Consider the following 57671-nt stretch of genomic DNA (forward strand, 5'->3'; position numbering starts at 1 on the left):
CGGTCTCCAAGACCAGCCGCTTCTCCCTGGACCCGGAGTCCGGGTCCCTTGCCGTGCACACGCTGCTGGGGCTCTCCGACACACTGCGCGAACACCAGGTCCTGTTCGGCAAGACCGGTGGCGTCCATGCGGCCGGGCTGTTCGACACGGATGGCAACCTGCTGTGCCTGCGCGAGGACGTCGGCCGGCACAACGCGGTCGACAAGGTCGTCGGCTGGGCCCTGCGCGAGGGGAAGCTGCCACTCGGCGAGACGATCCTGCAGGTTTCCGGCCGGGCCTCCTTCGAGCTGGTGCAGAAGGCCTACCTGGCCGGGATCCCCGTCCTCAGCGCCGTCTCGGCGCCCTCCTCACTGGCCGTGGACCTGGCCGACCAGGCAGGACTGACCCTTGCGGCCTTCGCCCGCGGCTCCAGCGTCAACATCTACACCCACCCGGACCGGATCGATACCGCTCCGGCACCCACCCAACAGCAGGACGCGCATGAAGCGTCGTCCGGCCCCCGGCAACAGGAAGCAGGACGGACGCAGTGAAGCGCTCGGCACCCGAACAGGACATCAACGAAGACGCACTGGTAGTCGGTGCCCCGAAGACCACGGCAGCCGGCGTCAAGGCGGTCATGGTCGCCCTCGAACGTGGTTATGAGCAGGCAGGTGTCAGCCGGACCGTGCGCTCCATGTTGCGCGTGAACCAGCGCGGCGGCATCGATTGCCCCGGTTGCGCCTGGCCCGAATCGATCACCGGCGCCCGCAAACCTGCCGAATTCTGCGAGAACGGTGCCAAGGCCCTGGCCGAGGAAAACACCACGCGCACCGCCGACGCCGCCTGGTGGGCAGCGCACCCCATCTCCGAACTGGCGGAAAAGACCGAATACTGGCTGGGCAACCAGGGCCGCATCACCGAACCGATGATGATCCACGAGGGGGAGACCCACTACCGGCCGGTCTCCTGGTCGCGGGCGTTCGCCACCATCGGCGAGCACATCAACGCCACCACCCCTGACCGTTGCGTGTTCTACACCTCGGGGCGCACGGCCAACGAGACGGCCTTCATGTACCAGTTGTTCGCCCGCAGTGTCGGGACCAACAACCTGCCGGACTGCTCCAACATGTGCCACGAATCCTCCGGCACGGCGCTCAGCCCGACCATCGGCATCGGCAAGGGAACGGTGTCCCTGGAGGACTTCGAGCACGCCGAACTGATCTTCGTCGTCGGGCAGAACCCGGGGACAAACCACCCGCGGATGCTCTCGGCGCTGGCCGACGCCCGCAAGCGGGGTGCCACCGTTGTGGCAGTGAACCCGCTGCCCGAGGCGGGGCTGCTGAACTTCCGCGACCCGCAGACCGTCGCCGGTGTGGTCGGGGACGGCACCCGGATTGCCGACGAGTTCCTGCAGATCAAGGTGGGCGGTGACCTGGCCCTGTTCCAGGCGTTCGGGCACCTGCTGCTGGAGCAGGAGGCCCGGGAGCCGGGGACCGTCGTGGACCACGACTTCATCGCCGCGCAGACCAATGGGATCGACGCCTACGCCGCGGCCCGGGCCGGGATCGACTGGGACGCCACCGAGGAGGCCACCGGGCTGACCCGCGACGAGATCACCTCGATCGCCGGGATGCTGGCCAAGTCCAAGGGCACGATCATCTGCTGGGCGCTGGGACTGACCCAACAGCCCCACTCGGTGGACACGCTCAAGGAACTCATCAACGTCCTGCTGCTGCAAGGCAACTTCGGCAAGCCCGGCGCCGGGGCCTGCCCGGTCCGCGGCCACTCCAACGTCCAAGGTGACCGGACCATGGGCGTCTGGGAGAAGCCGAAGGAGGACTGGCTGGCAGCCCTGGACGCCGAGTTCTCCATCAGCAGCCCGCGCGAGCACGGCTACGACTCGACCGACACCGTCGAGGCCTTTGAGAAGGACGACGTTGATGTCTTCGTCTCGATGGGCGGGAATTTCTCGCTGGCCTGCTCCGATACCGAGGCATTGGAAGCCGGGATGCGCCGTGCCGGGCTCACCGTGCACATCTCGACCAAACCCAACCGCTCCCATGTGGTGCACGGGCGGACCTCGCTGATCCTTCCCACCCTGGGGCGCACCGACCGGGACGACAAGCACCCCGGCGGCCCGCAGTTCCTCACGGTCGAGGACTCGATGTCGGTCGTGCACACCACGCAGGGCCGGCTGGCCCCGATGTCCCCCCATATGCTCGCCGAACCGGTGATCGTCGCCCGCATGGCCGCGGCGACCTTTGGCGAGGGCCACGCAGTTGGCTGGCGGGCCATGGCCGAGGACTACGACGTCATCCGCGACCACATTGCCGCCGTCTGCCCCGGCTTCGAGGACTTCAACCGCAGGGTGCGCACCCGCAACGGCTTCGTGCTGCCCAACCCGCCGCGGGACACCCGGACCTTCGCCACCGACATCGGCAAGGCCCGGTTCACGGTCAGTCCGCTCGAGTACCTGAAGGCGCCCGCCGGACACCTGATCCTGCAGACCATGCGCAGCCACGACCAGTACAACACCACGTTCTACGGGCTGGACGACCGGTACCGGGGGATCTCCAACGGCCGCCGGGTCATCCTGGTCCACCCCGAGGACCTGACCGAGCTGGGCTATGCAGACCGCGACCTGGTGGATGTCATCTCCACCTTCGGGGGATCCGAACGCCGGGCCAACCGCTTCCGGCTGGTGTCCTACCCGACGGCGCGCGGCTGCGCCGCCGCCTACTTCCCGGAGGCCAACGCCCTGGTGCACCGCGGGCTGGTCGCCCGTGAATCGAACACCCCGGGCTACAAGGCGATGACGGTCAGCTTCGTGCCGCACACCGGGGAACCCAACAGGGTCTTCGACGAGCGCGAACGCCCCGCCAGCGCGGTACCTGCCCGGTAGCCGGGCGGCGCGTCCGCGCGGGTAGCATGGTCCCCGGCCCCTTCCCGGGTCGGATCGGACCAAACGAAGGAACGCCGCCGTGAGCATGGACCAAGCCGCCTGGAGCTCCCTGTGGAGGATGTCGTCTGGCCATTCCGGCCGGCAGTTCGCCCCCGGCACCGTCCGCCGCGTCATCGGGTTCGCCCGTGGCTACGGTGGGCGCCTGGCCGTCTTCGTGATCCTCTCGGTCATCGCCGCCGTGCTGGCCGTGGCGACCCCGGTGCTGGCCGGTCGGGTCGTGGACGCGATCGTCGCCGACGGCCCGCTGTCCTTGATTGCGGATCTGGCCCTGCTCATTGCCGCGGTCGCCGTGGTGGAGGCCGGGGTTTCGCTGTGGAACCGTTGGCTGTCCTCGAGCCTGGGCGAACAGGTGATCTACGACCTGCGCACCGCGGTGTTCGAGCACGTCCAGAAGATGCCGATCGCCTTTTTCACCCGCACCCGCACGGGTGCGCTGGTCAGCCGGCTGAACAACGACGTCATTGGTGCACAGCAGGCGTTTGCCGGCACGCTCTCCGGGGTCGTGAGCAACATCGTGGCCCTGGTGCTCACCGCTGCAGTCATGTTCAGCACCTCCTGGCAGTTGACCCTGCTCGCGGTGGTGATGCTCCCCATCTTCCTGATCCCCGCACGGCGCATGGGCTCCACGCTGGCCCGGCTGCGCCGCGAAGCCGCGGAATACAACGCCGAGATGGGTTCGCAGATGACCGAGCGGTTCTCCGCCCCCGGCGCCACCCTGGTCAAGCTCTTTGGCCGCCCCGAGGCCGAGGTCGATGCCTTCGCCGCCCGCGCTGCACGGGTGCGTGATGTGGGGGTCAAGACCGCGGTCCGCCAATTCACCTTCGTCACCGCCCTGACCCTGGTTGCCGCGCTGGCTCTCGCCCTGGTCTATGGACTGGGCGGCTCCTTCGCGCTCACCGGCCGGCTCGAGGCCGGCGATGTCGTCACCCTCGCGCTGCTGCTGACCCGCCTCTATGCTCCGTTGACCGCCCTGGCCAATGCCCGCGTCGAGGTGATGAGCGCCCTGGTGTCCTTCGACCGCGTGTTCGAGATCCTCGATCTCGAACCGCTGCTCGCCGAGAAGCCGGGCGCCCGCGAGGTGCCCGCCGGCCCGGTCTCCGTCCGCTTCCGCGACGTACGATTCGGGTACCCCAGCGCCGACAAGGTCTCGCTCGCCTCCCTGGAGGAGGTCACCGTGTTGGACACCCGCGGCGGCGAGGAAGTGCTGCACGGCATCGACTTCGAGGTCCCCGCCGGGCAGACCTACGCCCTGGTGGGCTCCTCCGGAGCGGGCAAGTCGACCATCGCCCAGCTACTGGCCCGACTCTACGACGTGGACGCCGGAGCCGTGGAACTAGCTGGCCTTGACGTCCGCGATGCCACGTTCGCCTCACTGCGCGAGACGGTGGGCATGGTCACCCAGGACGGGCACCTCTTCCACGAGACCATTGCCGCCAACTTGCGGCTGGCGGCGCCGGAAGCACCGGACGACGCGCTATGGAATGCCCTGCGCCGGGCCCGGCTCGAGGACTTGATCCGGTCATTGCCGGACGGGCTGGAAACGATGGTGGGGGAGCGCGGCTATCGGCTCTCCGGTGGGGAGCGCCAACGGCTGACCATTGCCCGGCTGCTGCTGGCCGCCCCGCGCGTTGTCCTGTTGGACGAGGCCACCGCCGCGCTGGATTCCACGAGCGAGGCGGCCGTGCAGGCAGCCCTCGTGGAGGCCCTGTCAGGACGCACCGCGGTGGTGATTGCCCACCGGCTCTCCACCATCCGCACCGCCGACGCGATCCTGGTCATCGAGGCCGGGCAGGTCATCGAACGCGGCACGCACACCGAACTGCTGGCTCGCGACGGTCGCTATGCGGAGCTCTACCGCACACAGTTCGCTGCAGCGGGGACGCAGGACGACGGTACTGCACCGTAACTTCAGCCACCCGTCCCCGGAGGGCGGGGAAACGCGCGCGGTGCGCTCATTGAACACTGTGACCCAAACGATATGTAGAATCAAAGACCATGCGCTCACTTGAGACGCAGTGGGGTGCGGCGCGTCGTTGGGGGTGCGCTGACGGACCTCGACTTTCGTGGCCACAAACGATCTGGAGCATACATGCAGCGCGGCACCAACCTTGGGCGGCTAGGCGACTTCAACCAGGCAGTGATCTTCGCATCGATCAGGCGCGCCCTCGACGGCGTCAGCCGTGTCGAATTGGCAGAATCCACCGGCCTGTCACCCCAAACAATTTCCAACGTCGTCCGCCGGCTGCTGGACGAGGGACTGGTCCGTGAGGACCGCACCATTGTCTCCGGCCCCGGAAAGCCGCGCACCGTGCTGGAACTCGAAGCCAACCGCCAGCTCGCCATCGGCATCCACTTGGACCCGGCCCTCATCACCCTGGTGATGCTCGATCTGCGCGGGGAAGTCATCGCCTCGAAGCGGTTCTCCGCCCCCTCCGTCGAGGACCCGGAAGGGACCGTGGAGCGGATGGCCGAGGCCGTCGAGGAACTCATCGGCACCTCCGGGCAGCTGCGCTCGAATATCGTGGGTGTGGGAGTGGTCGTCCCCGGACCCATGGATGCCGACAGCGGCCATGTCACCGGTCCGCCGTTGCTCGATGGCTGGTCCAAGGTGGAGATCGTCAAGCCCCTGGCCAGCAAGCTGAACCTGAAGGTCATCCTCGAAAAGGACACCATTGCGGCCACCATCGCGGAGGTCTGGCACGGGACGGACCAGGAGGACGAGCAGAACTTCGTGTTCGTCTACGTCGGTGCCGGCATCGGCGTGGGGATGGTCGTCAACGGCGAGATCGTCCGCGGCGTGAGCAACAACGCCGGGGAAATCGGCCACTTCTCGGTGGGGGAGGAGACCACGCTGTGCGCCTGCGGGCGCCGTGACTGCCTCGCCGGCGCCACCTCGTTCGAGAACATCGCCCGCAAGGCCACCGAAGCCGGACTGGACCTGGGTATCGCCGAGAACGCGGGCGTAGCCGATCGGGCCGCGGGGATGGGGCGTTTGGTGCAGTTGGCCGACGGCGGAAACGACGTCGCCATCGAACTCTTGCGTGACTTTGGCGCGCGCGTCGCCGACATGGTTGGGCAGCTGGTCAATGTGCTGGACATCGACAGGGTCATCTATGGCGGACCGTACTGGGAAATGATCCGGGAGCATGTGCTGGATAAGGCTACCGAGGTGGTCAACGAACGTTTCAGCGCCAAGGACGTGCATGGGGTGCTGGTGGCCAACTCCAACCTCGGCCCGGAAGTTGCTGCCATCGGCGGCGGCTGCGCCGTGCTGGACGCAAGCCTGTCGCCCAAGCCGAGCGTCCTGCTGCTGGGCTGAGCCGCATGGTGACATGACTCGACATGTCATGGTGGATTGACAATCTATTTCCAATGGAATTAGATATGAAAGTTAGTGCTTCGGTCACCAAACTGCCCATCGACACGGCAATGCGAGTCTCAACGGCTTCCGTGCGTGGTGGGGGAACGGCAGGTTGGCGACCACGGGGAAAAGCGCTGGCACCGGTGCCGACAGGCGTCGTGGTGATGCATCAAGGGAGCCATCATCAGGACGCCGGTCGGCACCACTCCTTTAAAGCAGAAACCAGCCCCCTTGATCCGCGATGTCCTGGCGGTGCGGATCAAGGAGACTGGTCTCGAAAAGTGCCCCTGACCGGAATCGAACCGATGGCCTACCCTTTAGGAGAGGGTCGCTCTATCCGACTGAGCTACAGGGGCCGAGCTCCCGGATGCTGGACCCGGGCGAACAGCAACCATCCTAGCGTCAGATGCAGGCCGCGCCGAAAACAGCGGGCGCGTCAAGACAGGCCCGCGTCGCTCCATTTCTGCCGGAACGTGCGCACGAAAGCCGTGATGACCACCGCCAGGACCGTGGCGACCGTCGCGAAGAGCAGAACCCAGCTGGTCACCGTCAACGCCGAGGCCCGGGCCACCGCAGCAGCATCCACCGGTCCGGAGAGCAACCCGTCGATCAGCGGGTTCTCCCAGAGATCCACGATCGCGAATGCCAGCGGGATCACCCACAGGGCCCACCGGAGCCCGCGCCGGGGCACATGCAGGGCGATCGTCAGCATCGTCATCAGGGACAAGAACAGCGGGAACAAGGTCCCGGCCGTCTTATGGACGTACGACAACTGGCCGCGGGCATCGGCATCCAGATGGGCCCGCAACTGCTCGATGTAGGGCACATCGTATCCCCCGATCAACTGGTCCGGCATGGCCAGGCCGCCGGAGAGGTCCTGCATCTGCTGCAGCACCACCAGGTGGTAGTACCAGAACAACAGCACGACCGCGCCAAAACCGGCCCACAAGATCAGGTTCCCATTGCCCTGGGCCTGCTCGGGCGTACGCCCCGTGGTGGTGTTGGCCAGGGCGCTGCCCGGCCGAGGTGCCGGTCCGGACGGCTGCCGGCGGGCCGTGCCACCCGCCGGGGGTGCCGGCGTCGTAGCGGTCCCTGCGCTGGTGGTGCTCGGGCGGTTGCGGGGCTTCTTGCGGCGCTGTGCAGGCTTCTTGGACATGCTGCCCATTATGCCGTCGGGCGAGCCGGCTACCGAAAACGCCGGTGGCACGACGACCGTAGACTGGTGGCACCATGGATTTTCTCTTCGATGACTTTTCCGAGGCGCGTTCGCGCCTGACCGAGGACGACGCCGGTGCCACCGCAGTGCCCGGGGCCGCCGACTTGCTCGAGGGCCTGAACCCCGAGCAGGAGCGCGCCGTTAAGCATGCCGGCAGCCCGCTGCTGATCGTTGCCGGCGCCGGATCGGGCAAGACCCGCGTGCTCTCGCACCGCATCGCCTACCTGCTGGCCACCGGGCGCGCACGCCCCCACGAGATCCTGGCCATCACCTTCACCAACAAGGCGGCCGCAGAGATGCGTGAGCGCATCGAGGAACTGGTGGGGGATCCGGCGCGCAAGATGTGGATCTCCACTTTCCACTCCTCCTGCGTGAAGATCCTGCGCCGAGAAGCGACCCATGTGGGCCTGAAGTCCAACTTCTCGATCTACGATTCCGCCGACTCGCTCCGGCTGATCACGCTGGTGGCCAAGGGACTGGACCTGGATCCGAAGAAGTTCGCCCCCAAGGCGATGCAGCATCGGATCTCTTCCTTGAAGAACGAACTCGTCGATGACGAGGACTACTCGTCGACAGCGAACATGAACGACCCGTTCGCGGCTGCGGTGGCCGAGGTCTACCGCGGCTACACCCAGCGCCTGCGCCAGGCCAACGCCATGGATTTCGATGACCTCATCGGCCAGGTCGTGAACATCTTCCGGGCCTTCCCCGCGATCGCCGACAACTACCGGCGCAGGTTCCGCCATGTACTGGTCGACGAGTACCAGGACACCAACCACGCCCAATACTCCCTGGTGCGCGAGCTCACCGGACCCGATGGGCAGACCCCCGGCGGGGAACTGACGGTGGTGGGCGACTCTGACCAGTCGATCTACGCCTTCCGCGGCGCCGACATCCGCAACATCGTCGAGTTCGGCAAGGACTACCCCGACGCGAACACCATCAAACTCGAGCAGAACTACCGCTCCACCCAGACCATCCTCAACGCCGCCAACGCGGTGATCGCCCGCAATGAGGACCGCCCCGAAAAGCGGCTGTGGACCGCCGAAGGCGACGGCGAGCAGATCATCGGCTACGTCGGGGAGTCCGAGCAGGACGAGGCACGGTGGATCGCCGATGAGATCCTGCGTCTGAACGACGAAGAGGGCATCCGCCCCGGCGACGTGGCCGTCTTCTACCGCACCAACGCCCAGTCGCGTTCCCTCGAGGAGCAGCTGATGCGGGTTGACCTGAAGTACAAGGTCGTCGGCGGTACCCGGTTCTACGACCGCAAGGAGATCAAGGATGCGCTGGCCTACCTGCGTGTGCTGGTCAACGAGGAGGACGACGTCAACGTCCGCAGGATCCTGAACGAACCCAAGCGCGGGATCGGGGACCGGGCCGAGTACGCCATCGCCGCCCTGGGCCAGAAGGAGCGCATCGCCTTCACGGCTGCCTTGCGCCGGGCGGACGAGGCGCCGGGGCTGGCCACGCGCAGCGCCAAGGCCATCGCCGGGTTCGTGAAGATCATCGACGACCTGGCCGTCGTCGCCCAGGGCTCCGGGGCCGCTGCTGCGTTGGAGGCCGTGCTGGAGCAGACCGGTTACCTGGAGATGCTGCGCAAGTCCGAGGACCCGCAGGACGAGTCGCGGGTGGAGAACCTGGCCGAACTGGTGGCCGTGGTGCGCGACTACGAGCGGGACAATCCCGAGGGGACCCTGGGTGATTTCCTCGAACAGGTCTCGCTGGTGGCCGACGCCGATTCGATCCCGGCAGCACCCACCGACGAAGAGGGCGCCCAGATGGCCGAGCAGGAGGGCGTCGTCACGCTGATGACGCTCCACACCGCCAAGGGGCTGGAATTCCCGGTCGTCTTCCTCACCGGCATGGAACACGGCATCTTCCCGCACCAGCGCTCCCTGGCCGACCCCAAGGAGCTCGCGGAGGAACGCCGCCTGGCCTACGTGGGCTTGACCCGTGCACGACGCCGGCTCTACGTCAGCCGCGCGGAGTACCGGAGCCTCTGGGGCCAATCACAGTACAACCCCGCCAGCCAGTTCCTGGAGGAGATCCCGGCGCATCTGCTGGAGTGGAAACGAGAGGGCGCGACCCGCTCGGCGCCCGGGGCCTTTGGGTCGCGGGACTTCGCCACCAGCCGGTACGACAGCGGCTCGTATTGGGGCTCCGGGTCCGGTGGTGGCCGCCGTTCCGGCGACGCCGAATCCAGCTCATTGCGCACCGCACCGACGGCCCGCGCTGTCGGACGCGTCCAGCCGCAGAAGGAAGTCATTGCACTGTCGGTCGGCGACAAGGTCTCGCACACCAGCTTCGGCGAAGGCGTGGTCCTGGCCCTCGAGGGCTCTGCGGACAAGACCGTGGCCAAGGTCAAGTTCGCCGCCGAGGAAAAACGCCTGCTGCTGCGTTACGCGCCGCTGAGCAAAATCGACTAAGTCGCTCCGGCGCTCACCGGCGTTGGGCCAGGACGAACCCCTGGGGGTGTTGCTCGCGTCCCGACGGTGGGCGTTGCCGTGCTTCCCGGACCGAGAACCCCTGCCCCGCCAGCAGCCGGCTGATGTCCTCGACGTCGTGCAGGTGGGCCACCAGTTCCACGTCGTGCCCGTAGGCCGACTGGATGGTCCGTGCTCCGCGTCCGGCATGGAACCCGAGCAGTACCCGGCCTCCGGGGCTCACGACGCGGTGGAATTCCGCGATCACCCCCGGCAGGTCTTCCGCCGCGGTATGGATGATTGAGTACCAGGCCAGCGCCGCGTCGAAGGATCCGTCGGGGAACGGCAGCGCCGCCAGGTCCGCCACCGTGAATCGAGTCGTTGGAAGGTTGGTGCGGGCCACGGCGATCATCCCGGGGGAGAGGTCCACGCCCTCCACCGCCCGCTGTCCGGGCGATTCAAGGTGCCCGATCATCCGGCCGGTACCGCAACCGGCGTCGAGGATCCGTGCGCCCACCGGCGTCGCGCGGGCCAGGTCCCGGATCAACTCCCGGTCCGCGGGTGCCTCCGCCGAGGCATCGGGCAGCAGCCGGGCATAGTCGGCAGCCACGACGTCATAGGTCCTACGGGTACTCTCCACGGCGGCGGACTCCAGCATGGAAGCCAAGCTACCCCAGCGGCACCGCGACGGCCGCGAACGGCCGCGACGGGCCGCCTGCGGGCACGAAAACCCCGGGATGACGGTCCAGGATGTCTACTTGTCGTAGAACTGTGCTCTTTGTCACGAAAGCGATACCCTAGGCAGGGCATCCGCCACCCAGGGACTAAAGTTCCATTTGGAGCCACCGGGCCTTCACGTGCCGTGCTCCGAGTCAGAAACGACTTCGACGTAGAAGGACACACCCGTGGACCTGTATGAATACCAGGCGCGCGATTTGTTCGAGCAGCACGGTGTCCCCGTGCTTGCCGGCATCGTTGCGTACACCCCTGAAGAAGCCAAGGCTGCCGCCGAGAAGATCGGCGGAGTTGTCGTGGTCAAAGCCCAGGTCAAGGTCGGAGGCCGCGGTAAGGCCGGCGGCGTCAAGGTCGCCAAGACCGCCGACGAGGCGTTCGAATACGCTTCCAACATCCTCGGGATGGACATCAAGGGCCACACCGTCAACAAGGTGATGATTGCCCAGGGCGCCGACATCGCCGAGGAGTTCTACTTCTCCGTGTTGCTGGACCGCTCCAACCGCAACTACCTGGCCATGTGCTCCGTTGAGGGCGGCATGGAAATCGAGGAACTCGCTGTCGAGCGCCCCGAGGCCCTGGCCAAGGTCGCCGTCGATCCCGCAGTGGGCATCGACCAGGCCAAGGCCGACGAGATCGTCGCCGAGGCAGGCTTCGCCGCCGAGCTGCGCGCCGACGTGGCAGCAGCGATCATCAAGCTCTGGGACGTCTTCGTGAAGGAAGACGCCACCCTGGTCGAGGTCAACCCGCTGGTGCGCACCGGCGCCGGTGAGATCGTGGCCCTGGACGGCAAGGTCTCGCTCGACGAGAACGCCTCCGAGGTCCGCCACCCCGAGCACGAGGCGCTCGAGGACAAGGGCGCAGCCGATCCGCTCGAGGCCAAGGCCAAGGAAGCCGGACTGAACTACGTCAAGCTCGACGGCGAGGTCGGCATCATCGGCAACGGCGCAGGACTGGTCATGTCCACGCTGGACGTCGTCGCCTACGCCGGCGAGAACCACGGCAACGTCAAGCCCGCCAACTTCCTGGACATCGGAGGTGGCGCCTCGGCCGAGGTCATGGCCGCTGGCCTGGATGTCATCCTCAACGATGAGCAGGTCAAGTCGGTGTTCGTGAACGTCTTCGGCGGCATCACCGCGTGCGACGCCGTCGCCAACGGCATCGTGAAGGCCCTGGAAATGCTCGGCGAGAAGGCCACCAAGCCGCTCGTCGTCCGCCTCGACGGCAACAACGTCGAAGAAGGACGCAAGATCCTGGCCGACGCCAACCACCCGCTTGTGACGCTGTCCACCACCATGGATGAAGGCGCCGACAAGGCCGCCGAACTGGCGAACGCCTAAGGACCAGGGGAAAGAAAACATGTCTATCTTCATCAACAAGGACTCCAAGGTCATCGTCCAGGGCATCACCGGCGGCGAGGGCTCCAAGCACACCGCCCGCATGCTCGCAGCCGGCACCCAGGTTGTCGGTGGCGTCAACGCCCGCAAGGCCGGCACCACCGTCACCCACGGTGACGTGACCCTGCCCGTCTTCGGAGCGGTCTCCGAGGCCATCTCCGAAACCGGTGCTGACGTCTCCATCGTCTTCGTGCCGCCGAAGTTCACCAAGGACGCCGTCGTGGAGGCCATCGAGGCCGGCATCGGCCTCGTCGTGGTCATCACGGAAGGCGTGCCCGTGCAGGACGCCGCCGAGTTCTGGGCACTCGCCCAGTCCAAGGTCGACGCCAACGGCAACCAGGTCACCCGCATCATCGGCCCGAACTGCCCCGGCATCATCACCCCCGGTGAGTCGCTGGTCGGCATCACCCCGGCCAACATCACCGGCAAGGGCGGTGTCGGCCTGGTCTCCAAGTCCGGCACGCTGACCTACCAGATGATGTTCGAGCTGCGCGACCTGGGCTTCTCCACGGCCATCGGCATCGGCGGCGACCCGGTCATCGGCACCACCCACATCGACGCCCTGGCTGCGTTCGAGGCGGACCCGGACACCAAGGCGATCGTCATGATCGGCGAAATCGGCGGCGACGCCGAGGAACGTGCTGCCGAGTACATCAAGGCCCACGTCACCAAGCCGGTCGTCGGCTACGTCGCGGGCTTCACCGCACCCGAGGGCAAGACGATGGGCCACGCAGGCGCCATTGTCTCCGGCTCCTCCGGCACGGCACAGGCCAAGAAGGAAGCCCTCGAGGCCGCCGGCGTCAAGGTCGGCAAGACCCCGTCGGAGACCGCGCACCTGCTGCGCGAGGTCTACCCGGACCACGCAGAGGCCTCCAGCCTCTAAACCGCTTCGCCGGCCACCTGCCGGCATGGCGAACGACGACGGCGCCCCTCTTCTCCGAGAAGAGGGGCGCCGTCGTCGTGGGTGGGGTGCACGAACTGCCGGATATCGTTCTACGCTGGAGGTGTAGTCCGGTATCCCGGACCCGCCCAGCCCAGTTCCCAGGAGCAGCCCCATGCGCGCCACGATGATCCACGCACCCTATGACATCCGCGTCGAGGACCGCCCCGCGCCGGCAATCCAGCACCCCGGCGACGCCGTCGTCACGGTGGCCGCGGCCTGCGTGTGCGGTTCGGATCTCTGGCCCTACCGGGGAGTGCGTGAGACCAGCGAACCCCACCCCATTGGCCACGAGTTCGTCGGCACGGTGAGCGCAGTCGGCAGAGAGGTCACCACGCTGTCCGTGGGGGACTTCGTCATCGCCCCCTGGGCCAACAGCTGTGGCACGTGCCCGGACTGCCGCAACGGTGTCCAGGTAGCCTGCCGGCACCGGGCCGTCTGGGGCGGACAGGACGAAAACGGACTCGACGTCGAAGGCGGCCAGGGTGAAGCGGTCCGCGTTCCCAACGCCGACGGCACCCTCGTCGTCGTACCCGGACTGGCCGACCCGGACGAAAAGCTGCTGAAGAGCCTGCTCTCCCTCTCCGATGTCATGGGGACCGGGCACCACGCTGCCTTGGGCGCCCAGGTCGGGCCCGGACGCAGCGTCGTGGTGGTGGGGGACGGGGCCGTGGGCCTGAGCGGGGTGCTGGCCGCCCAGCGGTTGGGCGCCTCCCGGATCATCGCCATGTCCCGGCATGAGGACCGGGCAGCGATCGCCCGGGCCTTCGGCGCCACGGACATCGTGGCCGAACGCGGCCAGAAGGCGGCCGCGCGGGTCTCCGAACTGCTCGGCGGCGTGCTGGCCGACTCAGTTCTCGAATGCGTGGGAACCGCCGAATCGATGGACCAGGCCCTGCAGTGCACCCGTGCCGGCGGCGCACTCGGGTTCGTTGGCGTCCCGGCCGGGGGAGCCGAACTGCCGATCGGGATGTTGTTCTCGAAGAACATCACGGTCGCTGGTGGGGCTGCCTCGACTCGCGAATACATCCCGGAACTGCTCGCCGATGTGCTGGCCGGAACCATCGACCCCGGGCTGGTGTTCGACGCGGTCATGCCGCTGGAAGACGCAGCGGAAGCCTACCGGGCCATGGATGAGCGCCGGGCCACCAAGGTGATGCTGCTGCCGCGGGGCGAATAAGGCTGGTGTCCTTCCCCGCGGCCGGTTACAGGGTGGACGCGCCAGCGGGCCGGACGGGAAAGAACGACCGCCCCACACGGTCATACCCGCCGGGGACCAGGAGCATGCCCAGCGCTGCGTTGAACTGCACGGCGGAACGACCGGCTCCGGGCCAGGACCGGGCCGGGTGGCCGGCCACCGACACATCCAATGCCCCGCTGAGGGTCTCGAAGTCCTCGGGAATGAGGATATGCCCCTGGTCCGCCGTATCCACGCGGATGGTCCCGTGGCCCAGGACGACGGAGGCGTCCACCCAGTCCCCGCTGAAGCGGGGGAACCCGTGAGGTGGGTGTGGTGTAGCGGAGGGGTGCTGTAGCAGTGCCTGCATGGCCGTGCCTTTCGGATCGTCCTTGCCCCTGGCGACTACCGGGGGCCGCTTCGTCATCCGAACCACCCGCCGAACAATCCATGGGCGACGCGTGTATCGCCCGCAGTGGGGTTGGTGCATGGCCAGTCGGAGCTTGGCGCCATGTCTCGTGAAGCTGGTTTCAGCCTAGCCGGGTCCGCCGACAGTTTGAAGGCGGGATCCGGCGTCGTTCATGTGACGCCATGCGGCGCAACATGTGGGACGGCTCAGTCGACGTCCGTGAGCATGGTGGGGTGCGAAGAACACTCGCTGCCGAATCTGATGTTGGTGCGCAGGTCGTTGGTGCGGTAGGAAACGAAGGCGCCGTTGGGGCTTTCGGCGTTGATGGCGGAGGCTTCCCGCTGGGTGTCTCCGGGAATGTATCCGGTGACGGTCATTCCACGGTCTTCCAGAACCGATTTCATGCGCTGGATGGCCGCCGGTCCGTCGGAGCTGGGCCCGGAGGTGACCATGAGCAGCAGCTGACGGGCGTCCTGTGGCCCGCTGGCGCAGGCCTTGGGGGCAAAGGAGCCCCGGTCCTCCGGTGAGTAGGCGCTTCCGTCGAGGTATTTCCACTTGCCGCCGGCTGCCGTGATGACGTCAGTGATCGACGCGTAGAAATCCTCGCGAATGGAATGGGCATCGCGCTGGTGCTCGGCGGCAGAGGCCGCAGGTGGGTGGGTGTCCATCGGTTCTCCCGGGGATGAGGTGCAAGCGGTCAACAACAGAAAGCTGGAGAGGCAGAGTGCCGTGCCGACACCGGACGGTTTGCGGAAAGGGATCACGGTTGTCGAGCCTATCGTGTGGGTTCGTCGCGGTGCGTGTCCGAATATTCGCGGATCTCGTCCTCGGCGCGATGTTGGCTCCAGTCGACGCCTTTGCCCACCGCCTGCTGTGAGCCATCAATCGCCCTGTTGCCGAGGCTCTGGACCCCGTCGACGGTGGCGTTACGTGACCCCGTCACGAGGTCGGACAGGAGACGCCCACCGTTTTGAACCTGATCGACACTGTCGTTGAAGGCCTGGTGCCCGTAGTCGTAGGCGCCACCGAGGATATTGCTGGCACCTTGCTGCACGGATTTCGCGGCATCCGAGTTGCCCCAGCCAAACGGCAGGTGCTCTCGCACGGTGTTTGCCGTTCCGCTGGCGACGGATTTGCCGGTATTTCCTGCGCTATCGAGGAAGGACTGGCCGTGGTCGATACCTGAGTTGGCTGTTTCCACGGCGGCGTCTTGGAGTAGGTCGACGGCGGGTTGGCCAGCATCTATGGTGGTATTCACCGCCTGCTGGGAGGTGTCCACGATGACGGTCGGGGTATTGACCAAGGCGTTGAAGTCCCGTTTGGATTCTTCGATCTTGGTATCGGTGATGGCCTGGTCCTTGATGTCCAGATGAGCCGTCTGTCCGCTGGCAACCCGACCGAAGTGATTCAGGCTGGTGGTGTCCCGGTCGAGATAGCCATGACCGGTTTCCGTCTCGACGACGCCCGTGGCCTCGCCCTTGGCATAGTCGAAGAGATACTTGGCCAGCGCCGGCTTGGAGAGCGGTGGTGCCAGGACCGGCTGGTCGTAGTTTCCGTGTCCGCCATGGCCCGTGGTCGCCTTGAGTGGGTTCCCGTTCTCATCGACGCTGGACTCCGCATCGAGTACCTGGGCCCCGAAGGCATCATCGGTGGGGGAAATACGGGTGACATCGCCGAATTGTGAGGAGACGATTCCGCCGGGAGCTACGAGGTCGCCGGCGGCTTGCGTGGCGTAGACGGCGGGCCGGCCATTGTCCGCACTCTTGACATGCAGGTCATCGGCGGTATCAGCCACGTTCGGGTCCAAGCCGGCGGAGCCGTAGAAGTAGACCGAATCGACGTCGAATTCCGTTTGTGTCAGAGCGTAGGCCGACATGGTGGTCCCGTAGGAGTGGGCACCCACATTGACCCGGGGGACGGTCCCGCCGTCCTGGGCCATGGTCAGATGGAGCCCATCGAGCTGGGTGGCGAGTTCGTTGCCGCCCACACGGGCCTTGTCCGTGTAGTTCACCTCGGTCGACTCCGGGAAACCACCAGGGGAGTCGTAGCCGATCCAGGAAACCACGACGTGGCGGCCATCGGAGTAGAGCGACTGTTCGTCCCAGAGCGCCTGGGCGTTGTCGACTTCCCCGGTCATGCCCTGTGTTTTGCTGGTGATGCCCGAGGCGTTGAACGTCACTGAGGAGGAAAAATCGATATCGCCGATGGCGACCCCCGCCAGAGGCTTGTCGGTCGAGGGGTCGAAGCTGATCAGGTGACGTCCAGCATCCGTGGTCAATGGCGATTTCAGGGACTCGAGAATCGAGTTGTAGGCCTTGGTCTGCTCCGCGGTGGCGGGGAATTTTCCCGCCACCATCATGTGCAGGACCCGCTCATTGGAGTCCGCCCGCTGGGTGTAGCTGACGCCCTCTGTGTTGCCGGCAATGATCGGCAGTGAGGTGATGATCGCCGCTTGCTGCGCCGAAGAGAGGCCGGTCCAGAAGTCGACTTGTTCGCGGGCTGGCATCGACGTGCGGGGCCCATACGCCATGGCCTCCGGGTATTCCTTGGCGAAATTGGTGATCTCGTCGGGGGACATCTTGGCCAGGTAGGCGTAGTAGGCGCGGACTTGTTCGGGGGTGGAGTCCTGGCGGCTGGCATCGTGCTGCAACCGCTCTGCATCGTTGCTGACCAGATCCAGGATTCCGGGGGCATAGTGGGAGGTGACATCGGTGGTGACCCGGTTGATCTTCTGCAACGCGGAGACACAGGTCTGCTGGGCAGTGGTGTATTCGGTGGCGAGGCCGCTGGCCCGGCGGACCAGTGGATCGCGGATCAACATGCCGAGCGACGGGTCCTCGATGAACGTGAACTGGGCTTTGGCATCAGCAATGTCGCCGACTAGCGTGGTGTGTTTCGTCTGGATGTCGCCGACCGCCGTCGCGAAGTCCTGCAACGCGTTCTTGATCGACGTGCCGCTGTCCACGATGTCCTCGGCTGCGGTTTTGGGGGTGTTCATCGCGGTGAGGACCTGCTGTTGGGCGGGGGCCTGGTAGATGCCCGCGAGCCCGTTCCAGGTGGTGAGCATATCGGTGAAGTGCTGGGAGAACGCCTTCGCCTGGGTTTCGACGGCGGCGGCGCGGGTGGTCAAGGTGTCCTCATCCGGGACGTTCGCCGTGGCGCTGACGTCAATGGGTTCCCACTTCACGACTCCACCGTCCGTTTCCCGGTACCGAAGTTGAACATCGTGGACGGGACACCGCCGGGTACCGGTGGACCGGACACCGGGACGGAGGCGCTCATGGACTGGGCCCGGTCGCGCATTTCCGTATCAGCGTTCTGGAAGGCCCTGACCGATTCGCCGGTTCCCTGGATGGCATTGTTGCCGCGGGTCATGGTGTCCGTCATGTCATTGACCAGGACGTCGGTGCGCAGCGTGGACAGTGCGGAGACGATGCCATCGCATTCCCCGGACAACGACGTCTCGACGGTTTCCACGGCACTATTGACTGCGTCCTTGGCCGGCTCGGTGAGCTCCAGGGTGCCCTCGGCCGAGGAGAGCAGGGTCTTCACCGCTGCCACGTCCACGTCCCACTTCATGTGCTGCCCTTCGCCGTCCCCTGCGCGTACTGATCCACCGTAGGGGAAAAGAGGGATACCGGCGATGGGGAGAAGTCCCCATCGACCCGGCGGGGCAGGCCGGGCCGGAGGGCTACTCGACGAGCAGGTTGCGGATGTCGTCTGCGGTCATTGCCGAGCCGAAGCCCTCACCGGCGTCCATGACCGAGGAGATCAGCTGGCGTTTGGCGTCCTGCAGGGCCACGACCTTCTCCTCGATCGTGTCCTTGGCGACCATCCGGTAGACCATGACGTTGCGGGTCTGCCCGATCCGGTGGACGCGGTCCACGGCCTGGGATTCGGCCGCGGGGTTCCACCAGGGGTCCAGCAGGAAGCAGTAGTCCGCCTCGGTGAGGTTCAGCCCGAATCCGCCGGCCTTCAGCGAGATCAGGAACACCGGGGACTTGCCGGACTTGAAGGAGTCGATGACTTCGGAGCGCCGTCGGGTGGACCCGTCCAGGTACACGTAGTCCACGCCCTCGGCCTCCAACCGGGCCGCCGCCTTCTTCAGGAACGAGGTGAACTGGCTGAACACCAGCGCCCGGTGGCCCTCGGCGACCACATCGGCGAGTTGCTCGAAGAGCACATCGAGCTTGGCCGAGGCCACGCCGTCGTACTCCGGATCCACCAGCGAGGCGTCCAGGGAGAGCATGCGCAGCAGGGTCAGCGACTGGAAGATGGTGAACCGGTTCTTGTCCATGTCGTCGACCAGGCGCAGGATCTTCTGGCGTTCGCGCTGCAGGTGCGTGTCGTAGATCTTGCGGTGCCGCGGGGTCAGTTCGATGTTCAGGACCTGTTCCTGCTTCGGCGGCAGGTCGGTGACGACAGCGTCCTTGGTGCGCCGGAGCATGAACGGGCGGATGCGTTTGCGCAGCCGGGCGAGCGGTTCGTCCAGGCCCTGCTTTTCGATGGGGCGCTGGTAGTTCTCCGCGTAGCGCAGCGCCGAGGGGAAGAGCCCGGGGGAGACGATCGCGAAGATGGACCACAGCTCCATCAGGTTGTTCTCCATCGGGGTACCGGTGATCGCGAGCTTGAACGCCGCGTTCAGGTCCCGGGCCGCATGGTGGGCCTTGGTGGCCTTGTTCTTCACGAACTGGGCCTCGTCCAGGATCAGCCCCGCCCAGGTCTGCGAGTGGTAGGCCTCGGCGTCGAGACGGAAGAGCGTGTAGGAGGTGACGACGATGTCGTTTTCGGCGGCGATGGCCGACAGCGGGCGGGCTGCACGGCCCTGGGTGTCGGAGATGGCCTCGATCTTCAGGCCCGGGGCGAAGCGGGCCGCCTCATCGGCCCAGTTGCCCACGACCGAGGTGGGGGCGACCACCAGGAAGGGGCCGGGGACCGCCGTGGAGGACGACGCCGGGGCGCCGGCTGCCCGCTCGAGCCCACGCTGGGCGCGGGCCGGGTCTTCACCGTCGGGGACCGCCGCGGCCCACTGCTCCTTGGCATGCAGGATCAGTGCCAGGGTCTGCACGGTCTTGCCCAGGCCCATGTCATCGGCGAGTACACCGCCGAGCTCGTTGCGCCAGAGCATGGTCAGCCACTCGAAGCCCTCACGCTGGTAGGGGCGGAACGTGGCCTTCAGCCCGGCCGGCAGGGGCGGCGGATCGGCGTCGGCGACGTTGAGCAGCGAGTTGACCCCGGCGTACCAGGAGTCCGGGCCCTCGGTGACCGTGGCCAGTTCCTCGAGTTCCTCCCACAGCGACGCCTGGTAGCGGGTGATCTGCAATTCGGAGTTGCGGTCGTTCAGTGCCCCGGCCTCGGCGACGAGTTCGCGCAGCTTGTCGAAGAGCTCGTGCTCGAGCGAGAAATACGTCTTGTCCGGCATCAGCATGCGGGTCTGCCCGCGGGAGAGGGCGCGCAGCACGTCGGCGAAGGGGATCCTGCGCTCGCCGATGGCGATGACCAGACCCAGATCGAACCAGTCGCGCTTCTCCGATTCGACGGTGGTGACCGTCAGCTCGGGGGACTCGGTGAGTTCCCGGTATTCCGGCGGGGTGCCGGTGGTGCGGATCTCCAGGCCCTCGACCTCGTCGAGCAACGGCAAGGAGCGGCGCACGAAGTCCACGGTATCCAGCCCATGCAGGGTGCGGGGGACCAGGGCGCGGCCGGCGAGGGCGCTGGAATCGGCCAGCGCGGTCAGTGCCGCTTCCTCGAGCGCGGATTCGGCGTCGGTGTCGCGCAGGTCGGCGTCGACGGGGCCGTGCCCGTAGTCGAAGTCCCAGGCGAGCTCCACGGCGTCTCCACCGGGATAGGTGACGGACAGGACCAGCTTCGGTGGCAGGATCGCCGGCAGCTCGACGGAGTCGTCGTGGGCGCTCACGGCCAGCCGGCGCCCCAACCGCGGGTAGACGCTGGTGAGGAAGTCCTCGATGTCGTCCGCCGGGACGACGACGGGGTCCGGGTGGTGCAGCAGGGCCACCTCGGCGGCGCTGAGCCGTTCGGCGGTGGGGGCCAGGACCACCAGATCGCCGTCGGCCCGGGCAGCATAGACGCCATGGGTGCCGATCGCCCCGACCGGGGTGTCGGGACCCAGAGCCAGGTCCCCGCCCTCCAGGGTGAGCGTGGGCACCAGGCCCAAGGCCCCGTCGTCGTGCCCCCCGCGTCCGGCGGAGAGCCCGACGGTGGCGGCGTCGGCCAGCCGGATCTCGGTGTCGGCGTGCGGGCCGATGAGGCGGATGCCCAGGGAGGCGGTCTCGCGCAGCAGCGACCACAGCAGCGGGGAGGAGAACTCGTCCAGGTAGAGCCAGTCGTTGTCCTCGCCGAAGTAGAGCTGCCCGTTGGCGCGGTAGAGCGGGACGAATTGGCAGAACCAGCGGTGCTGCTCCTCGTCCAGGTTCAACCCGTAGGTCTTGAAGCTGATGGTGTTCCAGCGCAGGTTCCCGCGGATCCAGCGGCCCTTGCCGGAGAGGACCATGGGGCGCACGCCGAGGCGCCAGCGGTGGCTGGAGGCGCGCTGGTGTCCCACCCCGGAGCCCGGCGCCCACTGCCGGTGGGCCACCTGGGTGGTGTCCTGGAGTTCGAACTGCAGGGCCATGGGCTGCACATGGTGGCGTTCGGTGCCACCGTGCCCGCGGTGGGTGGCGCCCGTGGTCGCGGTGGCGGTGCGGCTGCCGGCGTTGATGAGCGTGTTGAGCGTGTCCTGCCAGGCGGGGACCTTCGCCGGGGCGGCCGTGTTCTCGAAGAACACGCGCTGGGCGCGCAGGTGCAGGGTGTTGGAGTAGATCAAGACGGCCGCTGCATGCTTGCAGGCCGTGCCGACCGGGCAGCTGCACCACGTCTCGCCGACGGCCCAGGCCCCCTTCGCATCGCGCAGGACCACGGTGGTCTCGTAGGGCTCTGGCTCGGAGCCGGACACGCGGGCGGTCAGCGTGGAATCCTCGGCCCGGAAGCCCATATCCAGCACGTGTTCGGCGTTGGCGTAGCCCTTCCCGCGGGTGAAGGCTGCACCGCCGACCACGCGGAGGACCTCGCGGGCATCGACGAGCGGGAATGCGGATTCGGTCATCCTCTGATCATTTCATGTTCCGGGCCCCGCCGACGAACCGGGATGCCGCCGGTGGTGGCACGCCGTAGGGTGTTCGACATGAAGTCGACACCGTCCATGCAGTCCCCGCCCCACGAGCTGGATATCGACACGCTGGAACAGTTCGACGCCCACACCCCCGGCGGAGCCGCGCAGATGACCGGCTGGCACCTGCAGTCGGTGGACCTGCGCGGGCGCGGCCGCATCCTGGAGGACTCCATGGTGACCGGGGCGGTGTTCCTGGGGTGCGAACTGCCGGCCGGATCGATCGAGGGACTGCGCCGGCGCGGCGCCCTGATCTTCCCGGAACTGCTGGGCCTGCCGTTCGACCCGTACCGCGGCGGCCTCTACACGGCAGCGGAGCTGTACTCCGGGCTGGGCGAGGCCCCCTATGAGCAGACCCCCGACGCCCGCATCTACGCGTGGACCCGGCGGTCCGCGACAGGACGCGGCACCCTCGATGCGGCGCTGGCCACCACCTTGCATGACCACGCCATCGGCAGCGCCCTGGGCCAGCTGCTGGCCGCGCCGGAGGACCGGGACACCGACCGCGTCACCGGGAACGACGACGGGAACGACGGCGGGAACGACGACGGTGCCCCGGGACCGGGGCACGGCAGCCGGGGTGTGGTGGGGGTGATGGGCGGCCACGCAGCCGAACGCGGGTCAGCCGGCTATGCCGCGGCGCTGCGCTTGGGGGCGGGGCTGGCCCGGGCCGGTTTCACCGTCGCCACCGGCGGGGGACCGGGCGCCATGGAGGCCGCCAACCTGGGCGCCTACCTGTCGGGGGAGGACGGGCCCACGGTCCGCGACGCGGTGGCCACCCTGGAACAGGTGCCGTCGTTCAGGCCCTCCATCACCGAGTGGGCGCGCGCCGCGCTCGCCGTGCTGGAACGCCACCCACACGGCAGGGCCAGCGTGGGGATCCCCACTTGGTTCTACGGCCACGAACCGCCCAACGTCTTCGCCACCCACGTGGCGAAATATTTCGCCAACTCCATCCGCGAGGACAGGCTGCTCACCGCCTGCACCGGGGGACTGGTGGTGTTGCCCGGGGCGGCCGGAACGGTACAGGAGATCTTCCAGGACGCCTGCGAGAACTACTACGGCAGCGCCGCGGTGCAGACGCCGATGATCCTGGTTGGACGACGCCACTGGACCCACGACCTGCCGGCCTGGCTGTTGTTGCGCGCGCTCGCCGAGGGGCGGGATATGGCCGATTCCATCCATCTGGTCGACGACATCGACGAGGCGGTCACCCTGCTGGCGAATCGGCCGCCGCGAAGCGCATGAAATATAGGTAACGATTCGCGCGGCGACCGGCCACGTCCAGCCGATCTGCAGGTCTGCTGGGTACGCTGGCGACATGGACTCGAACCCCTTCGTCGTGACCCGGCAACGCCTGGTCCAGGCACCTCCCGGTGCCATCTTCGAACTGCTTGCCGACCCGTCGAAGCACCAGCTCATCGACGGGACCGATGCCTCGAAGCACACGCGGGGGGATGACCCTGCGCGGTTGGACGTTGGCGCGGAATTCGGTCCCGAGCGCCATGTGGGCCGGGGGCACCGGATCCGCAACATCGTCGAGGAGTTCGACGAGGCACAGTGCATTGCCTGGCGCGACCCGCAGGGGCACCGCTGGCGCTATGAACTGCTGCCCGCACCCCGCGGCACCGTCGTCCGCAAGACCTGGGATGCGTCCCGCTTGAAGCGGCAGTGGCCGTTGAAGGTGCGCGGGGTCGCCCGCAACACCCCGGTGGACCTCGAGCACACCCTGGACCGCCTGGCCGACTACTTTGATCCGGCGACACCGCGGCCGGTTGTCCCGGAACCGGTGGGCCCGTCGAAGCAGAAGGCCTCGGCTTCTGAGCTGACTCCCGCGCAGGCCGCGAAGCGGGAGGCCGAGAGGCTGGCCCGCGTGGAGCGCGCCGCGCAGATGGACCGGGCCGCCGCCGAGGCCCGGGCCGCCAAGGAGGAGCGGACCGCCCACACGCAGGAAACCCGTGCGGCGCGCCGTGCGGAGCGGGCCGAGAAGGCTGCCCTGGCGCGTCAGGCACGCGAAGCACGCAAGCAGGAGAAGGCCGAGCGGGCGGCTCAAGAGGAACGTGCGAAGGCGGAAAAGGCGGCCGAAGCCGAGCGGCTGCGCCTCGAAAAAGCCGAGGAGGCTGCGCGCGTCGAGCAGGCCAAGGCCGAGAAGATTGCCGCCGCGGAGCGGTTGCGCGCGGAGCAGGCGGCCGAGGTGGAGCGGGCCAAGGCACAGAAGATCGCCGACGCCGAGCGCGCGCGGGCGGAGAAGGCGGCACAGGTGGAGGCCGCCCGGGCGGCCAAGGCCCGCAAGCAGGCCGAGGACACCCCGGTGGAGCCGGTGCCGCCGATCGGCGGAACGGCGGGTCCGTTGAAGTCGGCACCTCGACGCCCCTCGCGTGAGGCCATTGCCGCTGCCAAGGCCGGGCGGCAGGCGCCGCCGAGGCCGGAACCGCAACCTGCGGCGGCCCCGCCGGTAGCCAAGCCGAACCCGCGGCCGGCACCGCAGGAGACCACATCCACCCCGAACCAGGGGACAACCCCCGAACCGGTGCGCACTGGTCTGCCCCCGGCAGCGGCCCGGCGGTTGCGCCGCGCGAGCTGAGCCGCCGGGGTGGGGCCTATCCCGCCACCGAACCGCCGAAGAGCAGGCCCAGCACGTAGGTGACACCGGCTGCGCCGAGCCCGATGGCCAGCTGGCGCAGACCGCGTTTGGCCGGTGACGCGCCGGACAGCAGCCCCACGACGCCACCGGTGGCCATGAGGGCGATGCCCACCAGGACCAGCGAGACGATCACCGCGGGCAGCCCGCTCAAGCCGAAGATGTACGGCAGGATCGGGATCAGGGCGCCGGAGGCGAAGAAGCAGAAGCTCGACGACGAGGCCCCGAAGGCCGAGCCCAGTGCCTCGTGTTCGTCCGCAGTCTCCTCAGCGGGCACCTCGGGGTTCAGCGACAGCGACGGATCGCAGTCGCAGCTGTACTTGCCCATGCGCTCGGCGGCACGGTGTTCGGCGGCCTCTCGGCTCATCCCGCGCGCCCGGTAGACCAGCACCAGCTCATTTGATTGCAGGTCCAGATCCGGTGCTGCCACCAGGGTGACCTGGGTGGGCTGCGAGGCGGTCAGCAGCTCGCGCTGGGAACGGACGGAGACATACTCCCCGGCAGCCATCGACAGGGCGCCGGCCAGCAGCCCGGCGATGCCGGAGAAGAGGACCAATGCGCTGGAGACGCCGGTCGCCCCGATGCCCATGACCAGTGCCAGGTTGGAGACCAGGCCGTCATTGGCGCCGAAGACCGCTGCCCGGAAGTTTCCGGAGAGCCGGTTGCGACCCCGGGTAGCCAGGCCGCGGACGACTTCCTCGTGCACGAGTTCATCGGCGGCCATCTGGGCGGTGGCATCGTCGTCGTCTTCGTAGGGCGAGGCTCCCTCGGCCCGTTGGGCCAGGGCCAGCACGAAGACCGAGCCGAAGTTCTTGGCCATGAAACGCAACATGGTCCGCCGCAGGGAGGGCTGTACCGTCTTCGAGGCGTGCTCCCCGAGCAGGTTCGCCCAGTGTTCCTCGTGGCGTTTCTCGGCGGTGGCCAGCCCGAGCAGGATCTCGCGTTCCTCGCCCTGGCGGCGGGAGGCCAGGGCCCCGTAGATGGCCCCCTCGGCGCGTTCGTCGGCCAGGTACTTGCGCCAGCGGCGGATGTCGCCGGCGGTGGGTTCGGGGCGGGCGTCGGCGCCGCCGGGGGAGTCGGGCAGGTGGGCATCCGGTGTCATCGGGCGTCCTTCAATCGGTTCGTTGGTCCCGCACAAGGGCGGGGGCGCCGGTCAAAGGTTCACGGGGATGCGTAGGACCTCGGACCGCCACCAGCGGGCCGAAGGTCTCGTTCGCCCGGATGGATACCGGGTGGATTGCCGGACCGCCGTCGTGGCGATCAGTATGTCGACAGATCCTCTATCGTTCGCCAGGACCAGGGGCCCTGGCGAACGGGGTTGGAACTACTCCCCTTCAGCCCACCATCATAGCGGAGTCTGCGTCGCGGTGCTCGCGGACGGGGAGGCGTTCGAGGTAGAACACCTGCGCTTCGCCGTCGGACCGGCCGGCGCGGGGGACGCGCACGGTCAGTGCGCAGGAGTCGGCCTCCCATTCGGGGCGGCCCGCCGTGTTGCCCAGGGCGTGGTCGAGATCCCGGGGATGTGGGGCGATGAACCGTTCCCAGGTGCCGTCCACGTTGAGGCAGACGGTGCCGAGCATTGAATCGAAAATGGGAAGAACGGAGACGCTGTGCGTCACGGATTTCCTTTCGTGCGTTCTTACCCGACACGTTGTCGCGCGGGCCGCTTCCTCATCCGAACCACCCGCGAACCTGGGGTTGGTGCGCGGGTAGTCGGAGCTGTTGCCCGCGTCTCATGAAGCTTTTTGCCAGCCTAACGTGGATGGACGCGCCACCCAAGCTGTGATGGACGCCATTCCCGGGCATCCCAGTGCTGGTACGGCAAAACCCGCCGGTCATCACCGGCGGGTTTTGCTCTGCGGATCGGCGTCGGGGGACGACGGCGGTGCGTGGCGGCTAGCGCTGTTCGGCGGGAACCCCTTCGACGTCGACGCGCCCCGAAACCCGATCGGCCCAATGGCTGCTGACCTCGGGCCGGGTGGCCGGGGTCAGCAGGCTGACCACCAGGTAGACCACCAGGGAGGAGGCCAGCCCGTAGTAGATCGGCTCGTTGGCGTAGACGCCGCCGAACTTCTCGTCGGATCCGATTTCCAGCACGATCATCGTGGTCAGGGTGACGATGGTTCCGGCGGCCATCGACAGCGCGGCGCCGACACCGTTGCCGCGCTTCCAGAGCAGCCCGCCGAGGATGGAGACCAGCAGCCCGCCGACCAGGATGTCGTAGGCGATGGTCAGGGCTGCCACGACGTCGTCGACGACGATCGCCAGCACGATGGCCACCACACCCAGGCCGAGCACCCAGTAGCGGTTGGCGGCGACGTCGTGTTCGGGGTTGCGCCCGGTGTTGACCTCCACCTTTTTGCCGAACCAGCCGGCCACGAAGGGGGTGACGTCGTTGCGGGCCACCGTGGCGGCGGCGATCAGGGCGCCGGAGGCGGTGGACATCATCGCCGCGACGGCTGCGGCCAGCACGATCCCGCCGATGGCCACGGGCAGCAGGTTCATGGCGACCTCGGCGTAGACGACGTCCTTGCCCAGGTTCTCGATGTCGATGTCCGGCAGGGCGACGCGGGCAGACATGCCGATGATCGCGCCGGCGATGCCGTAGAGCACGCAGTACACGCCGGCGGTCGAGCCGCCCCAGCGGGCGACCGTGGGGGTCTTGGCGGTGAACACGCGCTGCCAGATGTCCTGGCCGATGAGCAGTCCCAGGGTGTAGACGACGAAGTAGGTGATGATCGTCTGTGCGCCGATCCCGTCCCAGCTGAAGAACGATTCGCGGGCCCGCTCGGGGATCCCGGCGGAGATGCCGTCGAAGCCGCCGGCTGCCGAGAGGGCGAAGGGAAGCATCAGGGCGAACACGCCGATGGTCTTGATGACGAACTGCACCTGGTCGGCCAGCGTGATGGACCACATGCCGCCGATGGTCGAGTAGACCAGCACGATGATGCCGCCGACGGCGATGGCCAGCCAGCGTTCCCAGTCGAAGAGCACGACGAAGATCGTGGCGTAGGCGCCGGTCGAGGTGGCGCACAGCATCAGCGTGTAGGCCAGCATGACGATGGCCGAGGCGTTGGTGGCGTTCTTCGAGCCGTAGCGCAGGGTCAGCATCTGCGAGACGGTGAAGATCTTCAGGCGTTGCAGGCGCGGCGCGAAGAGCAGGCTCAGCAGCAGCACGCCGATGCCGATGGCGATGACCAGCCAGGCGCCGGAGAGCCCGAACTTGTAGCCCAGGCCCACGCCGCCGACGGTGGAGGCGCCGCCGAGCACGACGGCTGCCATGGTCCCGGTGTAGAGGAACGGGCCGAGTCGACGGCCGGCGACCAGATAGTCGCTGCTGTTCTTGGTGCGCGATTTACCCCACCAGCCGAAGGCAAGCATGCCTGCCAGATAGGCGACGACGATCGCGATATTGATGATTTCCATGGGGACCTTATTCAGTGGGATCACGGGAATGGGTGCTTGGGAGTAAACACCTGTTGCGCACTAGGCTAAAGTGATCTGGCTAACAAAAGCAATTGCCCTATGCTGTGTGACGGATAGCAGCACCGCCCACCGCACCACTTGCACGAGGACTCGGAGTATCCCACCCATGAAGGCCTTGCCCGTCGAACCCAGCAACACCCCGCTGGCGATCGGCTCGAAGATCCGGGCCGCGCGGCATGCGCAGCGCATGACCATCGAGCAGGTGGCCGAATCCACTGGCCTGACCAAGGGCTTCCTCTCACGGGTCGAACGCGATCTGACGTCGCCATCGGTGGCCTCGCTGGTGACCTTGTGCCAGGTGCTCTCCGTCTCGATCGGCGATCTCTTCGCGCAACCGGAGACGCATGTGGTGCGGCTGGAAAGTGCCCCGCGGATCTCGTTGGGCGGCCAGGGCATCGTGGAGCGGTTGATGACGAGCCGGTCGGAGAAGCGCCTGCAGGTGATCCGCGCCGTGATCGAGCCCCGTGGTGAGGGGGAGTCGGAGCTGTACTCGGTCGACTGCGAGGTCGAGGTGCTGCATGTGGTGTCGGGGACGTTCATCATCATCTTCGCCAACGAGCGCTTCGAGCTCGAGGCCGGGGACTCGCTGACCTTCCCGGGCCGCGAACCGCATTCGTGGATCAATCCCACCGACACCGAGGCCGTGGTGCTCTGGACGCTGGTTCCCGCAGCTTCACGCTGAAGCACGGCGCCGGCGGCGAGGTGCCGGGGGTCAGCGCCGCAGGGCAGCCGGCCGGGGGAGGTCCAGGCCCTCCAGCAGGTCACCGAGCAGCCGGTCCAATTCGTAGCCGGCCTGGGTGATCTTGTTCGGCCCATAGCTGGCCAGCTGGGAACCGGGCTGGTCGAAGGACAGGACGGTGCCGCCGGAGCGGTGGGCGTGGAGTTCGATCCGCAGCGGAGCATGCAGCGTGGTGCCGGGCTCGATGCGGAACAGCCGGGCGGACCAGGCCAGGCTGCCGATGAGGTAGATGCGGCTGAGAGCATCGTTGCCCGCCAGGTGGAGCAGCGCCGAGGGCGAATGGGTCCAGAAGCGGTACAGCTCGTAGGCCGCTTCGTGGCCGGCCTCGCGTTGGAGTTCATCCCAGGTGGCGCCGCGTGCTGCCATCCGTTCCAGTCCGGCCAGGTCAAGGGCCGGGACGGCCGCCTCGAAGCGCCCGCTCAGGGAAGCAAAGGTCAGCGGCGTCCTCAGGGCGATGCGGCGCACCGCAAGCTCGGTCGTGGATTCGGTGGCTGGAAGCGTCACCCCCTCAGCGTAGGCCAGTCGAGGCTGCGCTGGTCGACTCAGCCCACATGGATCCAGGGGCGGCGCTGCACATTGGATTCGGCCTCGCGCAGCACCTCGCGGGTGAGCGGGGCGATCTCGCCCTGGCCCAACAGCAGGAAGCCTGCCAGATTGCGCAGCGGGGAGCCTTCGGTCCAGCGGAAGTACAGGTGCGGCATGGTGGAGTACTCGTCGCGGATCCGCAGGCAGATCGCCGCCAGCGCCGTCGGGATCGAGGGCGCGGTGGCCGTCAGCACCTGGTACCCGTGCCGGGTGGTGCCGCACACCAGCAGGTCCTGGGCGAAGTCCGAGTAGTCGCCGAGCGTGATCTCGATGAACAGCGGCCGGGCGGATTCGGGCAGGTGGCTGGCAATGCGTGCGTGCTCGAGCTTGTGGCGGTACCGCTCCGCACTGAACCGCACCGGTTCGTGGGCGATCAGCGAGACCTGCCCCGCGTCGGCGGCGGACAGCAGCAGGTCGTGGGCTGCGTCGTCGAACATGACGGTGGTGGCCCGCAACTCGGTGGAGCGGCGGAAGCGCGAGATGAAGGAGACGAAGAGGATCGCGGCGATGAACAGGGCGGCGATGCGCAGGCCATCGGGGCGCTCGACCACGTTGGCGATCGTCGTGTACAGGAAGACCACCACGACGACGGCGAAAGCCACCGTGCGCCCACGTTGGCGCTTGCGCCGGGCCGAGAGGGTCACGGCGACCGCCGCCGAGGTCATCAGCACCAGCACCCCGGTGGCGTAGGCGGCTCCCTGCGCGTCGACGCTCGCCCGGAAGTGGAGGGTCACCAGGGCGGCGATGACGACGATGACCAGGACCAGTGGCCGGTTGGCCCGTGCCCACTCGGGGGCCATGCCGAAGCGTGGCAGGTAGCGCGGGATGAGGTTGAGCAGTCCGGCCAGGGCCGAGGCGCCGGCGAACCAGAGGATGAGGATGGTCGAGAGGTCGTAGACGCTGCCGAAGCCCTCGCCGAGCTGCTCGTGCGCCAGGTAGGCCAGGGCGCGGCCGTTGGCGGAGCCCCTCGGTTGCAGTTCCGCGGATGGCACCAGCCAGGTGGTGACCACGCAGGAGATGACCAGCAGCACGCTCATGGTGACTGCCGCCGTCGTCAGCAGGCGCTTGGCGCCGGCGATCCGGCCGGCGGGAAGGGCCTCGGTGTCGGTGGCCCGGCCGCGGATCTGCGGCATGACCGCGACCCCGGTCTCGAAGCCGGAAAGCCCCAGGGCCAGTTTCGGGAAGACCAGCAGGGCCATGGCCACCATCAGCCAGGGGCTGCCTTGGCTGGTGGTCAACGTGGTCCACCAGTCACCGACGGGGCCGGGGGAGGCGACGATGCGCCCGAGGCTGGCGCCCAGCACCACCACGTTCAGAGCCAGGTAGACCCCGACGATCACGACGGCGAGCGAGATGACCTCGGTGAACCCGCGCAGGAACAGCAGCGTGAGCAGGGCCAGCAGGACCAGCGTGATCGGCACGTTCTTGCCCTCGAACCAGGCGGGGGTGAAGGGGTTCTCGATGATGTGGGCGGTGGCGTCGGCGGCGGAGAGGGTCATGGTGATCATGAAGTCGGTCGCCGCGAAACCGAGCAGCACCAGGACCAGGACCTTCCCCTTCCAATGGGGCAGGAGCCGTTCGAGCATGGCGATCGAACCCTGCCCGTGGGGGCTTTCCGCGGCCACCCTTCGGTAGATCGGCAGCGCCGCGCCGAGCGTGACGGCAACCAGGACCAGGGTGGCCAGCGGCGCCAGCACCCCGGCGGCCAGCACGGCGATGGCCGGCTGGTATCCCAGCGTGGAGAAGTAGTCCAGCCCCGACAGGCACATGACCTTCCACCACGGCTGGCCGGTGTCCTGGTGTGGATGGGCCTGGCCTGGGGCCTCGGGATGGGCGATCCCATCCTGCATGAGCCACCCGCCCAGACGGCGTCGCAGGGGGTGTTGGGGGCCGGAATCGGGGGCCGGGCTGGAGCCCGCTGTCTTCTTCACGAGGAGGAACACTACGCCGACGGTGCCCGGACGCAAGAGGACAAGGTCCGCACCGGGCGTGATCTGCGGCACTGCAGCCCGGGCGGTGCGGCTCTGGACCGGCGGATCGGGTGGGATGGGGCCGGATCCCGGGTGCCTGCGTCGTGCTCCTTGACTGTGCCCCGGGCCACAAATAGCATGAAGAGCAACAAATGTATCTTATGAGGCAACCGGCGAAGGGGAACCATGGAAGAGATCCGCATCGAGGCCAACGGGAACATCGGACCCATCGATTCCTCGCGCATTCCGCGCTTTGCCGGAGCGGCCACCTATGCGCGGCTGCCGCGCCTGGACCAGGTCGAGGCGGCGGGCATCAAGGTGGTCGGCGTGCCGTTCGACGCCGGCGTCTCCTACCGGCCCGGCGCCCGGTTCGGCTCCAACCATGTGCGTGAATCCTCGCGCCTGCTGCGGCCCTACAACCCGGCGATGGACATCTCCCCGTTCGAGAACGTCCAGGTCGCGGACGCCGGGGACATGGCGGTGAACCCGTTCAACATCGACGAGGCCATCGAGACCATCCAGCAGAACGCGCTGGACCTGACCGCCGACGGCTCCTCGCTGATGACCATCGGCGGGGACCACACCATCGCTTTGCCGCTGCTGCGTGCCGCCGCCGAGCGCGCCGGGGAGCCGGTGGCCATGCTGCACTTCGACGCCCACCTGGACACCTGGGACACCTACTTCGGCGCCGAATACACGCACGGGACCCCGTTCCGCCGGGCCGTGGAGGAGGGCATCCTCGACACCGAGGCCATCTCCCACGTCGGCACCCGCGGCCCGCTCTATGGCAAGAAGGACCTCGAGGACGACAAGCGCTTCGGGTTCGGGATCGTCACCTCCTCCGACGTCTACTATCAGGGGGTGGCCGAGGTGGTCGCCAAGCTGCGCGACAGGATCGGGAACCGCCCGCTGTACATCTCGGTGGACATCGACGTGCTGGACCCCGCGCACGCTCCCGGCACCGGAACCCCCGAGGCCGGCGGCATCACCAGCCGCGAACTGCTGGAGATCCTGCGTGGCATGCGCGGGATGAACCTGATCGGCGCCGATCTGGTCGAGGTGGCCCCCGCCTACGACCACGCGGAGATGACCGGTGTCGCCGGCTCCCACGTCGCCTACGACCTGGTCTCGCTCATGGCCGACCGGCGCACCGCCGGGCAGGGGGCCTGATGTCCGCCCCCGCTCCGGCACCGTCGGCGCCGCGCAACGGCGGCGACCTGGCCATCGAGACGCTCTCGGCCCTCGGGGCGCGCACCGTGTTCGGGATCCCGGGCCAGCACGCCCTGGGGTTGTTCGACGCGCTCTCGCGCTCGGACCTGCACTTCGTCTCCTCCCGGGTGGAGAACAACTCGGCGTTCGCCGCCGACGGCTACGCCCGGGCCACCGGCGAGGTCGGTGTCCTGTTCCTCTCCACCGGCCCCGGGGCGCTGACCTCGCTGGCCGGACTGCAGGAGGCCTACGCCACCGGTGTGCCGATGGTCGTGCTGGCCAGCCAGATCCCGTTGGACGGGCTCGGTGCCCGGCGCAAGGGCATGCTGCACCAGCTCGATGACCAGAAGGCATCCGCGGCCAACGTCACCAAATCCCAGCGTACCGTCCACCACGCCTCCGGCATCCCCTCGGCCATCCAGGACGCCTGGGCCGACGCGATCACCGTGCCGCAGGGTCCGGTCTGGGTCGAGGTGCCCCAGGACATCCTGCTCGCCGAGGTGTTCGTCCCGCCAGTGGTCGACGCGCTCGCCGAGGCGTACGAGCACCCGCCGCGGGTGGAACTCATCGAGGAGGCCGTGCGCTGGCTGGGCCAGGCCCGCCGCCCCGCGATCGTGGCCGGCGGAGGTGTCCGCCGGGCGGGCGCCCAGGCCGAGCTGCTGCGGGTGGCCGAACAGCTGCGCGCCCCGGTGATCTGCTCACCCGGCGGCAATGGGGCGTTCCCGTGGGAGCACCCGCTGAGCTTGCAGTCGTGGGTCGAGGACCGGCACACCACCGAGGTGCTCGAGGACGCCGACGTGCTGATCGTCATCGGTTCGGCGTTGGGGGAGGTCACCTCCAACTACTTCACCCTCACCCCGCGCGGGCGCATGATCCAGATCGACGCCGAACCCCGCGTGCTCGAATCCAACAGCCCCGCACTGGGCATCCGGGCCGATGCCCGCGTGGCACTGGAATTCCTCTCCGACGCGTTGGATGCCCACCGGGCCCAGGACGACGCCGGTGCCCCGGACTGGCACGGGAAGTCGCCCGAACAGGTGGTCGCCGAGACGCTGCACCAGGTCACCGCCCGGCTGGACGCGCAGGACCTGGCCAAGGAACGCCAGTTCATGGAGGACATCCGGGCGGCGGTCCCGGACACCATGCAGACCTACTGGGACATGACGATCGCCGCCTACTGGGGCTGGAGCTGCTGGGACTCCCGCGACGGGGAGTTCCATTCGGCCCAGGGCGCCGGCGGGCTCGGGTATGGGTTCCCGGCGGCCATCGGCGGGGCCGTGGGCCTGGCCGTGGCCGGCAAGACCGGGACCGAGGGGCGTGTGCTCGCCGTCTCCGGCGACGGGTCCTCGATGTACTCGATCGCCGAACTCGCCACCGCGAAGCAGCATCAGGCTGCCGTGACCTGGCTGATCGTCGATGACGGCGGCTATGGCATCCTGCGCGAGTACATGGAGGGTGCGTTCGGCAAGGCGACGGCCACCGAGCTGGCCCGTCCCGACTTCGTGGCGTTGGCCGAATCGTTCGGCATCCCGGCACGCGCCGTGGCACCGCAGGACATCAAGACGGCGCTGGAAGAGTCCTTCGCCGCCGACGGTCCCAACGTGGTGGTCGTGCAGACGCTGCTGAAGATGTTCGCCCCCACCCACCTGGGCTGACGGGCGCGGCGGCGCTCAGTGGTCCGTGCCGTCGGCGCGGACCACCAGGACCGGGCAATGCGCCCGGGAGATGCAGGCCGAGCTGACCGAACCGAGCAGCAAACCGCCGAACCCGCCGCGTCCGCGACGGCCGACGATCAGCAGGTCCGCCGCACGGCTGGCCTCGATGAGGGCGGGCCGCGGATTGCCGCGGAGCAACCTGACGCTGAGGTGTCCGGGCACCTCGGGGCCAAAGGCGGTGGCGAGTGCCTCGTCGACGGTCTGCCGGACACGCTCCTCGAAATCGTCGATCCCCTGGACCTGGTATTCGGCCAGGATGGGCGGGGTGTCCCAACAAGCCGTCGCCTCGATGCGGGCGTTCAAGGGGCCGGCGATGCGCTCGGCCTGGCGCAGTGCCTCGACCGAGGAAGGGGACCCGTCGACCCCGACGATGAACAGCTTCTGCTCGTCCTGTCCCATGGGGTACCTGGTCCTCTCGCCGCCAACGGGTGGTGACCTACATCATAGCCGTGGATTCTGGCGGGCCCCGGTTCGGGCATCGACCGAGATGCCCAGCAGCAGCACCAACCCGGCGATGACCGCGGCGGCGGATGCCGCCACCGGTGTGATCGCCAGGCCGGCGGCCAACCCCAGCAAGCCGACGACGGCGAGGGCCGCTCCCAGGCGGGCGAAGACGGGGGCGCCGAAGGCCCGTGCATAGGGCAGGAAGTGCACCCCCACGGCCAGGACGATGACCGCAGGTTGCACCGATACCCGATCGAGGCCCGTCAGGATCCGGGAGCCCACGAACATGATGGCGAACATGCCGGCAAGGCCCGCCAGGTAGATCCACCCCGCAGAGCGTCCCGGGCGGGGAGGAGCGGGAAGCGCCCGCCGGGCCAGCAGTACCGTCCAACACCACACGGCCAGGGACACGCCGCCGGCAATGCCTGCCAGCGTCTTCCACGGCGCCGGCAATGCCGGTGCATTGGCCGTCACGAACACCGTGCCGCCGACGGCGCCGATGACCGCGCCGACGAATGCGGGATGGCCGGGGCGCGAGATGCCGCGTGGAGCCGGCTTGCGGCTGGTTTCGAGGGTGTGGTCCATGCCTCCACGCTAGGGGCCCGTGGAAGCCCTCGACAGTGACATCCGTCAGGGATATGCCATGACGTTGCGCCGTCGCGGAGCGAAGGGCCAGTGCCTACCGCAGCACGACCGTGCGGTTCTCCAGCAGGAACACGCGTCCTTGGCAATGCCATTTCACCGCATTGGAGAGCGCCTTGCATTCGGTATCGCGGCCCGCTGCCACCAGATCGGACGGGGAGAACGTGTGGTCCACGTTCTGGACCTGCTGGGAGATGATCGGCCCCTCGTCCAGCTCGCTGTTGACGTAGTGCGCGGTGGCGCCCACGGTCTTCACCCCGCGGGCATGGGCCTGGTGGTAGGGCTTGGCGCCCTTGAAGGAGGGCAGGAACGAGTGGTGGATGTTGATCGTCTTGCCGGTGAGCTGGCGGCTGAGCTCGTCGGAGAGGATCTGCATGTAGCGGGCCAGGACCACCAGTTCCACGTCGTAGTCGTCCATGAGTTCCAGCAGCCGGGCCTCCGCCGCGGGTTTGGTGTCCGGGGTGACCGGGACGTGGTGGAAATCGATGCCGTGCCACTCCACCAGTGACTGGTGGTCTGTGTGGTTGGAGACCACGGCGACGATGTCGATCGGCAGCTCGCCCATGCGGGAGCGGTAGAGCAGGTCGTTGAGGCAATGCCCGAACTTGGACACCATGACCAGCACGCGCCGCTTTTCGGTCGATGGGCGCAGGGTCCATTGCATCTCGTGCTCGTCGGCGAGCGGGGCAAAGGCATCGCGCAGGCGCTGCAGTTCCTCGGCGGCATCGTCGGCGACCAAGTGGAAGTCCTCACCCGGGCGGGAGACGAAGTGGATGCGCATGAAGAACCGGCTGGAACCGAAATCGTCGAACTGGCGCAGTTCGTGGATGTCCCCGCCATGTTCGAGCAGGTACCCGGAGACCGCATGGACGATCCCGGGACGCTCGGGGCAGTCCAGGCTCAGGACGAATTCGTGGGCAGGGGATTCGGTGGCCGGTGCCATGGTTCCTACTTTCTGGGGTGATGACGGGGCACTGCGCCGGTGGTTTGGCCCTTCGAAAGCGGGCGGCACCACCGGTGATCAGCATTCGATGACATTCACGGCGAGTCCGCCGCGCGAGGTTTCCTTGTACTTGTCCTTCATATCAGCGCCGGTTTGGCGCATCGTCTCGATGGCCTGGTCTAGGGTGACGCGGTGTTCGCCGTCGCCATGACGGGCCAGCCGTGCCGCGTTGATGGCCTTGACCGAGGCGATGGCGTTGCGCTCGATGCACGGAATCTGCACGAGACCCCCGACTGGATCGCAGGTCAAGCCCAGATTATGTTCGATCCCGATTTCCGCGGCATTTTCAACCTGCGTTGGCGTGCCCCCCAAAACGGCGCAGATCCCGGCGGCTGCCATTGAACAAGCAGACCCGACTTCCCCCTGGCACCCGACTTCGGCACCGGAGATCGAGGCGTTCTCCTTGAACAGGATCCCGATGGCCGCGGCGGTGAGCAGGAAGGTGACGATGCCGTCGTCGTCGGCCCCGTCGATGAACCGTGCATAGAAGTGCAGGACAGCCGGGATGATGCCTGCGGCCCCGTTGGTGGGCGCCGTGACGATGCGTCCACCGGAGGCGTTCTCCTCGTTCACGGCCAGGGCATAGAGGTTCACCCATTCCATCGCCCACAGGGGGTCGGTGGGCTCGGCGCCCCCGGTACGAACCGTCGCTTCCTGGGCTCGCAGTTTCTGGCGTAGTTCCGGTGCCCGACGGCGGACCTTCAACCCACCGGGAAGGACGGCTTCGGTGCGGGTGCAGCCGTTTTCCACACATTCCTGCATTACTGACCAGATGTGCAGGAGGGCGGCGCGTGTTTCGGCCTCGGGCCGCCACGAGTTCTCGTTGGCCATCATCAGCTCCGCGATGGACAGGCCCGTGGCCCGACACGCGGCGAGGAGTTCGCCGCCGGTGGTGAACGGATGAGGCAACGGCGTTTCGTCGGAGACCAGTTGGTCGGCTTCGGCGGAGACCTCGTCGACCACGAACCCACCGCCGATTGAGTAGTAGGTGCTCTGCCGGATCGTCGAACCGTCCGCCCCGAAGGCCTCGAACACCATGCCGTTGGGGTGGGCAGGCAACGATTTGCGCCGGTGCAGCACCACATCGCGTTCATCGTTGAACTCGATGTCGGCGCCACCGTCCAAAGGCAGCCTGCCCTCGCGGATGCAGGAGGCGACCAGTTCGCCTGCGGTGCCGGTGTCGACAGTCGCCGGATCGTGGCCGGCCAGGCCGAGGATGACGGCCTGGTCGGAATGGTGTCCGATGCCCGTGGCCCCCAGCGATCCGAAGAGCTCCGCCTTGACCCGGGTGACCGAGCCGAGCAGGGCGTCCGCGGACAGCCCGGCGGTGAACCGCCGGGCCGCCCGCATGGGACCGACCGTGTGGGAGGAGGACGGGCCTATCCCCACCGAGAACAGGTCCAGTGCGCTCAGTGCCATCAGGCCACCTCGGCCGCCGCGAACTCGGCCATGGCGTCGAGCAGCCAGTGTGCTGCATAGTCGGCGAAGGAGGCCCGGGGCAGGATCCGGTAGGTGTCCTCCGTCGTCTTCCACAGCAGCACGGGCACCGGGCCGAGCGCGGTGGAGACCGCGTGGCCGGGGCCGAACGCCGAGGGGTGCAGGTCGTAGTGGCACCCCTTCTCGAGGACGGCCCGGGCCGAGGGGCCCGAGAGCTCCAGGGTGGTCCGGTTCGCCGACAGGTCGATGACCGATCCGGGCAGCGCATCCTCCCCGGTTCCCAGGACCGCGGCAAGTGCCGTCGCATCGACGCTGTCCGGCGTGCCGATGAGCAGGAAATCGTCGGGAGCCAGCCACGCGATGGCCCGCTCCTCGGTCCCGCTGACCTGGCCGACGCGCTGAGGCAGGCTGGTGCCCAGCGCTGCTTCCAGGGCCTGTGCCGACGGCGAGCCGGCTTCGGCGCGCAGGCCGATCTGGGTCAGGAACGGCAGTTCGCGCAGCGTGACGCCGCGGTCACCGGAAACGGAACCGGCTGCCATCTGCTCGGCGAGGTAGCCGACCGGGCTGGTGCGCAGGGCAGCGACCTCCTGGTTCACGGCGGGTGCTTGCAGGGTGTTCTCAGCCATCGCGACGGCTCCCTTCAGGGTCGTAGAGGACGGGGGACGTGATTTCGACATCGATGAGCTGGCCGTCCAGGGGCGACTGGACGATCTCGCCGATGCGGTTGCGGCCGTTTTCGACGAGGGCCAGACCGAAGGTCCGTCCCAGGGCCGGGCTGCGGTAGCTGGAGGTGACGTGGCCCTCCATGGGCACCGGTCCATCCTGCGGGGTGATCGGGGTCCCGGCGTTCACCAGCTGGGCGCCCTCGGGCAACAGGGTGGTCTTGTCCACCGGGAGCACCCCGACGAGGTGCTTGCGGTCCTCGCGGGCCGTGTCGTCACGGGTGAAGGAGCGGTTCCCGATGAAGTCCTTGAGCTTGGAAACCACCCAGTCCATGCCGGCGTCCTGCGGGGTCACCGTGCCGTCGGTGTCCTGGCCGACGATGATGAACCCCTTCTCGGCGCGCAGCACGTGCATGGTCTCGGTGCCGTAGGGGGTGATGTTGAATTCGGCGCCGGCGGCGGCGACGTCCTCCCACACCTTGAGCCCGTACCAGGCGGCCACGTTGATCTCGAAGGCGAGCTCTCCGGAGAAGGAGATGCGGCAGATCCGTGCCGGGATCCCGCTGGCCAGCGTGGTCTCGCGGAAGGCCATGAACTTGAACGCGTCGTTGGACAGGTCCAGCTCCGGGGCCAGCTTCTCCAGGACGGCACGGGACTTCGGCCCGACGACGGCGACCGTGGAGTACTGCTCGGTCACCGAGGTGCACACCACGTCCAGTTCCGGCCATTCGGTCTGCAGCCATTCCTCCAGCCAGTCCAGGACCTTGGCCGCGCCGCCGGTGGTGGTGGTCATGAAGTAGCGGTCCTCTTCGAGCCGCAGGGTCACGCCGTCGTCGTAGATCATCCCGTCGGGGGTGCACATGACGCCGTAGCGGCCCATGCCCGGCTTGAGCTTCTTGAAGCCGTTGGTGTAGATCCGGTTCAGGAATTCGCCGGCGTCGCGCCCGCGGATCTCGATCTTGCCCAGCGTGGTCGCATCCATGAAGCCGACCGAATCGCGGGTGGCTGCGCATTCGCGCTGGACGGCCGTGTCCATGTCCTCGCCGGCCAGTGGGAAGTACCAGGGGCGCTTCCACTGCCCGACATCCTCGAACTCGGCGCCGTGGGCGACGTGCCAGGGGTGGATCGAGGTCAGGCGGGCCGGGTCGAGCATTTGCCCGCGCTGGCGTCCGGCCAGAGCGGCGAAGGAGACCGGCGTGTAGGGGGCACGGAAGGTGGTGGTGCCGATCTCGCCGAGCTCGTCGACGCCCAGGATGGCGGCAATGACGCCGATGGCGGCCACGCCGCTGGTCTTGCCCTGGTCGTTGGCGGTGCTGATCGAGGTGTAGCGCTTGATGTGTTCCACCGAGCGCATGCCGGCCCCGGTGGAGCGGACGATGTCCGCCACGGTCTGGTCGCGCTGCAGGTCCACGAAGTGGCTGTGCCATTCGCCGTCGGAGGCCTCGGTCGAGCGCACCAGCCACAGCGGGCGCGGCGCGGCGAGCTCGGCCGGCTGCGCGGAGGGGACGGTCACGGAGGCCGCCGTGCCGGTGGCCTTCACGGCGTCCGCACCGGCGGAGTGCCCCTCGGCCAGGCAGGCCGCGAGGTCGTAGGACCCGTTGACGGCACCCGCGGTCTGCAGGTTCCGCACCGGCTTGCCGGGCACGAACGCGGCGAGCTCGCGGTTCCAGGCCACCTTGCCCTGGCGCTGGCTGAACAGGTGCACGACGGGGCTCCAGCCGTTGGACACGGCCAGCAGGTCCGCGGTGAGGACCTCGGCGTCACCGGTGGCGTGGCCGTCCTCATCGAGGGAGGCCACGCTCACGGAGCTGACCCGGCCGCTGGCATCGGCGGCGGTGTCGACCACGGCCGAGCCGAGGATCGAGCGCACGCCGGTCGCGGCGAGCACCCGGGCGGCCTCGGCGGAAGCCTCGGTGCGGGAGTCGACGACGGCGGCGACCTCGACCCCGGCCGCCTGGAGGTCGGCGGCCGTGGCGTAGGCGGAGTCATTGGTGGTCGCGACCACGACGCGTGCACCGGCGGCGACACCGTAGCGGTTCAGGTAGCTGCGCACCGCGGAGGCGAGCATGACGCCGGGGCGGTCGTTGTTCGCGAACACCAGCGGGCGTTCGTGGGCACCGGTGGCCAGCACGACCTGCTTGGCGCGGATGTGCCAGATGCGCTCGCGGGACACCCCGGGGCCGGGATCGGCGGACAGGTGGTCGGTGCGTCGCTGGACGGCGATGAGGTAGTTCTCGTCGTAGGCGCCAAACGCTGTGGTGCGCGGCAGGTAGGTGAATTCCTCCGAGCCCTGCAGTTCCTTCGCGGTGCGTGCGGCCCACTGGGCGCCGGGGACGCCGTCGACCTGCTCGGTGCCGGCGGAGAGCAGGGATCCGCCGGGGGCGGGCTGCTCGTCGATGAGGATGGTGCGCACGCCGGACGCGGCCGCCTGGCGAGCAGCAGCCAGCCCGGCGGGGCCGGCCCCGACGACGACGACGTCGGCATGGACGTACTTGCGGTCGTAGTAGGCCTCGTCGCGGCGCGGGTCGAGCACGCCCAGCCCGCTGAGGTATGTCGCCGTCATGCCGTCCGTGACCTGGGTGGCGGTGGCCGGCAGCATGGACTCGTCGACCTGACCGGCAAAGCGGGACGCGACGGTGACCAGGGCGTTGGGCTCCTCGACGCCTGCCGCCAGGATACCGCGGGGGCGGTCCAGGTACAGGGAGTTGCCGCAGTCGATGCGGCCGGCCGCGAGGGCCGCCGAGGCGATGGTGTCGCCGGGGTGGGCCGCGATCTGCTGCCCGTCCAGGGTGAGGCTGATGCTCCGGGACCGGTCGATGCCGTGGCCCGGGGCCTGGCCGGCGTCCAGGCGTCCGGTCAGCTGTGCTGCAGGCTGCGCGGTGCTCATCGTGCTCCTCCTTCGGGGGCGTTCTGCTGTGCCTTGACCAGCTCGGGGGAGGCGACGTCCGGTCGCGGCTCGTCGAGCTGGTAGATGGCTTCGATTTCATAGGTGGCGGTGTCGCGCAGCGCGTTGAACCACTTGCGGCATCCGGCGGCGTGGTTCCATCGTTCGGCGAAGATGCCCTTGGGGTTGGTGCGGTAGAACAGGTAGCGCGACCACTCGCTGTCGGTCAGCGTCGAGGGGTCCTCGGGGTACGCGACATGCGCCTGGCCGCCATAGTGGTATTCGGTTTCATCGCGTGGCCCGCAGTTGGGGCATTCAATGAGCAGCATGGGGAGTCCTTCTCAGATGGGTGCTTAGTGGGCGACGGCTGCGGCGCCGTGCTCGTCGATCAGCTTTCCGGTTTCGAAGCGGTCCAGCGCGAACGGGGCGTTCAGCGGATGAGCCTCGCCGGTGGCGATGGTGTGGGCGAACGTGTAGCCGGCGCCCGGAGTGCCCTTGAAGCCGCCGGTGCCCCAGCCGCAGTTCACGAACATTCCCTCGATGGGGGTCGAGGAGACGATCGGGGAGGCGTCCATGGTGACATCGACGATCCCGCCCCAGGTCCGCAGGAGGTGTGCCCGCGAGAAGATCGGGAACAGCTCGACGGCGGCCGACATCTGTTCTTCGATCACATGGAACGCACCCCGCTGGCCGTAGCCGTTGTAGGGGTCGACGCCGGCGCCCATGACCAGCTCTCCCTTATGCGCCTGCGAGACGTAGACGTGGACGTGGTTGGACATGACGACCGTCGGGTGGACCGGCTCGAAGAGCTCTGAGACCAGGGCCTGCAGCGGGTGCGACTGGATCGGCAGGTCGAACCCGGCCATTTCTGCCAGCACCGATGAGTGCCCGGCACCGCACAGGCCGACCTTGTCGGTGAGGATGCGGCCCTGGCTGGTTTCCACGCCGACGACGCGGTTTCCGTCCTTGACGAAGCCGGTGACTTCGCAGTTCTGGATGATGTCCACGCCCATCTCGTCGCATTTGCGGGCGAAGGCCCAAGCGACATGGTCGTGCTTGGCAATGCCGGCGCGCGGCTGGTAGGTGGCGCCCATGACCGGGTATCGGATGTCGTCCCCGGTGTTGATGATCGGGCACAGCTCCTTGACTTGGTTCGGTTCCAGCCACTCGGCGTCCACGCCATTGAGGACGTTGGCGTTGACGCGGCGCTTGGATTCACGCACATCCTGCAGGGTGTGGGCCAGGTTCATCACCCCGCGCTGGGAGAACAGGAAGTCGTAGTCCAGTTCCTCGGGAAGCTGCTCCCAGAGCTTGAGGGAGTGCTCGTACATCCCGGCGCTCTCGTCCCACAGGTAGTTCGAGCGGATGATGGTGGTGTTGCGGGCCATGTTGCCGCCGGCCAGCCAGCCGCGTTCCAGGATGGCGATGTTCGTCATGCCGTGGTTCTTGGCCAGGTAGTAGGCGGTAGCCAGGCCATGGCCACCGCCGCCGACGATGACGGCGTCATAGGAGGGCTTCGGCTCGGCATTGCGCCACAGGAAGTCCGGGTGCTCGGGCAGGAGATCGGCCATGATCAGGCTCCAATCGTTGAAGAGAGGTGGGGGAGTTCGGGGTAGAGGGGGTGGGCGGTGGCCAGGGCAGAGACCCGGTCCGCCAGCGGGGCGAGCACCGACTCGTCGACCTCGCCCTCGGCAGTGCCGGCCACCAACGCCTCGGCGATGATGTCGGCAACATCGGAGAACGCGGCTTCGGAGAAACCACGCGTGGCCAACGCCGGGGTCCCGATCCGCAACCCCGACGTCACCATCGGAGGACGCGGATCAAACGGGACAGCGTTGCGGTTCACCGTGATCCCCACCCGGGCCAACAAGTCCTCGCCCTGCTGGCCATCGAGAACCGAATCACGCAGATCCACCAACACCAGGTGCACATCAGTGCCCCCGGTCAACACGCTGATCCCCCGCGCCGAGACATCCTCACCGGTCAGGCGTTCGGCCAGGATCCGCGCACCAGCCAGGGTACGGGTCTGGCGCTCGGCGAACTCCTGCGAGGCAGCGATCTTGAACGCGACGGCCTTGCCCGCGATCACATGCTCCAACGGCCCGCCTTGCTGTCCCGGGAACACCGCGGAATTGACCTTCTTGGCCACGTCGGCGTCGTTGGTCAGGATGATCCCGCCACGCGGGCCGGCCAACGTCTTATGCGTCGTGGACGACACCACATGCGCGTGCGGAACCGGTGAGGGGTGCAGTCCCGCAGCGACCAGGCCAGCGAAGTGGGCCATGTCCACGAACAGGTAGGCGCCGACCTCATCGGCGATCGCCCGGAACCGGGCGAAATCCAACTGCCGCGGGTACGCCGACCAGCCGGCAACGATCATCTTCGGCCGGTGCTCGCGCGCCAGCGCCGCCACCTGGTCCATATCGACCTCGTAGGAGGCCTCATCGACCCCATACGGGACGATGTTGTAGAGCCGACCGGAGAAATTGATCTTCATCCCGTGCGTCAGGTGCCCGCCATGGGCCAGGTTCAACCCCATCACGGTGTCACCGGGACGGATCAGCGCGTGCATCACCGACGCGTTGGCCTGCGCACCGGAGTGCGGCTGGACGTTCGCGAAACCGGCACCGAACAGGGCCTTGACCCGCTCGATCGCCAACGACTCGATCACGTCCACCTGCTCGCAGCCACCGTAGTAGCGCCGCCCCGGGTAGCCCTCGGCGTACTTGTTCGTCAGCACCGAGCCCTGGGCGGCCATCACTGCCTGCGCCGTGTGGTTCTCCGACGCGATCATCTCCAGGCCGTCCTGCTGGCGGGCCAGCTCGGCATCGATCCGCGAGGCGACCTCGGGATCGAGCTCGGCCAATGAAGCCGTCAGGGACGGAGCGGCCACGGGGCCAGCCTCCAAGGTGGGGTTCACCATCGGAATCCTCGATTTCTGTTGTCGCAAACTAATATATCAATCTCCCGGTTAGCGTATGATGGGAATCACACCCCGTCAATGGGTGGCACGAAATTCATTGGCGGCAACCGAGATGAACGCGTAGCAGTGAGGATCTAGCGTGACGATGACCAGTGTTGCCGCGGGCCAGGAGTCCCTGGCCGAACGCGCCTACCTGCAATTGAGGGATCGGCTGATCATGCTGGCGATCGCCCCCGGCGATCCCATCAACGAGGGCCTGCTGGCCGCCGAGCTGGACATCGGCAGGACGCCGATCCGTGAGGCACTCAAGCGGCTGGAGACCGACCACCTGGTGGTGTCCTACCCGCGGCGTGGCACCTTCGCCACCATCGTCGACATCACGGAACTCGCGGCGATCTCGGAAATGCGGCAACTGCTCGAACCCCTCGCCGCCCGCAAGGCCGCACTACATGCACCGGGTGCCCTGCGGCGGCACCTGGCGCAGACGGCGGCCGAGATCGAGGCGCTGGATGCCAGTCGCGAACGGAAAACACTGATGGAGTACGACCTTGAGGTGCACCGCTCGATCTACCGGGCGACGGAGAACCACCATCTGCAGGAGACCCTGGTGCGACTGGACAACCTGGCGACGCGGATTTGGTGTCTGGTTCTGGACCGTCTGCCTGGCGTCGTCGAGCATATCCACGAGCACGCAGAGCTGCTGCACGCTATCGTCGACGGCGACGCAGACCGGGCCGAACGGTTGGCCTCCGAGCACGTGGCACATTTCGAGGCATCCGTGCGGGCGATCCTCTAACCGGCTGCGAATCGCGCATCTCCGCCTTGCCTCAAGTCAATGTGCTCGCGAACGTTTTGCGCGTGCCTCGACTAATTTGCTCGCGAAACTCCTGGGGCGCCGCGGTGGGTGCGGAGCATGGCGCGGGTGATCAACTGGTTCTGGATAGCGTTGATCTCCCGCGTGATCGCCGCGGGGTTGAGTCCATGGTCGATCCTCGCCAGTTCCCGCGCACGGCCGGCATCGAGGGCATGTTGTCAAGCCCCGGGTTTGATGGAGATCAATTTGGTTGGAAATTGATGCTGGTCACGGCGCGTTGGCCGAGGCGTTGAATCGTTCGTATTCGACCGGCGGGACGTGGCCGAGTTCGCCGTGCATACGCCCGAAGTCTTACCAATCGACCCACTCGGCGACGGCGACCTCGAGATGGTTCATATCCCGCCACGGACCCTTGTTCCGGACCAGCTCGGGCTTGAAGAATGAGTTGAGGCCTCGGCCATGGCGTTGTCGTAGCTATCGCCCTTGGAGCCCACGGACGCCACCGCGTCTTCGGCCTCGAGCCGCTCGGCGTATTTGATTGCCCGATACTGCACCCCGCGATCTGAATGGTGAGTGAGGCCGTTCAGATCGGTGCCGTCCTTGGCCCGGGTCCAGATCCCCATCTCCAGGGCATCCAGCGCCAGTTCGGTGTAGAGGCGGGTGGAGACCTGCCCGCCAACGATGCGGCGGGAGAAGACATCGAGCACGAAGGCCGCATACACCCAGCCGGCGAACGAGCGGATGTAGGTGATATCCGCGACCCAGGGCCGGTTCGCTGCCGGAGCTGTGAACCGACGTTCCATCAGGTCCGCGGGACGCCCGGTCTCCGGGGCTGGGTTCGTGCTCCGTGGCCCCTTGTCCATCGTGACGCCGCGCAGCCCTCCTGCGCGCTTCAGCCGCTCCACGGTGCACCGTACCGCCGGAATCCCCTGTCGACGCAGCTCCGCATCGACCTTCTGCGCCCCATGGACGCCGTAGTTCGCCCCGTGGACCTGCCGGACGACGGGGGGCAGCCCGGTATCGCGGATGCTGCGGTCCGAGGGAGGTCTGGTGCAGCGGGCGTAGTCGGTGCTCGGGGCGAACTGCAGCACCCTGCAGGTCGGCTCGACCGCGTGTTCATCGCAGTGTTCGTCGATGAACGCGCACATCACCTCGACGGGCGATCGAGCTCCGCCGTGAAAATAGCCGAGATCTGGCGCAGGATCGTGTTGGCCCGCCGCAACTCGCGCACCTCGCGTTCAAGGTCGGCCAGTCGGGTGGCGTCGTCGGTGGTGGTGACGGGACGGAGACCCTCGCCGGTTTCGGCGCGTTGGACCCGGTTGCGCAGCGCCTCGGGATTGACGCCGAGTTGCTCTCCGATGCGCCGGTAGGTGCCGGTCTAGGTGGCCACGTCTCGGCGGGCCTCGACGGCCATTCTCGTGGCCCACTCTTTCAGCTCCGCGGGGTCCTTAGATTTTGCTGGCATGAGAGCCATCCTTCCGGGTCATCGATCTCTCCATCAAACCCGGTGCGCTTCAGTCGCGGCCGACATGGACAGCCATTGCTCGCGGACCATGTCATCAAGGAGACCTGGCCGCGTCCCGAGTTCGGCGAACCAGGCAAACCGCTCGAGCGCGTCGTCCGTGACGGCGGCCAGCTATTTCCCACAGGGCTCGCCCTCGAGGGCCCAGGACCGTTCCAGGTTCCGGCACGCGGCCAGGCTGTCATTCCGTGCACGGTCTTTGAAGGCGGATGCCAGTCCTGCTGTCCGGCTGGCGGTGGACAGCAGCTGCCGGAACGCATCAGCCCAGCTCCAGTCCATCGCTGAGCACAGCCTGTCGAGCGTCGCCGACTTCTGTTCTTTGGTCTCATCGGCCGTGGCCTTGGGCGTGGCTCGCGTGATTTCACGTCGTGCGCCCATCGATATCTCCTGCTTCATCAACCCAGCACACCGGGTTGCCCATTCGATGACCGGAGCTTCGCGAGTAGACCCAAATGAGGCACGCGGCCCGTGCGGCGGGCATCCACCGCGAGTCTCCGCGAAGGGGTTGACAGTGACGCTCGCCACAAATATTGTGAACGCAACAGTGTTGCAACCAGTGCAACTCCAAACTTCTTTGGTGGTCCCTCATGAATCATGAAAAAACACCCGGAATGCACGGCGAGCCGTCGCGGCCACCGCAAGTACTGGCGCACCAGCACGAAACTCCTTCTGTGCCGCGGGCGTCCTTCAGTGGTGGCCCGGGTGAGGACACCCCGGCAACCATTCGGAAGACGCGCAACAAGGTCGTCGCGGCGAGTTTCATCGGCAACTTCGTGGAATGGTTCGACTACGCCGTCTACGGCTACTTGGCGGTTACCATCACGAGCGTCTTCTTCCCGGAATCCGATAAGCAGACCGGCCTGCTGCTGACCTTCGGCCTCTTCGCCGTCTCTTTCTTCGTCCGCCCGTTGGGTGGATTCATCTGGGGCCACCTCGGTGACAAGCTCGGGCGGCGGACCGCGCTGTCTTGGTCGATCCTGATCATGTCCGCAGCCACGTTCTGTATCGCCCTTATCCCCGGATACGACACCATTGGCCTGGGCGCTCCGATCCTGCTGCTGGTCATCCGCGTCATCCAGGGATTTTCGGCCTCGGGTGAATACGCCGGCGCAGCGGCCTTCCTGGTCGAATACGCCCCACCGAAGCGCCGCGGCCTGTATGCCGCGGTCGTCCCGGCCAGCACAGCCGCAGGCCTGCTGCTGGGCTCCCTGCTGGCCGCCCTGCTCACCGGTCTGCTCTCGACCGAGCAGATGCACGACTGGGGATGGCGCCTGCCGTTCCTGCTCGCCGCCCCGATGGGCCTGATCGGACGCTATATTCGGACCCGGCTCGAAGACTCCCCGGCGTTCCGGGCCTTGGAGGCCGAGGACGCGACGGATTCGACTCCGATCAAGGACCTCTTTCGTGACCACTGGCGCCAACTGATCCAGGCGGTCGGCGCCGTGCTGCTCAATGCCGTGGGTTTCTACATGCTGCTCAGCTACATGCCCACTTACCTTTCCACCGAGGTCGGGCTCGACGAATCGGCTTCCTACCTCGCCACCACGGTGGCACTGGTGACGTATATCGGCTTCATCTTTGTGATGGGCATCCTCTCCGACAAACTCGGGCGGAGGAAGGTGCTGATGACCGCATCGATTCTCTTCGTGGTTCTCACCGTGCCGCTCTTCATGTTGCTGGACACCGGAAGCTTCCTGGTGATCGTGCTGGTACAGATCGCGCTTGGCGCGATGCTGACCCTCAATGACGGAACGCTGCCCAGCTTCCTGGCCGAAATGTTTCCCACCCGGGTCCGTTACACCGGCTTTGCCGTCAGCTTCAACCTCTCCAACGCCATTTTCGGCGGAACGGCGCCCTTCGTGGCAACTTTCCTCATCGGATTCACGGGCAGCGATCTTGCCCCGGCCTGGTATCTCATGGGCGCAGCCGTCATTGCCCTGGTCGCCGTTGCCTTCTCCGCAGAGACCAGCAAGCAACCGCTCAAGTAGCGGCCCCCACACCTCCTAGCGAAACCACCAAGTAACAAGACAAAGGAGTCCATTGTGACCACCGAAGCAACCCCCGCAACGTCCGTTTCCTCCCTTGAGCGCCTCAAGACGCTGCACAACGGGCAGAAGCAGCCGCTGACCTTCTCCGACAGCGAGTTCGAGCGCCGCCTGGCCGGCCTGCGCCAGATCATGGCGGTCAAGGGCCTGGATGCCGTGATCCTGAATAGCTACCACGGCATCAAGTACTACTCCGATTTCCTGTTCACCACGTTCGGGCGCAACTACGCGCTGGTCGTCACGCAGAACGAGTCGGTGACCGTCACCGCGAACATCGATGCCGGGATGCCGTGGCGCACCAGCTACGGCGACAACATCGTCTACACCGACTGGAAGCGCGACAACTTCTACTTCGGGCTGCAGGAGGCCGTGAAGCGCGCCGGAGTGTCCCCGCGCCGCATCGGAGTCGAGGATGACTTCTTGCCGCTGATGACCCGCCAGCGGATCCAGGATGCCTTCCAGGGCGCCGAGCTGCTCGATGTCTCTCAGGACGCCATGCGCCAGCGCATGATCAAGTCCGCCGAGGAGATCGAGGTCATCAAGCACGGTGCGCGCATCGGCGACCTGGGTGGCGAGGCCATCAAGGCTGCCATCCGCGAGGGCATCACCGAATACGAGGTCGCCCTGATCGGCACCGAGGCCATGGTCCACGAGATCGCCAAGACGTTCCCGGACCAGGAGGTCCGCGACACCTGGGTGTGGTTCCAGTCCGGCATCAACACCGATGGCGCCCACAACTGGGCGACCACCCGCAGGCTGCAGCGCGGTGACATCCTGTCGCTGAACTGCTTCCCGATGACCTCCGGCTACTACACGGCCCTGGAGCGCACCTTGTTCCTGGGCGAGCCGGATGAGCGTTCGCTGGAGCTGTGGAACGTCAACGTCGAGGTCCACCGCCGTGGCCTGGAGCTGATCAAGCCCGGCGCGGTCTGCAAGGACATCGCCGCGGAGCTGAACCAGATCTTCATCGACCGCGGGCTGCTGGCGAACCGGACGTTTGGCTACGGCCACTCCTTCGGGGTGCTCTCGCACTACTACGGCCGCGAAGCGGGCCTGGAGCTGCGCGAGGACATCGACACGGTGCTGGAACCGGGCATGGTGGTTTCCATGGAGCCGATGATCACCGTGATGGATGGCGAGCCCGGGGCCGGTGGCTACCGCGAGCACGATATCCTCGTGGTGGGCGAGAACGGTGCCGAGAACATCACCAAGTTCGGCTTCGGCCCGGAAAACAACATCATCCCCTGCTAACAACACGGGAAACGGGGACCTGAGGGTTCCGGTGCCGGTGGCAGGCAGCAGGCCCGCCGCCGGCACCCTGGTCTCGAAGGGACGGATCCAGATGACAAGCCAGACACGCGAGACCGCCAGCGCGGAGCCACGCGGCACCTCCGTCATCGTCAACGTCATCGACGTCCTGCGCTGCTTCACCGTGGACGAGCCGTTGCTCGGGGTCACCGAGATCGCCGCCACGGTCGGGCTGCACAAGTCCAGCATCTCGCGCATCCTCTCCACGCTGGAGCAGGAGCGCATCGTCGAACGCGATGACGCGTCACGCAAATTCCGCCTGGGCATGGGGCTCATCGCCGTGGCCGGCCCCCTGCTGGCCAACCTCGACGTCCGCCGCATCGCGTATCCGACCCTGCAGGAGCTGGCCGAAACCACGGGGGAGACGGCGGCGCTGAACATCTGGGACGGCAGCGAATCGGTGTCGGTGGAACAGATCCCCAGCCGCAAGCAGGTCAAGCACACCTCCCCGATCGGCAGCCGATACGCCACGCCCCTGAGCGCCTCGGTCCAGGTGTTCCTCGCCCGGGAGCCCGAATCGAGGGTCAGAGAGCTGTTGGGCCAGTCAGGGCTCGGACAGGATCCCGCCGGGCCCCAAGATGCCGGGGACTACCTGCGCCGCCTCGAGGAGGTCCGGCGCGAGGGGTATGCCCGCAATTTCGGCGAGACCTCCCCCGAAGAGGTCGGCGTCGCCGCCCCGATCGTGGGCCATCGCGGGGAAGTGGTCGCAGCCCTGATGCTGGCTGCCCCGCTGTACCGCGTGAACGACCGCAGGGTCGCCGAGCTCGGCGCCGCGTGCCGCCAAGCAGCGGCCCGCGTCAGCCGGCGCCTCGGGGGACAGCCCGACTAGCGCACCTCCTCACTACCGGCAGCAGAAGGCAGGACACCACACATGGCCATGGAACAGCGCGGAGAACGCGCCTTCGACTACACCATGCACGACGGCGCCGCCCCCATCCGCGTCCAGCACCACTTCGTGGACGAGCTGGGCATGGCCGTGAACATCCAGACCTGGGAATTGCCGGTCGGCGGCACCGAGGGCATGCACCGCCACGACGGCGAGCAGCCGCTGCAGGAGTTCTACCAGGTGCTCTGCGGGCGTGCCCTGATGCACCTGGAGGGACGGGAGCTGCACCTGGAACCGGGGGATTGCGTGCTGGCCCCGGCCGGTGCCGACCACGACGTGGTCAACGACGGCGATGAAACCCTGCGGCTGATCACCGTGTGGGGCCCTCCCGGCACGATGGACACCACGGGCTTCGGAAGCGTCGAACGGGCGCGCGGGCTCGCGTCCGCCCGGACGCCCGGCCCGGGCACAGCCCCGCCGGCGCTGTAGCGCCCACCCCCGGGTCTTGCCAGGGCCGGGCCATGGTGCTGAAGTGAGGGGAACGGTACCCCACGGAGAGGCGGACGGCGATGGCCGGGGAGATTTCATTTATCGAGTTCGGTGCAGGGAACGCCGGGGACGGAGCGCGCTTCTACGCCGCGCTCTTCGGCTGGGGTATCCAGCCCGGACCGAGCGGGGCGGAGAACGGCTACCAGATCGACATCGCCGGAACACCCGCAGGCATCCATTCCGGTGACCCCGGGGCCGCGCCCTACGTGTTCTTCGCCGTTGAGCAGATGCAAGCCGCCTGCGAGCGCGTGGTGGAGCTCGGTGGCATCGTCGAACCCCTGGATCTCAACGGCAGTGAAGACCAGCAGGAAGAGCACGGACTGTTCACCCTGTGCCGGGACCAGCAGGGGTCCCCGTTCGGATTGCACCAGCGTCCAGTCGGCTGAATCCACAGCCCGACAGCCTTGACGCGGACCCGTGGGCGTGTGGCGGGAGTCACGGTCGGGCTACGCTGGCCGCATGACAGAGCATAGTGATCAGCAGTTCGACCTCATCGTCGTCGGGGCCGGCCTGTCCGGCTTGGTGGCAGCCACCGAAGCGACCGACGCCGGACGCAGGGTCTTGCTGATCGACCAGGAACCGCAGGCAAACCTCGGCGCGCAGGCGTGGTGGAGCTTCGGCGGCCTGTTCCTGGTGGACAGCCCCGAACAACGCCGGCTGGGAATCCACGACTCGGTGGACCTGGCGCTACGCGACTGGCACGACACCGCCGGCTTCGACCGCCCCGAGGACCACTGGCCCCGGAAATGGGCCGAGGCCTACGTGAACTGGGCCGCCGGCGAAAAACGTGCCTGGCTGCACGGGCTCGGCGTCCGCCTGTTCCCCGTGGTCGGCTGGGCCGAACGTGGCGGCTACGGCGCGAGCGGTCCGGGAAATTCCGTTCCGCGCTTCCACATCACCTGGGGCACCGGGCCCGGAATCGTCGAGCCCTTCGCCAACAAGGCACTGGCCGCCGTGGCTTCCGGCGCGCTGACGGTGCGTTGGCGGCACCGGCTCGATGAGCTGCTGCTCGACGCAGGTGCCGTCTCCGGGGTACGCGGCACGGTGCTGGCCAATTCGACGGCGGCCCGCGGCGAACCCAGCAACCGTGATCAGGTGGGGGAGTTCGAGTACCGGGCATCCGCCGTCGTGCTGTGTACCGGGGGCATTGGCGGGAACCCGGAGAAGGTGAGGGCCGCGTGGCCGGCCCGGTTGGGTGACCCGCCGCAGCGGATGATCGCCGGGGTCCCGGCGCATGTGGACGGGCGTGGGCTGGACATCGGCGCTGCGGCCGGCGGGCACCTGGTCAACGGCGATCGGATGTGGCATTACACCGAGGGCATCATCAACCATGGCCCGGTGTGGGAGAACCACGGGATCCGGATCCTGCCCGGCCCCAGTTCCCTGTGGCTGGACGCGACGGGCCGGCGGCTGCCGACTCCGCTGTGGCCGGGCTTCGACACGTTGGGGACGCTCGAGCACCTGCGCGGGACCGGTCATGACCATTCATGGTTCATCCTCAACCGGCGGATCATCGGCAAGGAGTTCGCGCTCTCCGGCTCCGAACAGAACCCGGATTTGACCGGCAAGGACATCCGCGCGGTGCTGCGCCGGGCGGTGACGGCGGTGCCTGGACCCGTGCAGGCGTTCCTGGACCGCGGGGAGGACTTCGTCCAGGCCGACACGGTGGCCGAGCTGGTGGCCGGGATGAATCGGCTGGAGGGGCACAACCTGTTGGATGCTGAACAGATCGAGGCCGAAGTCGCAGCGCGTGACGCAGAGGCCGCCAACGGCTTCAGCAAGGATCCGCAGCAGATGGCCATCCAATCGGCACGCAGCTATGTCGGTGACAAGCTGATCCGCACGGTCGCGCCACACCGGCTGCTGGACCCGAAGGCCGGCCCGCTGATCGCTGTGCGGCTGCATATCCTCACCCGCAAGTCGCTCGGCGGGCTGGAGACCGACCTGGACTCGCGCGTACTCGGGGCCGGGGGAGCGCCGGTGCTTGGCCTGTATGCCGCGGGGGAGGCCGCTGGATTCGGCGGAGGAGGCGTCCACGGCTACCGCGCGCTGGAAGGCACGTTCTTGGGCGGCTGCCTCTTCAGCGGGCGGGCTGCCGGACGGGCTGCGGCGGCGGACTCCGCCGCTTGAGATGTTTGCGGCCGGACCCGATGCGCAAGGTATCGGGCCCGGCCGGCTCGACCGATCAGTGGGGACCAGCTGCAAGACCGAGTGCCCCTTGCGACGCTATCTGCTCTGCAGGTCAGGCTCCACATCGCCGTCGGCTGCGGGGGCTACGGCCGGACCGCCTCCAACATCAGAGCCCCAGGGCTGGTCGTCCGGTGCAGCGACCGCGGTTTCCCCCGCTGGGTGGACCGGGGGCGGGTTGATGTCCGTGACGATCGATTGCTCGGTCGTCATCAAGCTGAAGTGCTCGCCTGCATGCCGGTCGATTCCGTCATCCACCGCTTGTTCCAGGACTTCGAGCGCGACCTTTCCCCGCAGGACCAGGGGATCCTTGCTGAGATCCCGCCAGATCGCCACGCACAGCAGCAGCATCACGAGCACGAAGGGGAGCGCCGAGACAATGGTGATGTTCTTCAACCCGTTCAGGGCGGCAGCCGGATGATCCCCACCGGCGAGCAACATGACGGCGGCCACCGCACCCACCGAGGTCCCCCAGAAAATCACCGACTTCTTCGTGGGCTCTTCGGCACCTCTTTCACTCAGGGCGCCCATCACGATGGACGCAGAATCGGCGCCGGTGACGAAGAAGATCGCGATCAACACCACTGTCAGCACCGTGAGCGCGGTCGAGAACCAGGAGGGGAAGGACAGGCCGTTCAACAACTCGAAGAGCACTGAGTCGAAATTGATGTTCGGGGCGCCGTCCACCATCTGGACCAGTGCCCGTCCCATGTCCCCGCCACGTTCAGCCTGTTCCTGCAAGCCGATGGCTCCGCCGCCGAAGATTGCGAACCAAATCAGCGTGACAGCCGAGGGGACCAGCAAGACCCCGGTGACGAATTGGCGGATGCTTCGGCCACGGGAGATGCGGGCGATGAAGAGCCCGACAAACGGACTCCAGGACACCCACCACGCCCAGTAGAAGATGGTCCACGAGGAGAGCCAGGAGGCCATCGAATCATCCCCCGAAGATGCGGTACGCGAGGCCATTTCCGGCAGGTCGCTGATGAATGACCCCACTGCATTGGGAATCACATTCAAAATGAAGAGGGTGGGACCGCCGATGAACACGACCAGGGCGAGGAGCACAGCGAGGACCATGTTGATGTTGGAGAGCCATTGGATGCCGCGTTCGATTCCGGAAACCGCCGAGGCAACGAACAGGGCGGTCAAGATCGCAATGATCAGCACCAGCACACTGGAGCCGACCTGTGGCAGGATTCCGGCCGACTGGATTCCACCACCGATTTGCAGGGCACCAAGTCCCAGGGAACACGCTGATCCGAAAAGCGTTGCCAGAATGGCCAGGATGTTGATGGTCTTCCCGCCCCAGCCGTGGACTGCGCGTTCACCGAAGATCGAGGTGAACATCGAGGAAAACAACTGTGGGCGCCCCAAACGAAAACTTCCATAGGCCATGCCCAGGCCGACGATCGCGTACATGGCCCAGGGAAAGAGGGTCCAATGAAAGAGCGTCGTTCCCATGGCCGTTCCCACTGCCGCCGCGCTTTGGCCGTCAACCGTTCCGGGCGGCGGCGACATGTAGAAGAACAACGGTTCCCCCACGCCGTAGAAGACGAGTCCAATGCCCATGCCGGTAGCAAACATCATGGAGATCCACGAAACGGTGCTGAACTGCGGCTTTTCGCCGTCCTTGCCCAGCGGGATGCGCCCAAAGCTCTTGGCCGCCACCACTAGGACGAAAATGGTGAAAACGGTGGCGGCGATCACGAAGATCCAGCCGGTGTTCGTGATGACCCAATCCAGGGCATGATCGGCGACGTTGCCCAGACCGGTGGGGGACGCGAATCCCCAGACGATGAAGGCCAGTGTCATGAGTCCGGCAATCCCGAAGACCCAGTAGTCGGTCCCCGAAGCGTGGTTTCTTCTCGGTCTTCGCCGCCGAGCTGAATGCAGTTCGGTGACGAGATCCGGTCCGGGCTGGTCCTTGTTTTTCACTGCTGTTCCTTGGGTTGATGGACACGTCGCAGGAGGGGAGTGCGACGTCTGATGGGCCTACCCGAGGGCAGCACAAAATCTGGTTCGGGTGCTTGCTGTGAGCGCGGCCTGCCCCGCGAGTGCGCACGCGTACATGCGCTGTGCCACGCTGTTCGCCGGCGCGATTGACACGGTACCGGGGCATGGTGGGTGTACCGGCTGATGCGTCGGGGCCTGGCGGGCAACCCCTTTTGGTGACGCTCAGCCGGTACGACCTGGAGAAGGTTCTTCGGGTGGCGGTGATTCCACCCACGCCAGGGAGCTAGGCCTTCACCATGCCATGCGGATCGAGCACGAACTTCTGGGCCGCACCCTGGTCGAAGGCTGCATACCCGTTGGCGGCTTCGGTCAACGGGATGGCCGTCGCGTTGACGTTTTTCGCGATCGACACCTTGTCGGAGAGGATCGCCTGCATCAGATTCCGGTTGTACTTCATCACTGGGCACTGGCCGGTGACGAACGTATGCGACTTGGCAAAACCGAGCCCGAACCGCATGGACAGTGACCCTTGCCGGGCGGCTTCATCGGCTGCTCCTGGATCGCCGGTGACATACAAACCGGGGATGCCCAGGCTGCCGCCGGCACGCGTGATTTCCATCAAGGAGTTCAGCACCGTGGCGGGTTGCTCGTTCGTTGCGTTTTGCCCGTGGCCACGGGCTTCAAACCCCACCGCGTCGATGCCGCAGTCGACCTCGGGCGTGCCGAGGATCTGCTCGATCTGATCTGCCGGTTCCCCGAGCGAAACGTCCACGGTCTCGCAGCCGAAGCTGCGGGCCTGGGCTAGTCGTTCGGGGTTGAGATCACCGACGATGACTGTAGCTGCGCCCAGCAACTGGGCAGACGTCGCGGCTGCCAGCCCCACCGGCCCGGCTCCGGCGACGTAGACCGTGGAGCCGACGGTGACACCGGCCCCGACCGCGCCATGGAACCCCGTGGGGAAGATGTCAGAGAGCATCGTGAGGTCCAGGATCTTTTCCAGGGCCTGGTCGCGGTCAGGGAATTTGAGGACATTCCAATCGGCATAGGGGACCAGCACGTATTCCGCCTGGCCCCCGACCCAGCCGCCCATGTCCACATACCCGTAGGCCGATCCGGGACGGTCGGGATTGACGTTGAGGCAGATTCCGGTCTGCCCGGTTTTGCAATTCCGGCAGCGGCCGCACGAGATGTTGAACGGTACGGAAACGACGTCGCCTACCTTGACGAACTCGACGTCACGCCCGACTTCGACGACCTCTCCGGTGATCTCGTGGCCCAGGACCAGACCCTCTGGCGCGGTGGTTCGTCCGCGGACCATGTGCTGGTCGGACCCGCAGATGTTGGTGGTGATGGTCTTCAGGATGACGCCGTGTTGGACCTTTCGTCCGACGTTCGCCGGATGGACTCCCGGCCCATCCTTCAATTCAAATTCGGGGTACGGCGTATCGATGAGTTCGACCTTGCCTGCGCCAGCGTAGCTCACTGCCAAGTTGCCCATAGTTGACCTTTCACACTTGAAATATCAGTTGGATACTAATTTGATCTGGGCAGAGTCTGCTCAGGAGTGTGATCTGTGTCAATAGGTCTCGGCAAATCGGGGCGGACCGGCAAGGGGTTCGGCGGGGGGCCTATCCGTCGAGCTCTTCAGTCAGGCGCTGGGTGATGATGCTCGCCGCTGTGGACTGCAAAACGGCCAGGGATTCCTCGATCAAGGGCGCCCCCCTGCTTCCCTTGCGAGTCACTGCGATGATTCGCCGCGAAGGCTTGGCGGCACCGGAAATCCGTCGGCGGACCACGTTTTCCACGTTCCCCAGGGTTGCCAGCCGGGGAAACAGCCCGACGCCGAGGCCCGCGGCGATGAAGGCAATCATGGTCTCCCACTCCGCAGCCTCGTGGGCGATCCGGGGCGTGACGCCCAGTGAGGCGAAAGCAGCCACGAAGAGGGCCCGGTACACCGACGGCTCGGATTCCGTGATCCAGGGATCGTCGGCCAGCTCTTCCAGCGACACCGATTTCTTCTGCGCCAGTCGGTGCTGCGCCGGTAGCACGACATCCAGCTGGTCATCGAGCAGGAGTGTTTGCTCGAACCTCGTGGCGTCTTCGCTGGAGCCCTCGGTTTGGGACGCCACGATGACCGCCAGGTCGATTCGTTCGGCCAGCAGCAAATCGAGGCAACGCTGGGGCAGGGCCTCCAAGAGCTGCACTTCAACGTCCGGCCGGGTGGTGCGCAACGTCTGGGCCAGGGGGGCGAGGAGCTGGGCCGCCGCGGTGGAGAACCCGCCGAGCCCGAAATGGCTCTGGACCTGGCCCTCCGCGGCAAGGGCCGAAGCTTTGAGCAGCTCCCATTGCGTCGCGATGTC

At 67.3% G+C, this 57671-nt stretch carries 47 protein-coding genes, 1 tRNA gene, 2 riboswitches and 1 other annotated feature (2 of these 51 cut by a window edge); of the genes, 20 read left to right on the top strand and 28 right to left on the bottom strand.

Annotated features, from left to right (window positions below):
• The 4 genes from fdhD to ABD088_RS09725 all read left to right on the top strand — a co-directional run.
• On the top strand, window positions 1-530 hold the 3' portion of the coding sequence (gene fdhD, locus ABD088_RS09710) for a formate dehydrogenase accessory sulfurtransferase FdhD (protein WP_343901730.1). Its footprint begins 376 nt before the window's first position; only the last 530 of its 906 coding nucleotides appear in the window; its start codon lies off the left edge, out of view; the stop codon is at window positions 528-530.
• Complete coding sequence (locus ABD088_RS09715; RefSeq protein WP_343901731.1) at window positions 527-2881, top strand: FdhF/YdeP family oxidoreductase; 2355 nt, start codon at window positions 527-529, stop codon at window positions 2879-2881. Before fdhD ends, ABD088_RS09715 begins: the two co-directional genes overlap by 4 nt.
• Before the next feature lie 79 nt (window positions 2882-2960).
• Window positions 2961-4847, top strand: a complete 1887-nt coding sequence (locus ABD088_RS09720) for an ABC transporter ATP-binding protein (RefSeq protein WP_343901732.1) — start codon at window positions 2961-2963, stop codon at window positions 4845-4847.
• A gap of 183 nt (window positions 4848-5030) precedes the next feature.
• Complete coding sequence (locus ABD088_RS09725) at window positions 5031-6260, top strand: ROK family protein (RefSeq protein WP_343901733.1); 1230 nt, start codon at window positions 5031-5033, stop codon at window positions 6258-6260.
• Between the two features lie 324 nt (window positions 6261-6584).
• Here the strand turns inward: ABD088_RS09725 and ABD088_RS09730 are convergent.
• Window positions 6585-6658, bottom strand: a tRNA-Arg gene (locus tag ABD088_RS09730).
• An 80-nt stretch (window positions 6659-6738) separates the two neighbouring features.
• Entirely contained in the window at window positions 6739-7458 is a 720-nt protein-coding gene (locus ABD088_RS09735) for a hypothetical protein (protein WP_343901734.1), read from the bottom strand.
• 74 nt (window positions 7459-7532) lie between these two features.
• On the opposite strand from ABD088_RS09735, the gene pcrA reads away from it, so the two are divergent.
• Entirely contained in the window at window positions 7533-9947 is a 2415-nt protein-coding gene (gene pcrA / locus ABD088_RS09740) for a DNA helicase PcrA (RefSeq protein ID WP_343901735.1), read from the top strand.
• 13 nt (window positions 9948-9960) lie between these two features.
• Here pcrA and ABD088_RS09745 read toward each other — a convergent pair whose 3' ends face one another.
• Window positions 9961-10602 (bottom strand): class I SAM-dependent methyltransferase, encoded by a 642-nt coding sequence (locus ABD088_RS09745; RefSeq protein ID WP_343901736.1) that lies wholly within the window; start codon window positions 10600-10602, stop codon window positions 9961-9963.
• Between the two features lie 247 nt (window positions 10603-10849).
• Between ABD088_RS09745 and sucC the strand changes: the two genes are divergently transcribed.
• The 3 genes from sucC to ABD088_RS09760 all read left to right on the top strand — a co-directional run bounded on the left by sucC (window position 10850) and on the right by ABD088_RS09760 (window position 14193).
• Window positions 10850-12016 carry an ADP-forming succinate--CoA ligase subunit beta gene (sucC, locus tag ABD088_RS09750; RefSeq protein ID WP_343901737.1) on the top strand — a complete coding sequence of 389 codons (1167 nt, stop codon included), beginning with the start codon at window positions 10850-10852 and terminating at the stop codon, window positions 12014-12016.
• Between the two features lie 19 nt (window positions 12017-12035).
• Window positions 12036-12956 carry a succinate--CoA ligase subunit alpha gene (sucD, locus tag ABD088_RS09755; RefSeq protein WP_343901738.1) on the top strand — a complete coding sequence of 307 codons (921 nt, stop codon included), beginning with the start codon at window positions 12036-12038 and terminating at the stop codon, window positions 12954-12956.
• A 172-nt stretch (window positions 12957-13128) separates the two neighbouring features.
• Window positions 13129-14193, top strand: a complete 1065-nt coding sequence (locus tag ABD088_RS09760; protein WP_343901739.1) for a zinc-binding dehydrogenase — start codon at window positions 13129-13131, stop codon at window positions 14191-14193.
• Between the two features lie 25 nt (window positions 14194-14218).
• Here ABD088_RS09760 and ABD088_RS09765 read toward each other — a convergent pair whose 3' ends face one another.
• The 5 genes from ABD088_RS09765 to ABD088_RS09785 form a co-directional block, all read right to left on the bottom strand.
• Window positions 14219-14560, bottom strand: coding sequence for a hypothetical protein (locus tag ABD088_RS09765; protein ID WP_343901740.1), 342 nt, complete (start codon window positions 14558-14560; stop codon window positions 14219-14221).
• A gap of 13 nt (window positions 14561-14573) precedes the next feature.
• A riboswitch (SAM riboswitch) is annotated at window positions 14574-14714 on the bottom strand.
• A 91-nt stretch (window positions 14715-14805) separates the two neighbouring features.
• Window positions 14806-15267: a hypothetical protein gene (locus ABD088_RS09770; RefSeq protein ID WP_343901741.1), complete on the bottom strand. Its 462-nt coding sequence runs from the start codon at window positions 15265-15267 to the stop codon at window positions 14806-14808.
• A 107-nt stretch (window positions 15268-15374) separates the two neighbouring features.
• Window positions 15375-17786: an alpha/beta hydrolase gene (locus ABD088_RS09775; protein WP_343901742.1), complete on the bottom strand. Its 2412-nt coding sequence runs from the start codon at window positions 17784-17786 to the stop codon at window positions 15375-15377.
• Complete coding sequence (locus ABD088_RS09780) at window positions 17783-18178, bottom strand: DUF6507 family protein (RefSeq protein WP_343901743.1); 396 nt, start codon at window positions 18176-18178, stop codon at window positions 17783-17785. Before ABD088_RS09780 ends, ABD088_RS09775 begins: the two co-directional genes overlap by 4 nt.
• Before the next feature lie 112 nt (window positions 18179-18290).
• A complete protein-coding gene (locus ABD088_RS09785) occupies window positions 18291-21701 on the bottom strand; it encodes a DEAD/DEAH box helicase (RefSeq protein ID WP_343901744.1) in 3411 nt (1136 codons plus the stop codon).
• 78 nt (window positions 21702-21779) lie between these two features.
• Between ABD088_RS09785 and ABD088_RS09790 the strand changes: the two genes are divergently transcribed.
• Entirely contained in the window at window positions 21780-23012 is a 1233-nt protein-coding gene (locus ABD088_RS09790) for an LOG family protein (RefSeq protein ID WP_343901745.1), read from the top strand.
• A gap of 73 nt (window positions 23013-23085) precedes the next feature.
• Window positions 23086-24348 (top strand): SRPBCC family protein, encoded by a 1263-nt coding sequence (locus ABD088_RS09795; protein WP_343901746.1) that lies wholly within the window; start codon window positions 23086-23088, stop codon window positions 24346-24348.
• Between the two features lie 16 nt (window positions 24349-24364).
• On the opposite strand, the gene ABD088_RS09800 is transcribed toward ABD088_RS09795, so the two are convergent.
• The 3 genes from ABD088_RS09800 to ABD088_RS09810 form a co-directional block, all read right to left on the bottom strand.
• On the bottom strand, window positions 24365-25507 hold the full coding sequence (locus ABD088_RS09800; RefSeq protein ID WP_343901747.1) for a VIT1/CCC1 transporter family protein: 1143 nt from the start codon (window positions 25505-25507) through the stop codon (window positions 24365-24367).
• Between the two features lie 232 nt (window positions 25508-25739).
• The gene (locus tag ABD088_RS09805; RefSeq protein ID WP_343901748.1) at window positions 25740-26024 is read right to left on the bottom strand and encodes a hypothetical protein; all 285 of its coding nucleotides are present in this window, start codon (window positions 26022-26024) and stop codon (window positions 25740-25742) included.
• An 11-nt stretch (window positions 26025-26035) separates the two neighbouring features.
• Window positions 26036-26146: riboswitch (SAM riboswitch) on the bottom strand.
• Between the two features lie 155 nt (window positions 26147-26301).
• Complete coding sequence (locus tag ABD088_RS09810) at window positions 26302-27831, bottom strand: sodium:solute symporter family protein (RefSeq protein ID WP_343901749.1); 1530 nt, start codon at window positions 27829-27831, stop codon at window positions 26302-26304.
• A 166-nt stretch (window positions 27832-27997) separates the two neighbouring features.
• Between ABD088_RS09810 and ABD088_RS09815 the strand changes: the two genes are divergently transcribed.
• Window positions 27998-28573, top strand: a complete 576-nt coding sequence (locus ABD088_RS09815; RefSeq protein WP_343901750.1) for a helix-turn-helix domain-containing protein — start codon at window positions 27998-28000, stop codon at window positions 28571-28573.
• Between the two features lie 30 nt (window positions 28574-28603).
• Here ABD088_RS09815 and ABD088_RS09820 read toward each other — a convergent pair whose 3' ends face one another.
• Both ABD088_RS09820 and ABD088_RS09825 read right to left on the bottom strand, forming a co-directional pair.
• Entirely contained in the window at window positions 28604-29134 is a 531-nt protein-coding gene (locus tag ABD088_RS09820; RefSeq protein ID WP_343901751.1) for a hypothetical protein, read from the bottom strand.
• Window positions 29135-29172: 38 nt separating this feature from the next.
• Window positions 29173-30984 carry an APC family permease gene (locus ABD088_RS09825; protein WP_343901919.1) on the bottom strand — a complete coding sequence of 604 codons (1812 nt, stop codon included), beginning with the start codon at window positions 30982-30984 and terminating at the stop codon, window positions 29173-29175.
• A 387-nt stretch (window positions 30985-31371) separates the two neighbouring features.
• Here ABD088_RS09825 and speB point away from each other — a divergent pair, with 387 nt between their 5' ends.
• Entirely contained in the window at window positions 31372-32355 is a 984-nt protein-coding gene (speB, locus tag ABD088_RS09830; protein ID WP_343901752.1) for an agmatinase, read from the top strand.
• Window positions 32355-34049 carry a thiamine pyrophosphate-binding protein gene (locus ABD088_RS09835; protein ID WP_343901753.1) on the top strand — a complete coding sequence of 565 codons (1695 nt, stop codon included), beginning with the start codon at window positions 32355-32357 and terminating at the stop codon, window positions 34047-34049. The genes speB and ABD088_RS09835 overlap by 1 nt, the downstream gene beginning before the upstream one ends.
• 15 nt (window positions 34050-34064) lie before the next feature.
• On the opposite strand, the gene ABD088_RS09840 is transcribed toward ABD088_RS09835, so the two are convergent.
• The 9 genes from ABD088_RS09840 to glyA all read right to left on the bottom strand — a co-directional run bounded on the left by ABD088_RS09840 (window position 34065) and on the right by glyA (window position 44104).
• Window positions 34065-34508, bottom strand: a complete 444-nt coding sequence (locus tag ABD088_RS09840; protein WP_343901754.1) for a universal stress protein — start codon at window positions 34506-34508, stop codon at window positions 34065-34067.
• A gap of 42 nt (window positions 34509-34550) precedes the next feature.
• A complete protein-coding gene (locus tag ABD088_RS09845; protein ID WP_343901755.1) occupies window positions 34551-35138 on the bottom strand; it encodes a hypothetical protein in 588 nt (195 codons plus the stop codon).
• Between the two features lie 94 nt (window positions 35139-35232).
• Window positions 35233-36138 (bottom strand): formyltetrahydrofolate deformylase, encoded by a 906-nt coding sequence (gene purU / locus ABD088_RS09850; RefSeq protein ID WP_343901756.1) that lies wholly within the window; start codon window positions 36136-36138, stop codon window positions 35233-35235.
• A gap of 78 nt (window positions 36139-36216) precedes the next feature.
• Window positions 36217-37617, bottom strand: coding sequence for an L-serine ammonia-lyase (locus tag ABD088_RS09855; RefSeq protein WP_343901757.1), 1401 nt, complete (start codon window positions 37615-37617; stop codon window positions 36217-36219).
• On the bottom strand, window positions 37617-38261 hold the full coding sequence (locus tag ABD088_RS09860; protein WP_343901758.1) for a sarcosine oxidase subunit gamma: 645 nt from the start codon (window positions 38259-38261) through the stop codon (window positions 37617-37619). Before ABD088_RS09860 ends, ABD088_RS09855 begins: the two co-directional genes overlap by 1 nt.
• Window positions 38254-41184, bottom strand: coding sequence for a sarcosine oxidase subunit alpha family protein (locus tag ABD088_RS09865; RefSeq protein ID WP_343901759.1), 2931 nt, complete (start codon window positions 41182-41184; stop codon window positions 38254-38256). Before ABD088_RS09865 ends, ABD088_RS09860 begins: the two co-directional genes overlap by 8 nt.
• The gene (locus ABD088_RS09870; protein ID WP_343901760.1) at window positions 41181-41510 is read right to left on the bottom strand and encodes a sarcosine oxidase subunit delta; all 330 of its coding nucleotides are present in this window, start codon (window positions 41508-41510) and stop codon (window positions 41181-41183) included. The genes ABD088_RS09865 and ABD088_RS09870 overlap by 4 nt, the downstream gene beginning before the upstream one ends.
• A 24-nt stretch (window positions 41511-41534) precedes the next feature.
• Window positions 41535-42752, bottom strand: coding sequence for a sarcosine oxidase subunit beta family protein (locus tag ABD088_RS09875; RefSeq protein WP_343901761.1), 1218 nt, complete (start codon window positions 42750-42752; stop codon window positions 41535-41537).
• Between the two features lie 2 nt (window positions 42753-42754).
• Window positions 42755-44104: a serine hydroxymethyltransferase gene (gene glyA / locus ABD088_RS09880; RefSeq protein ID WP_343901762.1), complete on the bottom strand. Its 1350-nt coding sequence runs from the start codon at window positions 44102-44104 to the stop codon at window positions 42755-42757.
• 145 nt (window positions 44105-44249) lie between these two features.
• On the opposite strand from glyA, the gene ABD088_RS09885 reads away from it, so the two are divergent.
• On the top strand, window positions 44250-44900 hold the full coding sequence (locus ABD088_RS09885; RefSeq protein WP_343901920.1) for a GntR family transcriptional regulator: 651 nt from the start codon (window positions 44250-44252) through the stop codon (window positions 44898-44900).
• A 410-nt stretch (window positions 44901-45310) separates the two neighbouring features.
• Here the strand turns inward: ABD088_RS09885 and ABD088_RS09890 are convergent, their stop codons facing one another.
• From ABD088_RS09890 to ABD088_RS09895, 3 genes are all read right to left on the bottom strand, one after another.
• Window positions 45311-46066 (bottom strand): IS3 family transposase, encoded by a 756-nt coding sequence (locus ABD088_RS09890; protein WP_343901763.1) that lies wholly within the window; start codon window positions 46064-46066, stop codon window positions 45311-45313.
• Window positions 45992-46105 (bottom strand) — a sequence feature (AL1L pseudoknot). Its footprint overlaps the gene before it by 75 nt.
• A complete protein-coding gene (locus ABD088_RS17260) occupies window positions 46066-46278 on the bottom strand; it encodes a transposase (protein ID WP_372711096.1) in 213 nt (70 codons plus the stop codon). (Overlaps the previous feature by 40 nt.) Before ABD088_RS17260 ends, ABD088_RS09890 begins: the two co-directional genes overlap by 1 nt.
• A gap of 276 nt (window positions 46279-46554) precedes the next feature.
• Window positions 46555-46836: a hypothetical protein gene (locus ABD088_RS09895; RefSeq protein WP_343901764.1), complete on the bottom strand. Its 282-nt coding sequence runs from the start codon at window positions 46834-46836 to the stop codon at window positions 46555-46557.
• A gap of 215 nt (window positions 46837-47051) precedes the next feature.
• On the opposite strand from ABD088_RS09895, the gene ABD088_RS09900 reads away from it, so the two are divergent.
• The 6 genes from ABD088_RS09900 to ABD088_RS09925 all read left to right on the top strand — a co-directional run bounded on the left by ABD088_RS09900 (window position 47052) and on the right by ABD088_RS09925 (window position 53298).
• Window positions 47052-48428, top strand: a complete 1377-nt coding sequence (locus ABD088_RS09900) for an MFS transporter (protein ID WP_372711098.1) — start codon at window positions 47052-47054, stop codon at window positions 48426-48428.
• Window positions 48429-48482: 54 nt separating this feature from the next.
• The gene (locus ABD088_RS09905; RefSeq protein WP_343901766.1) at window positions 48483-49736 is read left to right on the top strand and encodes a M24 family metallopeptidase; all 1254 of its coding nucleotides are present in this window, start codon (window positions 48483-48485) and stop codon (window positions 49734-49736) included.
• A 91-nt stretch (window positions 49737-49827) separates the two neighbouring features.
• On the top strand, window positions 49828-50622 hold the full coding sequence (locus ABD088_RS09910; RefSeq protein ID WP_343901767.1) for an IclR family transcriptional regulator: 795 nt from the start codon (window positions 49828-49830) through the stop codon (window positions 50620-50622).
• A gap of 42 nt (window positions 50623-50664) precedes the next feature.
• Window positions 50665-51108, top strand: a complete 444-nt coding sequence (locus ABD088_RS09915; protein WP_343901768.1) for a cupin domain-containing protein — start codon at window positions 50665-50667, stop codon at window positions 51106-51108.
• 80 nt (window positions 51109-51188) lie between these two features.
• Window positions 51189-51554, top strand: coding sequence for a VOC family protein (locus ABD088_RS09920; protein WP_343901769.1), 366 nt, complete (start codon window positions 51189-51191; stop codon window positions 51552-51554).
• Window positions 51555-51627: 73 nt separating this feature from the next.
• A complete protein-coding gene (locus ABD088_RS09925) occupies window positions 51628-53298 on the top strand; it encodes an FAD-binding dehydrogenase (RefSeq protein ID WP_343901770.1) in 1671 nt (556 codons plus the stop codon).
• A gap of 96 nt (window positions 53299-53394) precedes the next feature.
• On the opposite strand, the gene ABD088_RS09930 is transcribed toward ABD088_RS09925, so the two are convergent.
• From ABD088_RS09930 to ABD088_RS09940, 3 genes are all read right to left on the bottom strand, one after another.
• Window positions 53395-55293: a BCCT family transporter gene (locus ABD088_RS09930; RefSeq protein WP_343901771.1), complete on the bottom strand. Its 1899-nt coding sequence runs from the start codon at window positions 55291-55293 to the stop codon at window positions 53395-53397.
• A 301-nt stretch (window positions 55294-55594) separates the two neighbouring features.
• Entirely contained in the window at window positions 55595-56809 is a 1215-nt protein-coding gene (gene fdhA / locus ABD088_RS09935) for a formaldehyde dehydrogenase, glutathione-independent (RefSeq protein WP_343901772.1), read from the bottom strand.
• A gap of 130 nt (window positions 56810-56939) precedes the next feature.
• A protein-coding gene (locus tag ABD088_RS09940; protein ID WP_343901773.1) for a LysR family transcriptional regulator crosses the window boundary here: on the bottom strand, window positions 56940-57671 show its 3' portion. The gene runs 207 nt beyond the window's last position; only the last 732 of its 939 coding nucleotides appear in the window; its start codon lies off the right edge, out of view — the gene reads right to left on this strand; it ends in the stop codon at window positions 56940-56942.

This window comes from Arthrobacter rhombi (genome assembly GCF_039526245.1).
Classification (GTDB): Bacteria; Actinomycetota; Actinomycetes; order Actinomycetales; family Micrococcaceae; genus Arthrobacter_H; species Arthrobacter_H rhombi.

Bases quoted from the DNA above. Each gene is read 5' to 3' on its own strand.
- ABD088_RS09840 (WP_343901754.1), bottom strand. From the start codon at position 34,508: ATGGGACAGGACGAGCAGAAGCTGTTCATCGTCGGGGTCGACGGGTCC.
- ABD088_RS09795 (WP_343901746.1), top strand. From the start codon at position 23,086: ATGGACTCGAACCCCTTCGTCGTGACCCGGCAACGCCTGGTCCAGGCA.
- ABD088_RS09900 (WP_372711098.1), top strand. From the start codon at position 47,052: ATGCACGGCGAGCCGTCGCGGCCACCGCAAGTACTGGCGCACCAGCAC.
- ABD088_RS09870 (WP_343901760.1), bottom strand. From the start codon at position 41,510: ATGCTGCTCATTGAATGCCCCAACTGCGGGCCACGCGATGAAACCGAA.
- ABD088_RS09915 (WP_343901768.1), top strand. From the start codon at position 50,665: ATGGCCATGGAACAGCGCGGAGAACGCGCCTTCGACTACACCATGCAC.
- ABD088_RS09815 (WP_343901750.1), top strand. From the start codon at position 27,998: ATGAAGGCCTTGCCCGTCGAACCCAGCAACACCCCGCTGGCGATCGGC.
- pcrA (WP_343901735.1), top strand. From the start codon at position 7,533: ATGGATTTTCTCTTCGATGACTTTTCCGAGGCGCGTTCGCGCCTGACC.
- ABD088_RS09810 (WP_343901749.1), bottom strand. From the start codon at position 27,831: ATGGAAATCATCAATATCGCGATCGTCGTCGCCTATCTGGCAGGCATG.
- ABD088_RS09860 (WP_343901758.1), bottom strand. From the start codon at position 38,261: ATGGCTGAGAACACCCTGCAAGCACCCGCCGTGAACCAGGAGGTCGCT.
- ABD088_RS09735 (WP_343901734.1), bottom strand. From the start codon at position 7,458: ATGTCCAAGAAGCCTGCACAGCGCCGCAAGAAGCCCCGCAACCGCCCG.
- ABD088_RS09825 (WP_343901919.1), bottom strand. From the start codon at position 30,984: ATGTGCCTGTCGGGGCTGGACTACTTCTCCACGCTGGGATACCAGCCG.
- ABD088_RS09790 (WP_343901745.1), top strand. From the start codon at position 21,780: ATGAAGTCGACACCGTCCATGCAGTCCCCGCCCCACGAGCTGGATATC.
- ABD088_RS09725 (WP_343901733.1), top strand. From the start codon at position 5,031: ATGCAGCGCGGCACCAACCTTGGGCGGCTAGGCGACTTCAACCAGGCA.
- ABD088_RS09855 (WP_343901757.1), bottom strand. From the start codon at position 37,617: ATGGCACTGAGCGCACTGGACCTGTTCTCGGTGGGGATAGGCCCGTCC.
- ABD088_RS09845 (WP_343901755.1), bottom strand. From the start codon at position 35,138: ATGGACCACACCCTCGAAACCAGCCGCAAGCCGGCTCCACGCGGCATC.
- ABD088_RS09745 (WP_343901736.1), bottom strand. From the start codon at position 10,602: ATGCTGGAGTCCGCCGCCGTGGAGAGTACCCGTAGGACCTATGACGTC.
- ABD088_RS09865 (WP_343901759.1), bottom strand. From the start codon at position 41,184: ATGAGCACCGCGCAGCCTGCAGCACAGCTGACCGGACGCCTGGACGCC.
- ABD088_RS09910 (WP_343901767.1), top strand. From the start codon at position 49,828: ATGACAAGCCAGACACGCGAGACCGCCAGCGCGGAGCCACGCGGCACC.
- ABD088_RS09800 (WP_343901747.1), bottom strand. From the start codon at position 25,507: ATGACACCGGATGCCCACCTGCCCGACTCCCCCGGCGGCGCCGACGCC.
- ABD088_RS09760 (WP_343901739.1), top strand. From the start codon at position 13,129: ATGCGCGCCACGATGATCCACGCACCCTATGACATCCGCGTCGAGGAC.
- ABD088_RS09895 (WP_343901764.1), bottom strand. From the start codon at position 46,836: ATGAAGCAGGAGATATCGATGGGCGCACGACGTGAAATCACGCGAGCC.
- ABD088_RS09835 (WP_343901753.1), top strand. From the start codon at position 32,355: ATGTCCGCCCCCGCTCCGGCACCGTCGGCGCCGCGCAACGGCGGCGAC.
- ABD088_RS09785 (WP_343901744.1), bottom strand. From the start codon at position 21,701: ATGACCGAATCCGCATTCCCGCTCGTCGATGCCCGCGAGGTCCTCCGC.
- purU (WP_343901756.1), bottom strand. From the start codon at position 36,138: ATGGCACCGGCCACCGAATCCCCTGCCCACGAATTCGTCCTGAGCCTG.
- ABD088_RS09890 (WP_343901763.1), bottom strand. From the start codon at position 46,066: ATGTGCGCGTTCATCGACGAACACTGCGATGAACACGCGGTCGAGCCG.
- fdhA (WP_343901772.1), bottom strand. From the start codon at position 56,809: ATGGGCAACTTGGCAGTGAGCTACGCTGGCGCAGGCAAGGTCGAACTC.
- ABD088_RS09780 (WP_343901743.1), bottom strand. From the start codon at position 18,178: ATGAAGTGGGACGTGGACGTGGCAGCGGTGAAGACCCTGCTCTCCTCG.
- ABD088_RS09875 (WP_343901761.1), bottom strand. From the start codon at position 42,752: ATGGCCGATCTCCTGCCCGAGCACCCGGACTTCCTGTGGCGCAATGCC.
- ABD088_RS09920 (WP_343901769.1), top strand. From the start codon at position 51,189: ATGGCCGGGGAGATTTCATTTATCGAGTTCGGTGCAGGGAACGCCGGG.
- glyA (WP_343901762.1), bottom strand. From the start codon at position 44,104: ATGGTGAACCCCACCTTGGAGGCTGGCCCCGTGGCCGCTCCGTCCCTG.
- ABD088_RS09770 (WP_343901741.1), bottom strand. From the start codon at position 15,267: ATGGACACCCACCCACCTGCGGCCTCTGCCGCCGAGCACCAGCGCGAT.
- ABD088_RS09885 (WP_343901920.1), top strand. From the start codon at position 44,250: ATGACCAGTGTTGCCGCGGGCCAGGAGTCCCTGGCCGAACGCGCCTAC.
- ABD088_RS09925 (WP_343901770.1), top strand. From the start codon at position 51,628: ATGACAGAGCATAGTGATCAGCAGTTCGACCTCATCGTCGTCGGGGCC.
- speB (WP_343901752.1), top strand. From the start codon at position 31,372: ATGGAAGAGATCCGCATCGAGGCCAACGGGAACATCGGACCCATCGAT.
- sucD (WP_343901738.1), top strand. From the start codon at position 12,036: ATGTCTATCTTCATCAACAAGGACTCCAAGGTCATCGTCCAGGGCATC.
- ABD088_RS09765 (WP_343901740.1), bottom strand. From the start codon at position 14,560: ATGCAGGCACTGCTACAGCACCCCTCCGCTACACCACACCCACCTCAC.